This is a genomic window from Brevibacillus sp. SYP-B805 (assembly GCF_011059135.1).
Classification (GTDB): Bacteria; Bacillota; Bacilli; order Brevibacillales; family Brevibacillaceae; genus Brevibacillus_F.
Genome location: NZ_JAALGD010000010.1, coordinates 115344 through 173014 on the forward strand (window position 1 = coordinate 115344; position 57671 = coordinate 173014).

48 protein-coding genes (2 of these 48 cut by a window edge) are annotated in these 57671 nt (G+C 56.5%); 37 read left to right on the forward strand and 11 right to left on the reverse strand.

The features are described 5' to 3' along the window. Both G3578_RS13540 and G3578_RS13545 read left to right on the forward strand, forming a co-directional pair. Window positions 1-3 carry the final stretch of a hypothetical protein gene (locus G3578_RS13540; RefSeq protein ID WP_165213489.1) on the forward strand. It extends 150 nt beyond the left edge of the window, so only the last 3 of its 153 coding nucleotides appear in the window; the start codon falls outside the window, past its left edge; it ends in the stop codon at window positions 1-3. A gap of 94 nt (window positions 4-97) precedes the next feature. Then, a complete protein-coding gene (locus G3578_RS13545; protein ID WP_206529684.1) occupies window positions 98-967 on the forward strand; it encodes an RNA polymerase sigma-70 factor in 870 nt (289 codons plus the stop codon). 84 nt (window positions 968-1051) lie between these two features. Here G3578_RS13545 and G3578_RS13550 read toward each other — a convergent pair whose 3' ends face one another. The 5 genes from G3578_RS13550 to G3578_RS13570 all read right to left on the reverse strand — a co-directional run bounded on the left by G3578_RS13550 (window position 1052) and on the right by G3578_RS13570 (window position 6278). After that, the gene (locus G3578_RS13550; RefSeq protein ID WP_165213490.1) at window positions 1052-2527 is read right to left on the reverse strand and encodes a sodium:solute symporter family protein; all 1476 of its coding nucleotides are present in this window, start codon (window positions 2525-2527) and stop codon (window positions 1052-1054) included. After that, the gene (locus G3578_RS13555) at window positions 2524-2724 is read right to left on the reverse strand and encodes a DUF3311 domain-containing protein (RefSeq protein ID WP_165213491.1); all 201 of its coding nucleotides are present in this window, start codon (window positions 2722-2724) and stop codon (window positions 2524-2526) included. The genes G3578_RS13550 and G3578_RS13555 overlap by 4 nt, the downstream gene beginning before the upstream one ends. Window positions 2725-2764: 40 nt before the next feature. Then, window positions 2765-3955 carry a M20 family metallopeptidase gene (locus G3578_RS13560; protein ID WP_165213492.1) on the reverse strand — a complete coding sequence of 397 codons (1191 nt, stop codon included), beginning with the start codon at window positions 3953-3955 and terminating at the stop codon, window positions 2765-2767. A gap of 291 nt (window positions 3956-4246) precedes the next feature. Then, entirely contained in the window at window positions 4247-5545 is a 1299-nt protein-coding gene (locus tag G3578_RS13565; RefSeq protein ID WP_165213493.1) for a helix-turn-helix domain-containing protein, read from the reverse strand. A gap of 88 nt (window positions 5546-5633) precedes the next feature. Beyond that, entirely contained in the window at window positions 5634-6278 is a 645-nt protein-coding gene (locus G3578_RS13570; RefSeq protein WP_165213494.1) for a thiamine diphosphokinase, read from the reverse strand. 262 nt (window positions 6279-6540) lie between these two features. Between G3578_RS13570 and G3578_RS13575 the strand changes: the two genes are divergently transcribed. The 3 genes from G3578_RS13575 to G3578_RS13585 all read left to right on the forward strand — a co-directional run bounded on the left by G3578_RS13575 (window position 6541) and on the right by G3578_RS13585 (window position 11382). Further along, a complete protein-coding gene (locus G3578_RS13575) occupies window positions 6541-7425 on the forward strand; it encodes a GNAT family N-acetyltransferase (RefSeq protein ID WP_165213495.1) in 885 nt (294 codons plus the stop codon). A gap of 181 nt (window positions 7426-7606) precedes the next feature. Then, window positions 7607-8800, forward strand: a complete 1194-nt coding sequence (locus tag G3578_RS13580) for a THUMP domain-containing class I SAM-dependent RNA methyltransferase (RefSeq protein ID WP_165213496.1) — start codon at window positions 7607-7609, stop codon at window positions 8798-8800. Then, on the forward strand, window positions 8794-11382 hold the full coding sequence (locus tag G3578_RS13585) for a DUF4855 domain-containing protein (RefSeq protein WP_241254619.1): 2589 nt from the start codon (window positions 8794-8796) through the stop codon (window positions 11380-11382). Before G3578_RS13580 ends, G3578_RS13585 begins: the two co-directional genes overlap by 7 nt. Window positions 11383-11447: 65 nt before the next feature. On the opposite strand, the gene G3578_RS13590 is transcribed toward G3578_RS13585, so the two are convergent. Next, window positions 11448-12743 carry an MDR family MFS transporter gene (locus tag G3578_RS13590; protein WP_165213497.1) on the reverse strand — a complete coding sequence of 432 codons (1296 nt, stop codon included), beginning with the start codon at window positions 12741-12743 and terminating at the stop codon, window positions 11448-11450. A 416-nt stretch (window positions 12744-13159) separates the two neighbouring features. Next, entirely contained in the window at window positions 13160-14224 is a 1065-nt protein-coding gene (selD, locus tag G3578_RS13595; RefSeq protein WP_165213498.1) for a selenide, water dikinase SelD, read from the reverse strand. Window positions 14225-14312: 88 nt separating this feature from the next. Here selD and mnmH point away from each other — a divergent pair, with 88 nt between their 5' ends. From mnmH to G3578_RS13610, 3 genes are all read left to right on the forward strand, one after another. Continuing rightward, complete coding sequence (gene mnmH, locus G3578_RS13600; protein WP_346774011.1) at window positions 14313-15377, forward strand: tRNA 2-selenouridine(34) synthase MnmH; 1065 nt, start codon at window positions 14313-14315, stop codon at window positions 15375-15377. Between the two features lie 88 nt (window positions 15378-15465). Then, window positions 15466-16578 (forward strand): aminopeptidase, encoded by a 1113-nt coding sequence (locus G3578_RS13605; RefSeq protein WP_165213499.1) that lies wholly within the window; start codon window positions 15466-15468, stop codon window positions 16576-16578. Window positions 16579-16617: 39 nt separating this feature from the next. After that, complete coding sequence (locus tag G3578_RS13610) at window positions 16618-17583, forward strand: RluA family pseudouridine synthase (protein WP_346774012.1); 966 nt, start codon at window positions 16618-16620, stop codon at window positions 17581-17583. A gap of 57 nt (window positions 17584-17640) precedes the next feature. On the opposite strand, the gene G3578_RS13615 is transcribed toward G3578_RS13610, so the two are convergent. After that, on the reverse strand, window positions 17641-18165 hold the full coding sequence (locus G3578_RS13615; protein ID WP_165213500.1) for an SRPBCC domain-containing protein: 525 nt from the start codon (window positions 18163-18165) through the stop codon (window positions 17641-17643). A 303-nt stretch (window positions 18166-18468) separates the two neighbouring features. Between G3578_RS13615 and G3578_RS13620 the strand changes: the two genes are divergently transcribed. From G3578_RS13620 to G3578_RS13670, 11 genes are all read left to right on the forward strand, one after another. Continuing rightward, window positions 18469-19080, forward strand: a complete 612-nt coding sequence (locus G3578_RS13620) for a TetR/AcrR family transcriptional regulator (RefSeq protein ID WP_165213501.1) — start codon at window positions 18469-18471, stop codon at window positions 19078-19080. An 86-nt stretch (window positions 19081-19166) separates the two neighbouring features. Next, on the forward strand, window positions 19167-20399 hold the full coding sequence (locus tag G3578_RS13625; RefSeq protein ID WP_165213502.1) for an efflux RND transporter periplasmic adaptor subunit: 1233 nt from the start codon (window positions 19167-19169) through the stop codon (window positions 20397-20399). Then, window positions 20396-23518 (forward strand): efflux RND transporter permease subunit, encoded by a 3123-nt coding sequence (locus tag G3578_RS13630; protein WP_165213503.1) that lies wholly within the window; start codon window positions 20396-20398, stop codon window positions 23516-23518. Before G3578_RS13625 ends, G3578_RS13630 begins: the two co-directional genes overlap by 4 nt. A gap of 131 nt (window positions 23519-23649) precedes the next feature. Then, complete coding sequence (locus G3578_RS13635; protein ID WP_165213504.1) at window positions 23650-24906, forward strand: hypothetical protein; 1257 nt, start codon at window positions 23650-23652, stop codon at window positions 24904-24906. A 75-nt stretch (window positions 24907-24981) separates the two neighbouring features. Continuing rightward, window positions 24982-26307, forward strand: a complete 1326-nt coding sequence (locus tag G3578_RS13640; RefSeq protein ID WP_165213505.1) for an HD domain-containing protein — start codon at window positions 24982-24984, stop codon at window positions 26305-26307. Continuing rightward, a complete protein-coding gene (locus G3578_RS13645; protein WP_165213506.1) occupies window positions 26270-26773 on the forward strand; it encodes a YwgA family protein in 504 nt (167 codons plus the stop codon). Before G3578_RS13640 ends, G3578_RS13645 begins: the two co-directional genes overlap by 38 nt. Before the next feature lie 129 nt (window positions 26774-26902). Further along, entirely contained in the window at window positions 26903-27433 is a 531-nt protein-coding gene (locus G3578_RS13650; protein WP_165213507.1) for a hypothetical protein, read from the forward strand. Between the two features lie 14 nt (window positions 27434-27447). Beyond that, window positions 27448-28224 (forward strand): copper amine oxidase N-terminal domain-containing protein, encoded by a 777-nt coding sequence (locus G3578_RS13655; RefSeq protein ID WP_165213508.1) that lies wholly within the window; start codon window positions 27448-27450, stop codon window positions 28222-28224. Between the two features lie 3 nt (window positions 28225-28227). Next, on the forward strand, window positions 28228-32451 hold the full coding sequence (locus G3578_RS13660) for a hypothetical protein (protein WP_165213509.1): 4224 nt from the start codon (window positions 28228-28230) through the stop codon (window positions 32449-32451). A 67-nt stretch (window positions 32452-32518) separates the two neighbouring features. Continuing rightward, a complete protein-coding gene (locus tag G3578_RS13665; RefSeq protein WP_165213510.1) occupies window positions 32519-35281 on the forward strand; it encodes a lipase/acyltransferase domain-containing protein in 2763 nt (920 codons plus the stop codon). A 19-nt stretch (window positions 35282-35300) separates the two neighbouring features. Next, window positions 35301-35633: a hypothetical protein gene (locus tag G3578_RS13670; RefSeq protein ID WP_165213511.1), complete on the forward strand. Its 333-nt coding sequence runs from the start codon at window positions 35301-35303 to the stop codon at window positions 35631-35633. Window positions 35634-35674: 41 nt separating this feature from the next. Here G3578_RS13670 and G3578_RS13675 read toward each other — a convergent pair whose 3' ends face one another. Further along, window positions 35675-35950 (reverse strand): hypothetical protein, encoded by a 276-nt coding sequence (locus G3578_RS13675; RefSeq protein ID WP_165213512.1) that lies wholly within the window; start codon window positions 35948-35950, stop codon window positions 35675-35677. Window positions 35951-36087: 137 nt separating this feature from the next. Between G3578_RS13675 and G3578_RS13680 the strand changes: the two genes are divergently transcribed. Both G3578_RS13680 and G3578_RS13685 read left to right on the forward strand, forming a co-directional pair. Next, entirely contained in the window at window positions 36088-36585 is a 498-nt protein-coding gene (locus G3578_RS13680) for a YwhD family protein (protein WP_165213513.1), read from the forward strand. Window positions 36586-36794: 209 nt separating this feature from the next. After that, window positions 36795-37112 carry a hypothetical protein gene (locus G3578_RS13685; RefSeq protein WP_241254620.1) on the forward strand — a complete coding sequence of 106 codons (318 nt, stop codon included), beginning with the start codon at window positions 36795-36797 and terminating at the stop codon, window positions 37110-37112. Between the two features lie 360 nt (window positions 37113-37472). Here the strand turns inward: G3578_RS13685 and G3578_RS13690 are convergent, their stop codons facing one another. Beyond that, a complete protein-coding gene (locus G3578_RS13690) occupies window positions 37473-39524 on the reverse strand; it encodes a transglycosylase domain-containing protein (RefSeq protein ID WP_165213514.1) in 2052 nt (683 codons plus the stop codon). Window positions 39525-39744: 220 nt separating this feature from the next. Between G3578_RS13690 and speE the strand changes: the two genes are divergently transcribed. The 8 genes from speE (at window position 39745) to G3578_RS13730 (ending at window position 46946) form a co-directional block, all read left to right on the forward strand. Further along, window positions 39745-40578, forward strand: a complete 834-nt coding sequence (speE, locus tag G3578_RS13695; protein WP_165213542.1) for a polyamine aminopropyltransferase — start codon at window positions 39745-39747, stop codon at window positions 40576-40578. Window positions 40579-40591: 13 nt separating this feature from the next. Continuing rightward, window positions 40592-41464 (forward strand): agmatinase, encoded by an 873-nt coding sequence (gene speB / locus G3578_RS13700; RefSeq protein WP_165213515.1) that lies wholly within the window; start codon window positions 40592-40594, stop codon window positions 41462-41464. Between the two features lie 174 nt (window positions 41465-41638). Then, complete coding sequence (locus G3578_RS13705) at window positions 41639-42055, forward strand: YwiB family protein (RefSeq protein ID WP_165213516.1); 417 nt, start codon at window positions 41639-41641, stop codon at window positions 42053-42055. Window positions 42056-42208: 153 nt separating this feature from the next. Beyond that, a complete protein-coding gene (locus tag G3578_RS13710) occupies window positions 42209-42604 on the forward strand; it encodes a hypothetical protein (RefSeq protein WP_165213517.1) in 396 nt (131 codons plus the stop codon). 66 nt (window positions 42605-42670) lie between these two features. Next, window positions 42671-44095, forward strand: a complete 1425-nt coding sequence (locus tag G3578_RS13715; RefSeq protein WP_165213518.1) for a sigma-54 interaction domain-containing protein — start codon at window positions 42671-42673, stop codon at window positions 44093-44095. A gap of 169 nt (window positions 44096-44264) precedes the next feature. Then, window positions 44265-45614, forward strand: a complete 1350-nt coding sequence (gene kamA, locus G3578_RS13720) for a lysine 2,3-aminomutase (protein WP_165213519.1) — start codon at window positions 44265-44267, stop codon at window positions 45612-45614. A gap of 148 nt (window positions 45615-45762) precedes the next feature. Next, entirely contained in the window at window positions 45763-45921 is a 159-nt protein-coding gene (locus G3578_RS13725) for a hypothetical protein (protein ID WP_165213520.1), read from the forward strand. Between the two features lie 83 nt (window positions 45922-46004). Further along, complete coding sequence (locus G3578_RS13730) at window positions 46005-46946, forward strand: hypothetical protein (protein ID WP_165213521.1); 942 nt, start codon at window positions 46005-46007, stop codon at window positions 46944-46946. Window positions 46947-47001: 55 nt separating this feature from the next. Here the strand turns inward: G3578_RS13730 and G3578_RS13735 are convergent, their stop codons facing one another. Further along, a complete protein-coding gene (locus tag G3578_RS13735; RefSeq protein WP_241254621.1) occupies window positions 47002-48741 on the reverse strand; it encodes an RNA polymerase sigma factor in 1740 nt (579 codons plus the stop codon). A 284-nt stretch (window positions 48742-49025) separates the two neighbouring features. Here G3578_RS13735 and G3578_RS13740 point away from each other — a divergent pair, with 284 nt between their 5' ends. The 8 genes from G3578_RS13740 to icmF form a co-directional block, all read left to right on the forward strand. Beyond that, window positions 49026-51101, forward strand: a complete 2076-nt coding sequence (locus tag G3578_RS13740; protein ID WP_165213522.1) for a heterodisulfide reductase-related iron-sulfur binding cluster — start codon at window positions 49026-49028, stop codon at window positions 51099-51101. A gap of 181 nt (window positions 51102-51282) precedes the next feature. Further along, window positions 51283-52461 carry an acetyl-CoA C-acetyltransferase gene (locus tag G3578_RS13745; RefSeq protein WP_165213523.1) on the forward strand — a complete coding sequence of 393 codons (1179 nt, stop codon included), beginning with the start codon at window positions 51283-51285 and terminating at the stop codon, window positions 52459-52461. Window positions 52462-52484: 23 nt separating this feature from the next. Beyond that, window positions 52485-53336 carry a 3-hydroxybutyryl-CoA dehydrogenase gene (locus G3578_RS13750; protein WP_165213524.1) on the forward strand — a complete coding sequence of 284 codons (852 nt, stop codon included), beginning with the start codon at window positions 52485-52487 and terminating at the stop codon, window positions 53334-53336. A gap of 54 nt (window positions 53337-53390) precedes the next feature. After that, on the forward strand, window positions 53391-54533 hold the full coding sequence (locus G3578_RS13755) for an acyl-CoA dehydrogenase (RefSeq protein WP_165213525.1): 1143 nt from the start codon (window positions 53391-53393) through the stop codon (window positions 54531-54533). A gap of 15 nt (window positions 54534-54548) precedes the next feature. After that, window positions 54549-55691, forward strand: coding sequence for an acyl-CoA dehydrogenase (locus tag G3578_RS13760; protein WP_165213526.1), 1143 nt, complete (start codon window positions 54549-54551; stop codon window positions 55689-55691). Between the two features lie 14 nt (window positions 55692-55705). Beyond that, window positions 55706-56653 (forward strand): methylmalonyl Co-A mutase-associated GTPase MeaB, encoded by a 948-nt coding sequence (meaB, locus tag G3578_RS13765; RefSeq protein ID WP_165213527.1) that lies wholly within the window; start codon window positions 55706-55708, stop codon window positions 56651-56653. A gap of 135 nt (window positions 56654-56788) precedes the next feature. Then, window positions 56789-57421: a TetR/AcrR family transcriptional regulator gene (locus G3578_RS13770; protein ID WP_165213528.1), complete on the forward strand. Its 633-nt coding sequence runs from the start codon at window positions 56789-56791 to the stop codon at window positions 57419-57421. Window positions 57422-57451: 30 nt separating this feature from the next. Continuing rightward, on the forward strand, window positions 57452-57671 hold the beginning of the coding sequence (gene icmF / locus G3578_RS13775) for a fused isobutyryl-CoA mutase/GTPase IcmF (RefSeq protein WP_165213529.1). 3032 nt of this gene lie beyond the right edge of the window; only the first 220 of its 3252 coding nucleotides appear in the window; it begins with the start codon at window positions 57452-57454; its stop codon lies off the right edge, out of view.

Consider the following 57671-nt stretch of genomic DNA (forward strand, 5'->3'; position numbering starts at 1 on the left):
TAGCCATGGTCAGCAACCACTTTCTCTCATCAAAGGAGAAAGTGGTTGTTTTACGTATCCTATACTTCGGAGGTGATGCGCCATCGATCGTCGGGAGCTGTACACGACATACAAACCATTGCTGTTCGGACTGGCCTACCGCATGCTGGGCAGCGTGATGGACGCGGAAGACATGGTGCAGGACGTGTTTGTGGCCATCGACAGGCTGGATGTCACCACGATCACCAACCCCAAAGCGTTCCTCTGCAAAATGGTGACCAATCGCTGCCTGGATTATCTGCGATCGGCCCGGAAACAGCGGGAAGTGTACGTGGGACCGTGGCTGCCGGAACCCCTTCTTGCCGACGAGTCGAACGATCCCGCCTCAGCGGTCATTGCGCGGGATACGCTCTCCATCGCCTACCTGACCATGATGGAGAAGCTTACCGCCACGGAGAGAGCCGTGCTGGTATTGCGGGAGGCGCTTGCATTTGACTACGGGGAAATCGCGGAGATCGTCGGGAAGACGGAAGCCAACTGCCGCAAGATTCTCAGCCGGGTGAAACAGAAGCTGGGCGAAGAGATGGGGAGCGCGAACCTCCCCTATGAGCAGAACAAAAAGCTGATTGTCGATTTTATGCAGGCGATCCATGCCGGCGATACCGAAAAAATGCTGGCTTTGCTGGCGGAGGACGTGGTGCTTTACTCTGACGGCGGGGGAAAGGTGTTGGCCGCGCGGCATCCGATACGCTCCCGGGAGCGGGTTGCGGCCTTTCTGGCGGGGATCGCCAGGAAGCGCCCGGCCGGATTCCATGCGTACCTGGCGACCGTCAACGGCCTCCCTGGAATCGTCCATGCATGGGACGGCCGGATTCACAGCGTCATCAGCTACAAGCTGCGTGACGGCCGGTTGGAAGCGATCTATATCATCTTGAATCCGGAGAAACTGAAGCATATCTCTCTGCCGGCATCACCGCCAATCGGGTAAGGGCCAAAAACCGGGAGGCAGCAGGGAAAAGGAACTCCCCTATCAAACGGCTGATAGGGGAGGGGGTCTGCCTGATTCGGACGGTTACGCCACCATTTCTTTCTTGCTACCGACAGCCGCGCCGCTTCCGGTCAGGAGGCTGACGACCGTCATCAGCACGACATTGACGATGAGAGCGACAATCCCGACGTTCAGATCCTTGACCGCCTGGGGCAGAGACGGGAACAGCGTGCCGATCGTGCTGTTGCTGATGGTGATGTAGGCAACGGTTGCCACACCGGCGAGAATGCCGACAGCCGCTCCCTGCTTGGTGACGAAGTTTCGCTTCCACAGGCTGAAGAACAACGCCGGAAACAATTGCGTCACCAGGCTGTAGCCCATCAGCAGCAGGGCAACAATCGCGTTTCCTCCCTCAAACGTGAAGTAGAGCGCAACGAGGGCAACCACGGGCACCAGGTATTTGGCCAGTCGGGAAATCTGCTGCTCGGATGCCGCCGGCGCAAACGCCTGATAGACGTTTTTCGCCAGCAGGGTAGCCGCCGTCATCAGAATCATGGAACCGGGCACGATGGCCGTCAGCAGACCGGCGGCCCCAATGACTCCGACGAACCACGGGTCGAAGGTCTTGATGGAGAGCCGCAGCAGGGAAAGGTCGCCGTCCGCTCCCTTTAACCCGGGAACCTGCAGAATGGCGGCAAAGCCGACAAAGAAAACGAACAGCAGGACCAGCTGATACAACGGCATGACTATCGCATTTTTCCGGAACACTTTTTCATTTCGGGCCGCGTAGACGGAACCGAATGTGTGCGGCCACATGTAAAAGCCGAGGGCGGTCAGGAGAACCGTGGAGACAAACCACGACGCGCTTTGTCCGCTGTCCGGCAGGCTGAGAAACCCTGGTTTTGCCGCCTCGATGGCTTCAAACATCGGCTGGATGCCGCCGTAGTAGTGGAACGGCAGGTAAAGGCCGAGGAAGACGACCACGCCCAGAATCATGATATCCTTCACCACCGCGTTCCAGGCAGAACCGTGGATACCGGAGATCATGACGTACACGGTTACGGCGATCACGCCGATCCAGATCGCCGCGGAGGAGGAAATGGTGCCGTAAGACGCTTCCGACACGATAATGCCCAAGCCTTTCAACTGCAGGACAAGATAGGGAACCAGCGCCACGACGCCCACCAGGGAAACCAGCACGCCGAGGTACGGACTGTTGTACTTGCTGACAAAAAAGTCGGACTGCGACATCAGCTTGTGTGCTTTCGCATACTTCCAAATCGCCGGGAGCAGCCAGTAAGACATGATGTAAGCCAGGCAGCCGTAAGCGATGATGTAGAAGGTAGGGCCGCCCTTGCTGTACGCCCAGCCGCTGCCTCCAAGGAAGGTGAACGTCGTGTAGATTTCCCCGGCCATCAGCAGAAAAACAAAAATGGTGCCGAATCCGCGGCCGCCTACCGTCCACTGCTCCAGGTTCATGTCTTTGCCTCTGCGGGCCTGGATGCCAAGATAGAGGGACAAGGCCAAAAAACCGAAGATGATCCATAATGCCGCATTCATTGCGATTCCCCCTTCTTGTTCGCCGGGTCCAGCCGGTAGAGGATCGTCATGATCACCGATGTGGCGATCACCCAGAAGACGATCCAGAACAACAGAAACGGCAGTCCAAACACATAAGGGGTAACCTTGTTGATCCACGAAATGCAGCCGAGAATGCCGATAAACGGCAGCAATGCCAGCAGATGAATCAGCTTCACGGGCGAACCCTCCCTTCCTTATCTGCACGTGGCAGAAGACTCACGAATGCCCTGCCATGACGACCTTGCGCGCGGCGTTGACGAACATCTTCACCCCCACTTCCAGGGCTTCTTCGTCGATGGTGAAGCGCGGGTGGTGGTGAGGGTGGACGATGCCCTTGTCCTTGTTGCCGGCTCCGATGTAGAAGAAGCAGCCGGGGGCTTTTTGCTGGAACGCGGAGAAGTCTTCGCCGCCCATGTTCGGTCTGATGTGAGCCACCCACTCCGGTCCCAGCGCTTCCACGACGACCTCTTCCATCAGGCGGGTGACATCCGCGTCGTTGATGACCGGACGGTAGCCGTACTCGTACTTGAACTCGTAAGACGCCCCGTGCGCCTCGGTAATCCCTTTGACGACGCGTTCCATCAGTTTGGGCACCTCTGCGCGCAGCTTCGGATCAAAGGTGCGGACCGTCCCCCACATTTTGACCGAACCGGGGATGACGTTGTGGGTCGTGCCCGCGATAAATTGCGTGACGGAGATCACCAGATTGTCCAGCGGGTCGGTGTTGCGGGAAACGATATGCTGCAGGTTGGTTACCACCTGCGCCCCGATCGCGATGCTGTCCACGGTCTGGTGCGGCAGTGCGGCGTGACCCCCTTTGCCGATCACCGTGATCCAGAAGGTATCCGGCGCGGCCATCATCGGGCCGGGGACGATCCCGACCTTGCCGTACTCCAGCGGCGCCCAGAGATGCGAGCCGATCACCAGGTCAACCCCTTCCATCACGCCCGCCTGCACCATCTCCTCCGCGCCGCCCGGATAGATCTCTTCCGCGTGCTGGAACAGGAAACGGACTTCCCCTTTGATCCGCTCCTTCATCCCGGAGAGGATTTTGGCTGCTCCCAGAAGCATCGCCGTGTGCCCGTCGTGGCCGCAGGCATGCATCACGCCGGGATTTTGGGAGGCGAACGGAAACGTGTTTTCCTCGGTGATCGGCAGGGCGTCGATATCCGCCCGCATCGCGATCACTCTGCCTGCCCGGGAGCCGATCAGCCGCGCCATGACGCTCGTTTTCGTCGGACGCGAGACTTCCATATTGCCAAAGGAGAGCAGGGTATCGTAGATGAACTGCGCCGTCTTCTCCTCATGAAAAGAGAGCTCGGGATGCTGATGCAAATAGCGGCGCCAGGCAATCACCTGCTCCTTTACCTGCTCCACCGCTTCGTTCAACGTTGCCGTCGTGGTCATTGATCACATACCTCCTTCTGATGGGCTGAGGCCAGCTTGCGAACGGCAAGGTACGGCACGCTGGCACCTTCCGCTCAATCCCACGGGTACTGTACGCAGCCGGAGTCCCCAAAGCATTAACGGTTAATTTAAGGATATGTCCATAATTGTAAGATAGTCTGTAAATTTTGAAAAGGCGAAAAACAACAAGCCTGACGATGTTCCGTCAGGCGGGAAAGAAAAGGCTGCGATTCTGTCAACGGCGAAAAAAACTTGGCTGGTTCGCCGGGAGAGGATGGCAGGTTGATCGTTTCACAGCGTAATCCGATACAGTTTGCGCGGCCGGCCGCGCGGGTGGGGGTTTTCTTCCCCGATCACCTGAGCCACGCCCTTGGTTTCCAGTCCCATCAGGATGCGGCGGGCGCTTCTCGGCATGATTTTCATGTGCTGGGCCAATTCGTGCGCGCTGATTTCCATTTTGCCCAGCTTCTTTAAGATCGACGCCAGTTTGCTCAGGGTGATGACGCTGAGCGACGTCTGCCGGCTGATCGCTTGCAGCTGATCGGAGACGCTGCTGTAAGTGAGCTGCTCTTGCGTGCCCAGCGGACCGGCGATGGTCTTGTCGTCGAAAAAAGCCATCCATGCGCCGGTTCCGTACGCCTTGGCGTGCAGCAGCGCCGTTCCGGCATGGATCTCCGCTTCGTACGCCGTCTTGCCGATGCCGATGCCACAGGTGACCAGATTGCTTTTGATTTCTTCCACCTCTTCAAAAGCGGGAATGGACGTAAAGTTTTGCGTCACCTCACGCAGTTGGCCGCGTGTGGTAAAAATCACGTAACGCCCGGGACCGGCGGCTTTCAGGGAACCCTGAAGCCGCTTGGCGTACCGGAGCAGCTTTTCGGTTGTTTTGATTTCCAGGTTGTGAATCTCATCAGTGGAAAACGTCCCCTTGGGCAATCCCTTCCACGAGTCGAGCTCGATCATTTGCACAGCGATTTGCGTGTCTTTGAAATGCAGCATCTCATAGGTCCGCAGCAGCATGCTGATGATCGAGTGGACGCCTGTTCGCGTGGGAAGGACCCGATAGACGGGGACACCCCGGCGCAGCAGTTCCAGATGCGCCGTGCGCAGACAGGTAACGGCTCCCTTGGTTTGACCGGCACGCCACAGCTGCTCATGATAGTCGGCCAGCTCCTGGGCATGGATGGCCCCCTCATAGTGCTTCAGGTAGGCAGGTCTGCCGGGAATGCCCGCCTCGTCGAGAAAACGGCTGAATTCATCCGGATGGAACGTATCGAAGCTGAGGTCGTCCACCCGCAATCCTTCTTCATGGGAGAGATGCAGCAGCGTCCGGTACAAGCTGGCGCCGATGTGCGGCACATATGCCATCGGCGCCTCAATTTCTCCCCATTCTTTGGCCATGGCAAACGGCACCTGCCCGGAAAACAGCCACATGTCGGCCTGCTTCACATGCGGCTTCAGCAAGTCAATCAGCTCTTCCTCCCGCCAGTAGACGATCGGAATGCATGCAATCTCCGTGAACTCCTTGACAACCGATTGGATCATTTGCAGCGAATCGTCCGCACCTACTACTCCGAGTCTGACTTTCAAGCCTGGTCCCTCTTTTCTCGAGTCTCCCTTTACCATAACAAATTTCGGCGGGGAAGAGGAATACGCCGGAATGGCGGCTGCTTGCCCATTAATCCATGCTTTTGATCACCAGCAGATACCCGCTGGCAAGCTCAATCGTACCGGTTTCCTCTTCCAGGACATTGCTGATCCCGAGCGAATCGCCGGTCGAAAGGGTTGCCTGATGCAGCGGATACCGGAATCCCGTCAAGGTAATCCCCGTGACCTCGGAGCTGAGCGGGAGGAGCGAGATGTGGGGAAAACGGTCTTTTTCCACCGAGCAGCCGCGGTCGATCAGCATCACTTCATTTTTCTCGTCCACAATCCGGCAGGGTACACCGGCTCTGAGGGCCTTCATGAGCAGTTGGACATTGGCAAGGGTATGGTCAAACCTGGTGCCGAGCGCGCCGAGCAGGACGATCTCGGCGGGCGACTGCTCGATGGCCCAGCGCAGGGCCATTTCGGTATCGGTCAAGTCTTTCCATACCGGGTCGCAGGTAGAAAGCGCCTTCGCGCCGGCCCGGATCTCCTCCCGTTCGTCGGCAGACACCGAGTCGAAATCCCCGATAGCCAAATCCGGCAGCAGTCCGTGCCGGACGAGAAAAAGGGCTCCGCGGTCCACCCCCACGAGCAGATCGCCAGCCTGTATCTCCCGCAAGGCCCACTCCCCGAGGCTCCCTCCCGCAAAAAGCAGGATACGCTGACGCTCGCTCATGCCGGCATTCCCGGTTCCAATGCCAGAACTCTCGCGGCATGTTGTGTCTGTCTCATTTTTCGTGCGCATGCTTCACCTCGATACGGTTTCTGCTTGAAAGACTATTTTCGCAATCCGCCGAGGCTATCCCTTCTTTTTCAACAAAATGATGCAGGAACAGGAAAAGCACTTCCCTAGGAAAGAAGAAATATTTCCGCAATTGTTGAAAACTGGATTTTTCTCGATTAAAATATTTTTATTGAATGGGAAGGGGCTGGGAATAGTGATCACGATCAAGCGGTTAAGCGAATGTACGATGGCAGAGGCGACGGAGGCCTGGAACAAGGGGTTTGAGGGATATTACGCCGATATGACCGCAACGGTTGAGCGTTTTGTTTGGCGGTTGGGCTCGGAAGGAATCTCGCCTTCCCTCTCCGTCGTGGCTTTCGCGGATGGCGAGCCTGCGGGTTTGGTGCTGACCGGAATCCGTACGGTTGCGGGCAAAAAAGTGGCCTGGAACGGCGGTACGGGGGTGGCGTCCGCTTATCGCCGCAGGGGTGTGGGGAAAGCGATGATGGAAGCGGTCCTGCAGATCTATCGGGAGGAAGGCGTGGCGATCGCGACGCTGGAAGCGATCAGCCACAATGAGAACGCGATCGCCCTGTACCGGCAGATGGGCTATGAGGTGGTGGACCGGCTGCTGTTCCTGCAGCATACGAAAGGGTTTGCCTCCAATCCGTTTGCGGGAGAAGCTGGAAGGTATCAGGTGAGACACGGCATTCCGCACGATGTCCGGCCGCTCTCCTTCTGCGTCCATATGGCCCCCTGGCAGACGCAGTGGGCGGGCGTGCGGGACGGGGAAGCGGTGCTGGTGAGCGACGAACGGGGAGAGGTCGTCGGATATGCTTTGTACAAGCGGGTGTTTGACGACAACGGGAGACTCGCCGCGATACATCTGCACCAATGCGTGGCGGCCCCTCACCGGACGGATGCCGCCGCCATCATGCGGGCTGCCCTCAGTCACGTGTTCGCGCCGTTCGAGGCGGTGTGCAAGCGCAGCACGTTCAACTTCCCGGCTTCGAACGAAACGGCGGTCGCCCTCCTGCGGGAAGCCGGGTTTACGCCGTTCCTGGAGCAGGTGTACATGACCCGGTCGATGGAAGCGTAACGATTGACCCATACGGCTTTTCTGATCCGCCAACCAGCCCGCGGTCATGTGAAACGACCGGACGGGCTGGTTCGTCTTTATTTTAAGGATACTTCCGTTACCATTTCCCCGGCTGTTCGGGTATGATAGGAGAGTGAGTGAAGAACTGACTTACAATGCTGGTACCGGGAGATTACTGACGATGCAGAAAGTGGATTTGATCGCAACGGCAACATTCGGGCTGGAGTCCGTGGTGGCGGAAGAGGTCCGGAATCTGGGATATACGGATGTGACTGTGGAGAACGGCAAGGTGATGTTTCGCGCCGATCTCGCCGCCATCCCGCGGGCCAACCTGTGGCTGCGGACGGCGGACCGGGTGCGGCTGAAAATCGGGGAGTTCAAGGCCACGACATTTGACGAGCTGTTTGAGCAGACGAAGGCGCTGCCCTGGGCGGAATGGATTCCCGAAAACGGCCAGTTTCCGGTGGAGGGAAAATCGGTGAAATCGACCCTGTTCAGCGTCTCCGACTGCCAGGCGATTGTCAAAAAGGCCGTGGTTGAAAGCTTAAAGAAGACGTATAAACGGGATTGGTTCGAAGAGACGGGGCCGCTCTACAAGATTGAGGTGGCCCTGCTGAAAGATATCGCCACGCTGACGATCGATACCAGCGGTCCGGGTCTGCACAAGCGGGGCTACCGGGAGCTGATCGGCGCCGCGCCGCTGAAAGAGACGATGGCGGCGGCCCTGATTCTCCTGTCCCGCTGGAAACCGGACCGCGTGCTTATCGATCCGTTCTGCGGGTCGGGCACGATTCCCATTGAGGCCGCTTTGATCGGACAAAACATCGCGCCGGGCATGAACCGCGCATTCGTCTCCGAAAGCTGGCCGGTCATTCCGAAAACATTGTGGCGGGAAGCGCGGGCGGAAACCCACGATCTGGCCCAGTACGACCGGAAGCTGGAGATCATCGGCACCGATCATGACGAGGAGATTCTCAGGGTGGCCCGCCGCAATGCCCGTGAAGCGGGCGTGGAGGAGCAGATCCATTTCCAGCGCATGGAGATGAAGGAGCTGCGCACGAAAAGAAAGTACGGCTATCTCATCTGCAACCCGCCCTACGGGGAACGGTTGAGCGAACGGCGAGACGTGGAGCGCCTGTACAAGGAGATGGGACGGGTCTTCTCCGCGCTGGATACGTGGTCATTTTACGTGCTTACCTCGCATGAAGGGTTTGAAAAACACTTCGGGCGCATCGCCAGCAAAAAAAGAAAGCTGTATAACGGCAATATCAAAGTAGACTACTATCAATTCTTCGGGCCGAAGCCTCCGCGGCCGAAACCGGAGGAAAGCGCCAGAGACAGAGAGATCGCGAGAGTTGAGGAGGAAACATGCTGAGAAGAAGAAACACCATTCCGCGCCAATTGGCGGTGATCGGGTTGGCGGCAGCGCTGTTGACAACATCTGTCGGGCCGGCAGCCGGGGCAGCTGCGCCGGCGTCCGTCAACACGGCCGCAGCATCCTCTTTGGCAGCGGAGATAGAGGGAGAGTCGTCACCGATATCTTTCGCGGATACGAAGGGCCATTTTGCCCAACAGGCCGTGGAAAGCCTGGCCAAGCTGCAGCTGATCCAGGGGGATGGCAGCGGCCTGTACCATCCCAACCAGCCGATTTCGCGGCAGGACTTCGCCATTCTGTTTGCCAAGACGGCGGGGCTGCTGCCGATACAGCCGAAAGAGGCGCGTTTCGCCGATATCGCGGCGGACGGGCCGTACGCGCCGTATGTCGAGTCCCTCGCCGCTGCCGGACTGATGCGGGGACGAACCGACAGCCTGTTTGGGGCAGCCGCCCCCATCAAAAGACAGGAGTTGGCGGTGCTGCTTTCCCGTTTCATGACGGCGACCGGCAGCGATCCGCAATCGCAGGAGGATCGCCCGGTTTCTTTTGCCGATGCGGCAGAGATTGCCGCCTATGCGCAGGAAGCGGTCGCCAAGGTGTCGGCCAAGCAGTGGATGCGAGGCAGCGGCGGCCGGTTTCAACCGAATGGGCAGGTGACGCGCGGCGAAGCGGCGGTGATCATGGACCGGCTGCTTGCCGAGCGGGTGAAACAGGCGGAGAATGCGGCGTTTCGCGTCAATGCGGACAAGCTGACCCTGCTTGCGGGCGAGACCCGGCGTCTGGAAGTAAGCGCACCCGATGGTTCCGCGCTGCCTTTTACTCCGGTGTTTGCCTTTGACCGGCCGGAGCTTGGCACGGTTCTGGGGGATGGCACCTTCATCGCCGGACCCAAAGCGGGAACGGGGCAGGTGACCGTCACCGTCGGCTACAGGAGGATCACGATCCCGGTGGAGATTACGGCGGATGGCGGATCGTCCGAGGAAGCAGGCGGCACGGCGGCTCCCCTGCAGGAAGAGGGCTTGACCAACTACGCGCCGGACAGTTTTTATGCCGTGCGAACGACGGGACCGGCGGACAGCTATTTCCACAGTCTGGAAAAAAATTATCCCGGACCGGTGGGCGGATTGGTGACCCCGTCGGAAACCTGGACGGGGTACGCCCGCCAGTTTGGCCGCGAGATCACCCTTGCGCTGCCGGGCACCAAAACCGTGGAACGGGTACTGCTCAGCTTCAAGCAAGACAAGAAGCAGGGGATTTATCTCCCGCCTGAGATGGAAGTGGAGGTGTCCAAAGACGGCAAGACCTGGCATTACGGCGGCAAAGCCACCCATTCGGTTCCGGCTTCCGAGGAGACGCCGGTGATCCGCACGCTGGCGGTCAGCCTGCCGTCGGTGGACGTCCGTTATGTTCGGGTTCGTTTCCCGGTCCAGATCTTTGTCTTCGCCCGCCAGCTGCAGGTGCTGGGGAGCGAAAGCCACGGCAATGACGTGAAGCCGGTTTTCCTGGCCCCTGTTCAAGCCACAGCCGCGCTGATGGACAAGAAGGCGGAGGACCGGATGCAAAACATGCTGCTCGCCTATTCCGGCGCTTACGCCGAGCGCGGTACCTGGACGAAGGAGGATTTCCTGCCGCTGGTCGGCTACATGTCGCCGGATGGCAAGGTGCTGGATCGGATGTTTGACAGCATCCTGTTCCTGCCGTATCCGAACCTGCCGTCGACGAAAGAGGGCTGGGAGCATTATCTGGACGATCTGTTCAGCACGCAGCGGCAGCTGTATGCGCTCAATGATGCGATGATCGAATACAACAAACGCCGCGGCACGCTCTACACCGATCCGGTGGTGGAGAAAGTGGTGCTGACCATTCCCTATCCGGATGTGAATCAAGGCAACTTCGGCAAGCTGTTGGAAAACCAGGATTCCCTCTCGTTCCAGCCCAAGGCGGTCGGGGAAGAACGCTCATACCGGTACCGCAAGCAGGCGCTGGACTGGTACTTCCAGAAGCTGCTGCAGCGCTGGCGGCAGGCGGAGTTCAAGTATTTGAAACTGGAAGGGATCTACTGGTACAAGGAGATGATCGATGACGCCGTTCCGGGAGAAAGGCAGCTGATCCGGGAGACGGCGGAGATGGTGCATAACCAGGCGCTGCGTTTCTACTGGATCCCGTACTTCGGCGCGACCGGCCTGTCGGAGTGGAAAGCGCTCGGCTTCGATTACGCCTTTATCCAGCCCAATTTCTACAATGACAAGGAGATCCCCGTGGACCGGATCGAAACCACGCTGAAGGTGGCCAACCAATACGGCATGGGGGTCGAGGTGGAAGGCGACGAACGGATGGTCCGCGACATGCGGTACTACCAGATTTACTACAATCAGCTGATCGCCGGCCACAAGCTGGGCATCGACAAGGAGAAGGTTCACGCGTATTACTATGGCTCCAAGAGTCTCCTGGAAGCGTTCAAGAGCAAGGAACCGCAGGGGCGGGCCATCTATGACGATACGTATCAATGGATGCGCGGCCGCTTTACCCGGACGGAGTACCTGGTGCCCAAGGTGGAGCCCGTGCCGGCACCATCGAAGTAAGGGAAAAAAGAGAAGCCTGTTTTCCTCACACAAGAGGGAAAACAGGCTTTTTCGCATGGCAAGCCCTATACCATCTCCGTCTTTTCCTTAACGGCATGGGACAAGGAGCTGTGCGCCTGGACCGGACGGCTGTCCGGCAAGATTTGAAACAATTTCACGTACAGAAGGGCGCTGAGCAGCGAACAGAGAAGAATGATCCCGAATACCCCGATTGGCGGCATCCACGCGGAAAGCCAAATGGTTAACGGCGCCAGAAAGCGTCCGATCGAGAACTGCAGGCTGGAAGCCCCCATATATTGTCCCCGCGCGTCCTCCGGTGCGTATTTGCTGACGAAGCTCTGTACCACCGGGGTGCGGATCAGCTCTCCGAGCGTCAGGATCACCGCGCAGCCGAACAACAGCCACACCTGGGTGGTCAGCCCGATGAAAAACATGCCCAAGCCATAGACGACAGACGAGAAAATCAGCGCATTCCGGTCGCTCCAATGCTCAAACCATCGGGTGACGGGCAGGGTGAACAGCACGACCAGCAGCCCGTTTAACCCCACCATCCAGCCGAACACTTCCGTACTGTTGAGAGAGAACGACCAGCCGTTCCACGCGAGGAGTGTCTGTGCGGGGACGAACTCTTTCACGTACACCGCCAGATACAGATCAAGCTGCATAAAGGTGATGGCGACCAGAATGCCGGCCGCGATATAAAGGGCAAACGCCTTGTCCTGCAGGATCACCGCATAGCTCTGCCATTGTTCCTTGAGGAGAGAGGACCCGGCCGCCGATGGGTCGCGTTTCTTCGCCGTCTCCGGGAGCGTCTCCCTGATCAGGAAGAAGATCGCGAGGGCATAGGCAAGCGTCACGACCGTACAGGTCAACAGCAGCGCGCTCCGGTAATGCAAAAAGAAAATCGATCCCAGCACCGGGCCCAACACGACGCCGATATTCATCGCCGTGTAAAAGGTCGCAAACACCACGCGCCTCTCCTCTTCCGGCGTCAGATCAGCCACCATCGCCGAACTGGCCGGCCAGTAGATGGACCCGCCCAGCCCGATCCCGATATACGCCAGATAATCCACCCAGTGGTTGGCAGACAGGGCAAACAGCGCAAACATCGCCGCCTGCATGAACGAGCCAAGCAGCATGGCGGGGCGGCGGCCAAAGCGGTCGGACAGATAACCGCCCAATAGGTTGCCGAAAATCCCCACGAGCGGCGGCACGGTCAACAGGATGCCGGCCACATTTTTCCCGAAGGCGTCGCTGAAGTAAAGCGCCATAAAGGGAAAGAACATCCAGAACAGCGTATGGAAGAGCGTCTCGCCGAGCAGCCTGATTTTTAAGTTCAGATCCCATGAAAGCCAATGCATAGCAGGTTTTCCTCCTAACCGAAAATCGAAGATGGCTGCAGGATAAACACGGTTCCGCATCAGGCACCTGGGAAAGCAACAGGCGCATGCGGGCAGAAAAGGCCAATCTCCGTCCGCATGCGCCATCGGCTGGGGCAAAAAGAAGACGAACGTTCCTCCGGCGCACAAGTGGTGCAGCAGACAGAACAAATCGCCTTCCGATCGCACAACATATGAAAAACGGAAGCGGAACAGGCGTCATCCTGCAGCTTCTGCAAGCAGATGAAGTTGTAGGGGGATGATGCCCCCTACGAGGCATCATCTACTGTTCAGAAACGACAGAATGCACCATGTATCAACACTCCCGTTTGTTTGGTAATGGTAATTGCTTACAACCTAGCATACGCCAGGAACGATCCAAAATGCAAGAATTTTTTTTATTGCTCCAACTGTCCTTCCACGACGATCTGTCCCGGATGCTCTGCCACCACGTCGGCGATGATCCGGGCCCAGGTGACGCCGTGCTGGTGCAGGGATTCGAGCAGCTGTCCGGCCTCGTCGGCAGGCAGGCTGATGAGCAGCCCTCCCGAGGTGACCGCATCGCACAGGATCAGGCGGTCGGTCTCGTCCATCCCGTCGGGGAAGCGAACGCGATCCTGCACCCAGCGGAAATTGGACTTGCTGCCGCCGGGAACGATCCCCTGCTCGGCAAGGCTCCGGGTGCCGGAGAGGACGGGCACCTGGGACGCGTGCACGCGAATGCCGACCCGGCTACCTTCCGCCATTTCAAGCGTATGCCCCATCAGGCCGAATCCGGTCACGTCCGTGCAGGCATGCACGTTGAACGGCTCCAGGCAGGCGGCGGCCTGTTTGTTCAGGGTCGCCATGATCCGCATGACGGTTTCGGTCTGCTCCGGGGAGAGGGCGTCCCGCTTGATCGCGGTGGTCTGAATCCCGACACCGATCGGCTTCGTCAAAATCAGCACATCGCCCGGCTTGGCACCGGCATTCGTCAGCACACGGGAGGGATGTACCGTTCCAGTGACGGAGAGGCCGAACTTCGGTTCCGGATCGTCAATGGAGTGGCCGCCTACCAGCACCGCTCCTGCCTCCGCCACCTTATCCGCGGCACCGCGCAGAATCTCCGTCAGGATGGCAGGGTCAAGCTTGCTGATGGGAAAGCCGACGATGTTGAGCGCGGTGAGCGGCTTGCCGCCCATGGCAAAAACATCGCTCAGCGCATTGGCCGCCGCGATCTGGCCGAACCAGTAGGGATCGTCCACGATCGGCGTGAAGAAATCGACCGTCTGTACCAGGGCGATCTCGTCCGTCAGCTGGTAGACGCCGGCGTCATCCGACGTTTCGACGCCCACCAGCAGGCGCGGATCATGATGCTGGGCGGGGGGCAGGTTTTTGAGAACAGAAGAAAGCGCGTCCGGACTGATCTTGCATCCGCAGCCGCCTTTTGTCGTCAGGGAAGTAAGTTTTACAGAAGCTAGCATGGTATGGCCTCCTTCCGAAAACGGAAATCATGATAAGATGTAAGAAAAGCCTATAATACTAGCATAGCAGATTGCAGGTGATTTACCAGTGCAGGACATCAGTGTGGAAGAGATGCTGCATCAAGGATACGGGAATTTGATCGACGTACGCTCGCCAGGCGAATTCGCCCGCGATACCATACCGGGTGCCGTCAACATTCCGCTCTTTAGCGATGCAGAGCGGGCACAGGTCGGCATCATGTACAAACAGCAGGGACAGCAGGCGGCGCAATGGCTGGGGATGCAGATCGTCTCCCCGAAGATAGAGTCGCTGATGAAGGCGATCCGGCAGCGGGCCGAGGAAACGGGCGAAGAACCGACGATCTTCTGCTGGCGCGGCGGCATGCGCAGCCGGGCGATGGCGACATTTGCCACATTTTCCGGCATCCCCGTCCGCAGGCTGATCGGCGGCTACCGGGCGTATCGGCAGCACGTGGTCAAAACGATCGTACCCTACGAACTGAAGGTTCCCCTCGTCCTTCTCCACGGCATGACCGGCGTCGGCAAGACCGAGCTCTTGCGCCGCCTGGAAGCCAGGGGGCTGCCGGTGCTGGATCTGGAGCGGATGGCGGGCCACCGGGGATCCGTCTTCGGACATATCGGCAAAGGCCGGCCGGCCAATCAAAAGATGTTTGATGCCCGATTGTTTGAAACCTTGCGCCGTTTCCGGACGGCTCCCTTTTTCCTGATGGAGGCGGAGAGCAAGCGGATCGGGAATGCCGTGCTGCCCGCCTTTTTGATGGACGCGAAGGAGCGGGCGCTGCATGTGGATGTCACCGCCCCGCTGGACGTCCGGGTGGAACGGCTCTATCAGGAGTACGTGCTGCCGTTTGCGTGGCGGCCGGACTATCAGGACAGCGTGATGGCAGCCTATGCCGGCATCGCCAGACGCATACCGACCGCGCAGTCCCATCTGCTGCGGGAAGCGATTCAGAGCGGCGACTACCGGACGGCGATCGCCACCCTGCTCGTCTATTATTATGATCCGCGGTACCAAAACAAACGGAATGCCTACGTGGGCAGCTTTACGGAAGTGGATGCCACGGACCTGAACCAGGCGGAAGAGCGGATCGTCAGGTATCTGGAAGAAACGCTCGGTTGGGGAACACTGTAAAAAATTTTTTATCAAATCATCTATTCCCGATCGGCTTTGTGTTAAAATATGGGAGTTGGAAAAAGAATTTTTTTGGGGGAGTTTTGCCATGTTGGATCCACGTATTGAGAAATTGGCGAGTACTTTGCTGAATCACTCGGTGCGTCTGCAGGAAAAAGAGAACCTGATGATCGAGGTGCGGGGCGAGGGGCGCGACCTGGCCAGAGAGCTGGTGAGACAAGCATACGAACGGGGCGCTTATCCCTATGTACGGTTTGTCGATCCTCAAATCCATCGCCAGCTGCTGCTGGGCACTTCCGAAGAGAGGGTCGCCAATCTCGTGAAGTGGGAAGAAGGCATGTGGAAGGAGATGCATGCGTATATCGCCATCAACGGTTTTACCAACGACAGCGAAACGTCGGACGTGCCGGTGGAGAAGCGGCGGATTCATCAGCTTGGCAGCAAACCGCTCAATGATTATATCATCTCCCATGTCAATTGGCTCCTCGTAAACTATCCGACCCCGGCCATGGCGCAGAATGCCAACATGTCAACGGAGGCCTTTGAAAACTTCTACTTTGACGTATGTACCCTCGATTATGCAAAAATGTACAAGGCGTTCCTGCCGCTGAAGGAACTGATGGACCGGACGGATCAGGTACGGCTGGTGGGACCTGGCACCGACCTGACTTTCTCGATTAAAGACATCCCCACCATCATCTGCGCGGGCCAAAGAAACATCCCGGACGGCGAGATCTATACGGCGCCGGTTCGCGATTCCGTGAACGGCACGATTACCTATAACACGCCTTCGCTCTACATGGGAACCAAATTTGAAAATGTGCGCCTCGTCTTCCGGGATGGCAAGATCGTGGAAGCGACCGCCAACGATACGAAGCGGCTCAACGAAATCCTCGACAGCGACGAAGGAGCCCGCTATATCGGCGAATTCGCAATCGGGGTAAACCCGTACATCCTGCAGCCGATGTTTGATACCTTGTTCGATGAGAAAATCACCGGCAGTTTCCACTTCACCCCGGGACAAGCCTATGAGATCGCTGACAACGGCAACCGCAGCTCGGTGCACTGGGACATGGTGAACATCCAGCGTCCGGAGTACGGCGGCGGCGAGATCTGGTTCGACGGCGTCCTGATCCGCAAAGACGGCCGGTTCGTGCCGGATGAACTGCAGGGATTGAATCCGGAAAATTTGAAGGGATAACTGAAAAGATAAGCGGATGAACAGAAAGGGGGATCAGCGGTGAAACGGAGCAGCTGGCTGGAACATGTCGTCTCTGCCGAAGAGGCGGGCATGACGGTGGAGCGGGTCATCCGGGAGAAAATGGCCGTCTCCGGCCGCATGCTGCAGCGGCTGACACGCAGCAAGGGGATACAATTGAACCGCAAGCCCCCTTATCTGCAGCGAACGGTAAAAGAAGGCGACCGCATCCGCGTGCGCATCGCCGACAAAGCGGCCGATCTCCCGGCACCCGCAGCCGGGAAGCCCGCCGGAATCGATCTTGATATCCTGTACGAAGATGAGCAGTACATCATCGTCAACAAGCCCGCCGGCATGATGGTTCATCCGGTGAACCCGGAGCAGTCGGGCACGCTGGTCCATCGGCTGGCTGCATACTTGCGGCAGCGGGGAGAAGCGGCTGCCGTCCATGCCGTCCATCGGCTGGACAAGGAGACGACAGGGGCCATTTTGCTGGCCAAGAGCGGTTATGCCCATCAGCTGGCGGACCGCATGTTACGCGAGGGAGCGCTTAAGCGCGAATACGTCGCGGTGGTGTGCGGGCAGATAAAGGACGATCAGGGCACCGTCGAAGCTCCGATCGCCCGTGATCCTTCCCATCCCACCCGGCGCCGCGTTGACGAGAAAGGCGAGCCGGCCATCACGCATTACGCCGTCCTGGCCCGCTCCGCACGCGCCACGCTGGTCCGGGTCTGGCTCGAAACCGGGAGAACCCATCAGATTCGTGTCCACTTTGCGCATCTGGGCCATCCGCTTGCCGGTGACAGGCTTTACGGCGGGACGCGGTTTTCCTTTTCGCGCCAGGCTCTCCACGCGTACCGTCTGGCCCTGCGGCATCCGGTGGACGGCAGGGAGATCGACGTAACGGCAGCGCTGCCGGAGGATATGATACGCTTCATTCAACCGGAATTCCATACTATGGTAAACGCTTTAGTAGTTTCCCCTGATAAAATGTCACAGAAACGTTAAGAAGTGTCCTTGAACAGCAAAAGCCGCCAAAGCGGCTTTTGCTGTTTCCGGCGTATCTCATTTGCTTTGAAGCTCTACCAAAAAGTCGGCCAGGGAGTCCCAGCTTTGGGTAATGCCCTGAATTACGCCCATATCCAGCACAGACTTGAGCGCTTCTTCCGTCGCGTACTGCGTACGGCTGATCAACTTCGTCTTGCCGTCATGTTCGACGAATTCCAATGTAATCCGAGCCTCCGGCATGTTCTCGTTGACGTTGCCTTCCGCATCGGAGAACACATCGGTGTACACGATCCGCTCCGGTACTACGATTTCATGAAAAACAGCCCTGCCCCACGATTCTTGACCGAAATATTCCTGGCTTTCGTCAACGCATTTCATGCAGTAATGCCATACGCCGCCAGGACGAAAATCGATATTACAAACCGTAAGCGGCCATCCTTTTGTCCCGAACCAACGCATTAAATGTTCGGCCTTCGAGAAAGCTTCGAACACCAATTCGCGCGGCGCGTCAAAAACGCGTTCGAGTACAAGCTCGCGGCCTTCCACCTTCCAAACCAATTTATTGCTTGCACTGTTCACCATTTCAATATCCTCCTTGATTTTCGTTTGCAGTCAAAGCGGCCCTTCGAGATGATTGCCAGACCGATTATGATCTTCACGATACACCTCCATTTTTTGCGACTTCTGCAAATTATTAATATCCCGTGATTGGAATATAACCATTTTTGAATATTCCCGTCAAGGAATTTATTATTTTGATTCCACGTTTGTGGGTAAAAATTTACAATTGAAAACGCATGCAAGTATTTACTTACATATATCGGCCGTGTATAATGAGGACTGCTGGAAATGAATGCAAGTGATTGCATACATGGAGGATGAAAGATGGGTAAAGAAATACAGCCGCCTATGGAAGGGAAGGGAGAGGAAAAGGAAACAAGGGAGCGCATCCTGGCGGCAGCCCGTCAGCTGATGGCGCAGAAAGGGTTCAAGGGAGCGACGACGCGCAAAATCTCCGAGCTGGCCGGCGTGAACGAAGTCACCATTTTCCGCCATTTCCAAAACAAGGAGCGGATTCTGCTGGAACTGTTGGAGGAGCTGACGTCGATCCGCCCTCTTCTTGCGGAAAGCATCCGGGGGGAGTTTGCCAGCCTGAAGGAATTGTTGGTGCATTACGCCCGCACGTATTACCAGTCGCTGGTGGAACGCAAGGAGATCATGATGATCTGCATGATCGAGGGGGAGAATCACCCGGAAGTCTTGAAACTGCTCAGCCGCATGCCATTGACGGCCGTGGAGGTGCTGGCAGAAAAATTGGAGCGGCTTCATCAGCAGGGCAGGATTCCGCCTGGCGATTTTCAGACCGCCTCCCTCATGTTTGTCTCCGCGTTCTTTTATGCGTTTATGGGCAAGTATCGCGCCAAGATTGCGCTTGACGAGGAACAACTGTTTCTCAGCGCGGCGGACGTTTTGCTGCACGGCATTGGGCATCCCTGAAATTTTGCCAGACGCTGCATCGTATTACCGGCATGAATGAAAATCGTCATGATATGGGAAATATGGGAATGGGAGAGAAGGGTGACATGAAGAAAAAGTGGCTTTATCTGGCCCTGATCGCGGGGCTGCTGACGACCACGGCCTGCAGCGGCAAGGATGCAAGCCAGGCGGAGGCCCGAGAGACCAAAACAGTGGAGGTAACCTCCGTCAAACGGGAGAAAGCGGTGCGGATCTCCGAGCTGTCCGGCACGCTGCTGCCGGCGGAGGAAGCCCTTGTCTCGTTCGAGGTGGGCGGCCGGATCGTCCAGCTGAACAAGAACGAGGGCGATCCTGTGAAAGCGGGCGAGGTGATCGCGCGGATCGACGCCAGCGATTATGCGCTGCAGGTTGAGCGGGCCAACGCCGTGGTCGAACAGACCGGCGCCAGCCTGGCGAAAACCAACAAGGGCGCCCGCCAGCAGGAGCTGATTCAGGCCAAAGCCATGCTGGACAAGGCGAAAATCGCCTACCAAAAGGCGGCCGAAGATTTCAAAAAATACGATAAGCTGTACCAGGAAAAGGCGATTTCCCGGGACGCCTTTGAAAATGCCCGGGACCAAGTGGAACTTGCCCAAAGGGATCTGGTGGCTGCGGAACAGGCGTATTCCCTGACCGTGCAGGGGGCACGCGCGGAAGATCGGGCCATGCAGCGCTCCAGCTACGACCAGGCGGTGATTTCCAGGGAGCAGGCCGCATTGTCGCTGGCCAAAACGCAGCTGAAGGCCCCCATCAGCGGCACGGTGATCAGCAAGCTCACCTCTGTCGGAGAACTGATCAACGTGGGAACCCCCGTCTATCGCGTCGGCAACATCGATACCCTGAAGGTGGTGCTGCCGGTGCCTGACCATGAGATTTCCGCGTGGAGGGAAGGGGAAACCGTCTCGCTCACCCTCTACGGCAGCAAACGGGACGGCAAGGTCGCCAAAATCTATCCGGCGACCAACCAAAGCACGGGAACGATCGGTGTGGAAGTCAGCATCCCCAATCCGCAGCATGATTGGTTCGCCGGCCAGGTTGTCAAGGCGAGCAAGCAGATTGCGGGCAGGGAGGGCATTTTCGTCCCGGTGGAAGCGGTGATCAGCCGAGGCAGCAATCATCCGTTCGTCTATCTGAATGCAGGGGGAAAAGCGGTCAAAACCGAGGTAACCGTCGGCGAGCTGCAGGATAATCAGCTGGAGATCACCTCCGGCCTCAAAGAAGGCGATCAGGTGGTCGTCAAAGGGGGAGACCGCCTGTTTGACGGTGACCCAATCGTGGTGGCAGGAGGTAGCCAACCGTGATCGAGTACATCATTCGGAAACGCAAGATCACCCTGCTGTTTTTCGCCATGGTGGTGCTTGTCGGCTTCCTCAGCTTCTTCCAGCTGCCCAGGCAGGAATCGCCTGACATCGTCGTCAACATCGCGACGGTGACCACGATCTATCCCGGGGCCTCGCCGGAGAAGGTGGAGCAGACCGTCACCAAGAAGCTGGAAGAGAAGATCAATGAGCTGCAGGGCTTGAAATACATCTCCTCCACCTCCAGCCTGGGGGTTTCCATTATCGTGGTGGAAACCCAGAGCGACGTCGATCCCAAGCAGAAATGGGATGAACTGCGCAAAAAGGTGAAGGACGCCGAAGCGGATCTTCCCGATGAGGCGAAGCAGCCGATCATCAACGACGACCTGAACCGTACCTTCGTGCAGACCTTCGCGGTCACGGCGGATGACCGCGAGCAGCTGTACACGCTGCGCGACATGCTCAAATCGTGGAAAGATCAGCTGCGGACGATCCCCAATGTGGCCGACGTCACCATCGAGGGGCTGCCGGAGGAGCAGGTCCGCATCGAGGTGGATACCCAGAAGCTGAACCAGTACGACCTGTCCTGGGCGCAAGTGATGATGGCGGTGAAAAACGAAAACGAGCGCACCCCGCTCGGCGACCTGACTGTCGACAATCGTACCTACCAGCTGAAGCTGGCGGAATCACGCCAGGTGGACGAGTTGAACAATGTGATCATCTCTCGGACCAAAGACGGGTATCCGATCTACCTGAAAGACATCGGCCGCGTGAAGCTGGCGACGGAACAGATCAAATCCTATTCGTACTTCAACGGCAAGCCCTCCGTCTCGATCAGCATCAACGCGGAGACGGGAAGCGATGTGCCGAGCCTGCAGAAGCGGGTGGACGAGATGATGGGCGTGTTGGAGAAGCAGCTGCCGGCCTGGGCGCACAAACATTCCATCTATTCCCAGGAAGAACGGGTAACGGAGCTGTTCACCGACCTGACGCGCGAGATGATCATCGCCGTGGTCGCGGTGCTGGTTGTCTGCACCTTGGGGCTGAATCTGATCACATCGTTTGTGGTGGCGCTGGCGATCCCGATCTCCATCGCCGTCGGGCTGATGTTCCTGCCGTCGCTTGACATTACGCTCAACATGATCTCCATCGTCTCGCTCATCATCGTGCTGGGCATCCTTGTCGATGACGCGGTGGTGGTGAACGACAACATCGAGCGCAGGCTGTCGGTACTGGGCGAAAGTCCCTACCGGGCGGCGGTCAACGGGGCGAAGGAAGTCTCCATCTCCATCCTGACGGCAACGCTGGCGACCATCGCCTCCTTTGGCCCCCTGATGTTTCTGAACGGCAACGCCGGACAGTTCATCCGTCCGGTGCCGATGATCATCTCGTTGACGATGCTGGCGTCCATGATCATGTCGCTGACGATCATTCCGATCTTCCGTCAGTGGTATGAAGCGCGTAGCCGCAGAGGGGTCGACGGGTACCGCAAGCCAGCCGGTCTGTTGGGCAGACAGATTCAGCAGCTGACCCAATGGTATGCCAACGTGTTGATGCCGAAGATTTTGAAACGGCCGCTGCTGACCGGTATGGTCGGGGTACTGATCGGCACGAGTGCCTATCTGCTCATTCCTTTTACGCCCGTGGAGCTTTTCCCACCGGATGACCGCCCGCAGTTTCTGGTGAACATCCGCGTTCCGGTCGGCAGCAGCATTGAAGAGACCAACCGCGTGGTGAAGGGGGTCTCCGACTGGATCATGAAGCAGCCGGGGATCGAATACGTCGCTTCCTACGCAGGCGGCAGCGCACCGAAAATGTTTGGCGGCGATACCGGGGCGGGTTCGGGCATCACGGTCGGCCAGCTGGTGGTCCGCTTTGACAAGAAAAAGGTGAGCATCGACCAGATGATCGAGCCGTGGCGCGAGAAGTTCAAGGAAATGTATCCGGAAGCGAGCATCATCCCCAAAGAGCTGGAGGCCGGCCCACCGGTAGGGAAGCCGGTAGTGATCCGCATTTACGGGGAAGATCTGGAGACGCTGCGCCGCCTGGCTGAACAGGTCAAGGACAACATGGCCAAGGTGCCGGGTGTCTACGATATCCAGGACGATCTCGGCATCGAGCGCTATACGCTGGAGCTGGAAGTCAACAAGGCATTGATGGAGCAGAAGCTGGTGAACTACGCGGATCTGTCGCGCACCTTGCGTCTGGTCAGCGAGGGCATTACCGTCAGTCAATTCGATGACGGCACCGACCTGATCGACATGAACCTCTATCTGGATAAAGCGGGGGAGGTTGATCCGAGCGTCATCTTCCAGCGCTTGACGGTCACCAATGCCCTCGGCGAACAGATCCCGCTTGCGCAGCTGGCCCGCATCAAGACGACGTTCAGCCTGCAGGCGATTCCGCACCGCGATCTGTCCCGAACCGTCACGATTTCCAGTGAAGTGAAAGATCGCACGCCCACCGAGGTCATGCAGGAGATCACGCCGATCCTGGAGGGCATGCAGATGCCGGAGGGCTACCGCTGGGAGACGGGCGGGGAGACGTCCGAGCAGACAGACATCTTTATCGACATGGGGAAACTCTCCGTGATCGTGGTGTTCCTGATTCTCATCCTGATCGCGATGCAGTTCTACTCGCTCAGCATTCCCGTGCTGGTCATGAGTACGATCTACCTCGCCTTTGCGGGCAGCCTGATTGGGTTGTTTGTGACCCAGACCCCGCTTGGCTTCATGACGATGATGGGGGTTATCTCGCTGTCGGGAATCGTCGTCCGGAACGGAATCGTGCTGATCGAGTTCATCGAAGAGGCGCGCCATGCCGGCTTGGAGCTGAAGCAGGCGGTCATCCAGGCCGGAGAAGCCCGACTGCGCCCGATCCTGCTCACGTCGATGACAGCCGTGGCCGGACTGCTGCCGCTGGCGTTTTCGGGTGATGTGCTGTTTACGCCGCTTGCCGTCACCATCATCTTCGGTTTGCTGTTCTCCACGGTGCTGACGCTGGTGGTCGTCCCCTCGTTTTATACGGTGCTGGCCGTCCGCAAAGAGAAGAGGCGGGCGGAGAAAGCCGCGAAACGTCCCGACGTGTATGGCCCGGAAGCCGAACTGGGGATAAACGGATAAGCGCGGCTGCATACAGGAGGTCCCTGATTGACAAGGGGCCTCTTTTTGTGCTTCGATTTTTCCATTTTTTGTAACGATGCGTGGTCTTCTGCCGTCAAATGGGTATCGATCGGAAAAAGGAGTTGTCACAGATGCGCAGTATGCTCATGATGCTGGCACTATGGATATTTTCCTTGGCAGGATGCGAACGACCGGCGGCAGCTCCCGTTTCTCCGGTACCTCCGCCGACAGCAGGGACGCTTCCTCCTCCCGCCATCCTCTTCCATCCCGCCCCCCACGAGGAAAACGGGAAAATCACCTACCATGCGTTTCCCCAAAAGATCGCCCTCTCCCAACCCGTAGAAGGCAGGATGGTGCGGTTTGTTGCCAAACTGGCCAAAGACGAAAAGGTTTCGTGGGGATTGGGAAAAGATGAGGATGGCACCGATGGCTGGGCGATCGCGGACCCGTTTTTCCCCCTCAATGACGAATATCTGGTTGCGGCCGAAGTGCTGGGGGATAACGATGTGATCCTGCAAACGATTGTGTACCCTTCGCCCATTCGGATCGATCGGAAGGATCCCCACCTTTTCGACGAACGGACCGCCAAAGTGGGGGACGTGGTCGCGGGGATGACCATCACGCGATTTGACATGAACCATTTCCCGAATGAGCCGCTGTCCTACTTCGGGATTGTGGAATTTGCCGGCAGCGCGACCATAAAAGCAACGTACCAGCATTTTGGGGAAGCACACGAATTTCTGGGGGGCGCCATCTGTTTTTACGTGGACCCAGAATACGCCGACAGAATCCCCCGCAGCCTGGGGGATGATCGGGTGCCGTTTTTTTGCGCCACCAATCCGGATGATTTCCGCAAGGTTGTCGGACCGCCGGGGAGCACAGGGGCTGCCGCGCTTTCCATCGACGGGTTTACCTATGATTACCGCCCGACGGAAACGTGGAATCGGGCGAAAGTCACGGCCATCGAAGCCAGGGTGGACCCCAACCTGTTTGATGAAACCAGCATCCAGGAAGGAAATGCGGTCGCCGGGTGGACCGTGACCCAAATCGTAAGAACGGGCAGCACCCCTGCCAACGTCGTCACCATCCAGTTTGAAGGCGAAGCGACAGGAACCGGAACGTTTTCTCAGGAAAATGCGGAAACCCTTTGCTTTGAACCGGATCGATCGTTTGCTCTCAGGATTCCCCGGAGTTTGCAGACGCCAGGGGGCATGATGCTGTGTGCGGCGAACAGTGGGGAGGTGATGGCCCGATTGGGGAAGGTTCACAACAAGCGGGGGGAGATCACGATTCGCCAGTACCGCTACGAGAAACGGGAAGCGGGCGATACCTATCAACAGGCCGAATTTGCAGACGTCCGGATTCTTGACGACCCGGCCGGCCGGTGATGGGAAAACGGCGGGAATATGCTATAATGCTGATAGAAAATGGCAGCAAACGGAGTCGGAGAAGGGAGCATCCGGATGCATAACCCAGAGCTACTCAGCGAAGAAAAAGTATTCAAGGACCCGGTTCATCGGTATGTGCATGTGCGCGAGCGGCTGATCTGGGATTTGATCAACGCTTCGGAATTTCAGCGCCTGCGCCGGATCAAGCAGTTGGGAACCAGCTATCTGACGTTCCATGGGGGAGAGCACAGCCGGTTCAACCATTCGCTCGGCGTCTATGAGATCATGAGGCGGATCCTGGAGACGTTTGAAGGGCGGATTCAGCTCTCCCGGGAAGAGAAGCTGCTCTGCCTGTGCGCGGCGCTCTTGCATGACGTGGGGCACGGCCCTTTTTCGCACTCGTTTGAAAAGGTGTTCCGCTTTCACCACGAGGACTGGACGCGGGCCATCATCACCGGCGAGACGGAGATCAACCGGATCCTGCGGCGGATGGGAGACGGCTTCCCGCAGAAAGTGGCGGAAGTGATCGCCAAAACCTATGAAAACAAATTGATCGTCAGCCTGATCTCCAGCCAGATCGATGCGGACCGGATGGATTACCTGCTGCGCGATGCCTACTATACAGGGGTGAACTACGGGAATTTCGATATCGAACGAATCCTCCGGCTGATGCGTCCCCATGAAGACGGAATCGTCATCAAATTCAGCGGGATGCATGCGGTGGAAGACTACATCATGTCGCGCTACCAGATGTATTGGCAGGTCTATTTCCACCCCGTCACCCGCAGCGCGGAGGTTGTGCTGCGCAAGGTGTTTCAGCGGGCCAAGGATCTGTTCCAGGCCGGGTATTCCTTCCGGGTGGAACCCGTGCAGCTGCTGCCGTTTTTGCGTGAAGAGATCACGCTTGCCGATTATCTGGCGTTGGATGAAAGCGTGGTGTTTTACTATCTGCATCAGTGGAAGGCGGAGCAGGATCCGATTTTAAAAGATTTGTCGTCCCGGTTTCTTGACAGGAAATTATTTAAATACGTCGAATGTACTCCGAAGGATTTTCGGCTGATCGCCGATTTGCAGAAACTGTTTCTCGAAGCGGGCATCGATCCGTCCTATTACCTGGAAGTGGACTCCACCTCGGATCTGCCCTATGATTTCTATCGCCCCGGCGAAGACGAGGAGCGCATTCCCATCATGCTGCTGATGCCGTCGGGCGAGATCGTGGAATTGTCCAGAAAGTCGGAGATTGTCGAATCGATCAGCGGGAAGCGGCGCTTCGATTACAAGCTGTACTTCCCGCTTGAGAAAGTGCTGGCACTGCCGGAAGGTCTCCGCCAAGCGATTTGTGAACGTTTAGGAGTGGTGAAGGATGCTGATGGATCATGCCAAGATCATCCGTCTGATTGAGATTGCCGGTGAAGTAACCGGCCGCAAAAAGCTGCACAAGATGGTGTACATCGCCCAGAAGATGCAGATCGATTTTGCGGAACGGTTCCAATTCCACATGTATGGACCGTATTCGGAGGAATTGACGCTGCGGGTGGACGAGCTGTGCAATCTCGGGCTGATTGATGAACAGATGGAGACAAAGGGCGCGATCCAGCTGTACCGCTACACCCTGAATGAAGAAGGGCGGGACTTCCTCAAGTTTCACAATGTGGATTTCGGCCGCGGCGAACAGTTGATCCGCCGCTTGAATGAAGAGAATTCGCGTTTTCTTGAGCTGGTTTCCACAGTGCTTTATTTTGACAACCTTCCGTATGCAGAGATGACCAACAAGGTGTTTACCCTGAAGAGCAAACAGCGTTATACCGAAGAGGAGATTGAAAGGGCTCTCACGTTCGTGGCCGAGCTGCGCGCGATGATGGCGTAGGTATCCGGTACATAAGGACACAACAGGCTGATCGTTTGGATCGGCCTGTTTTTTTTGTCCCTCCGTGTTTGGTCATAATGAAAAAAATATGATTGCGAGGCAGTATTTTCCTGGTGGAGGTAGAAATATATGGGGGATAAACGTCGACAGTGGGTGACATGGTTCATCACGCTCGGAGCGGTGGGAGCGCTTTGTTTAGTGGGCGGCCTCTACGCGGCGCGCACGGTCGCGCACAGCGACACGGACTGGGCCCCATCCGTCGGGTATGCAGCCTCTGCGGCGGAAGCCGGGGAGCCGATCACGCAAGCGGCGTTCCTGAAGATGGTGATGACGGTGTACGCAGCCAAGGAGAAAGGGGTTTTCGTACCCCATGGAGCAGAGAATCACTGGGCGGCGGGGATTTATGCGACCGCGAAGAAGGAGGGGCTGATCGATTGTTCCTGCCAGATTAAGCCGGATGAGCCTTTGACGGTGGAGGAAGCGGCCAGGTTTGTGATGAAAGGGATCAACCGGAAGGCGGATAAGCAGCTTGTGCAGATCGATGAAGTCAAAGGATGGGTGAAATCCGCTGATCCCAAGTCACCTCTTACCTATGGCGATGCGGCAACACTGATTCGGAAGTTTCAGGATACGATTCAACCGTATGTTTCCAAGGAATAGCGAGGAGTGAGCTTATGAAAAAGATGGTGGTATCTTTTTTGGTAGCTGTGATGGCATTGGGTGCAAGCGGAGTTGTTTCCGCAGCTGCCGATACGAAACCGATCACTGTTAAAGTGGATGGGAATCTCGTAAATTTCCCGGATGCGCAGCCGTTTATTGATGCAAAATCCAACCGAACGTTGGTGCCGGTTCGTTTTGTCAGTGAGGCTTTGGGGGCAAAGGTAGAGTGGAAGGAAGATATTCAGACAGTAGAAATCAATAAGAACGGGCGACCAATTTCATTAAAAATTGGAGAAAAAGTAGCAATTGTTTCCGGTAGAAAAGTTGCTTTTGACCAGAGTGCCATAATAAAAAATTCAAGAACGTATGTACCATTACGTTTTGTGAGCGAGGCGTTACAGTCTAAAGTTGACTGGAAAGTTAACGAAAGAACCGTACTAATTACAACTCTTGAAAAGGTTGTCGCCTTTGGGAAAAACACCCCTGTAAATGAATCAAACAGCATATTCCAGGAATTTCATCGAAGTCTTGAGATAAAAGATGGGGTTATAACCGGAAAGGTTCCGAAAGCACCATCAAAGGATTATGAAGTCAGTGTAAGCTTTCACTATAACGAGGGATTAGTTAAAGCACCGGAAGTTGTAACCGACGGCAATTCTTTTTCACGCAAGCTTTCTGAGATTGATGTCATGGGTATATTTATATATGACCGTAGAGGTAAAGGAAAAACACTCGCGTTCTATTCATATCGGAGCTTACCAAACTTAAGCCCAGTTAAGGTTGGTGATTGATTAATGTTTGGTAAGATTTACAAAAGTTTGAAACGGTGGAAACATAAAATTGTGAAATCGGTACTAGCCATACTGTTAGCAGTTTTAACAGTACCGATTTCTCCTCCTTCAAAAGTAAATGCTTATCCTGTTAATACAGGTACATACTACGATCCATCTGCAACTGGGGTAAATCCAAAACCTGGAGAAGAAGGTTCTTTACATGAATATAAACTTACAGTCGGCTATGTCAATGATCAGAAGGTGGTAAAAGGGGCTCACCCTGTCATAATCAGTAGTTTTCCTGGTCAAGAATTTGGTGCTATTTATACGACAGTTCACGTATATCGTAAGCAGGACAGTGGCCCGGATATAGGGATAACCGGGAAAGCACTTGCATTTGCAAATCTTTCAGAACAGGCTGATGCCGGATATGTATTTGTTACAATAAATGACGCGAAACAATGGATAAAAGTTCTTAATGGGAACGAAACCAATGTATTTAATAAAGTGTGGGCAGTAACAATTACTGACAAAGAAAGTGGACAATCCTATCAAGCAGTGAATCTGGCCGAAGTTGCCTATCATAGTGGCGGCCAAGGCTTAACAATGGGTGATGGATTAACTCCGATTTCCGGAGGATATAAAAAAGATGACTACTTTGTTGCTACCCAAAGACCAAAAGGCAATCCAATGCCAAATGGTGGTATCGGGGTAGATGTTGATCGTGCTTCAAGGAAATACAACATAGGTGAGACAGTCACCATCACTACTTCGGCAACGGATTACTCGATTTACGATAAAGGGATAAATCCAATACTTATTTCAGTGGTCAATAAAACCACTGGTGATGGTTACAAATCGATTGCTAACAGCACAACATTCACTTATGTACCTGAGAAAGCTGGCACCTATGAAGTAACCTATACAATGAATGATAGGCACATGCGTTCTAATAGGGAATCTGCGGATAGTACGGCATCTACACCATACACAACGACATTTGAGGTAGTAGCAGCAACCTGTACTCCATTAACTGCGACACTTAAAATATCTGGTGAAGCCGACAAAACATTGTATTCCAGCGGAACAGAGCCCTTACCAAAAGGGATAAACACAATCACCCTCATCTTCCCTCAGCCTGGTACTTTATCGGTTGATGAATCTCCCCAAGGAACCGGCACTACGTTTTCAAATATTTTCATCAGTGAGAGTACCTATATTTCCTTCACGCCTTCAAATTCGACTTACTGTACCTGGTCGAAAACCTTTAAAGCAGAGAGCGAACCGGTGGAAGAAAACTGCGATTACATCATCAATGTCAGCACGACCACCACGACAGGGCGGGGAGAGCTTTACAACGTCCCTTATGCATCGGACGCGAATGGCCCTGCGGTTGCCTTGGAAAACGGAACAGACTCCATCAGTCTTTCAGCAGACATCAACGGGAAGTTTTATATCAATGGTTCGACTACTCAAATCCCAAGCAGTTCGCCCAAGACGGCCTTGCTGGAGTCTTTTCCGAGGAATGGGTCAACCTTTACGCTTCTGTTTAAATCGGACGATGGAACGGAATGTTGGGTTAAAAAATTTTACGTCAAACAGCTGCCTAATGAAATCTCTTGTCCTAGTGTAACCATCCAAGGGCACGGCGGAAGGGCACTCGATGGTGCAGTGATTCGCACCATAAATCTGAATGAAGAAGTAACGTTTACTGCCACTTATCAAGACGAAGAAGGTGATACGGAGGATGCGGCGGTCTATTGGAAAATGACCAAACCGGACGGAAAAACGGTTCGGTACATGGGCCAAAATGATGACGGTCGAATTGGTAGCGAGGTAAAAGCAAATTTCGTCAGAACGAATAGAGAATCCAGAGACGGTATGTTTGCTTTTGATCAGGTAGGCACCTATACGATGGAAATCTACTTTGTCAAACAAGACGGCGATGATCCGGAAGTTAACTATGAGCCTACCAAGACGTGGATCGAAAAGGGATGTTCATGGAAGGTCACGATCATTGTAACAGAATGCTATGAGTTGAACATCTATGCAAGGGTAAATGGCGATTTCAGAGAGATGATCAGGAATAATGAGAAAACCGAGTATACATTGTCTCTGCCTCCCGGATCGACTTCAAATGACATCAGATTTACGTTGAGAGACAGCGATAATACGCCGGAAAAAGGCAACTGGATGCTGAGAAAAGCCAATGACGTCGTTCCTATTGCTACGATGAACAATGATGATGAGTTTTCCTTTACCCTATCGGACAAAAGCAGCTATGTGGTAACGGTTCGCACGCAGCAAGGGGATGAGTGGTGCGAAAAGACCATCTATATCAACCAAACCTCCTGTGATGCGCTGACGTTGGAAGGTCGTGTAAATGGCAGCCCCATGGATGTAACGGGAACTGGCGAGTCCGGAAGCCCCTATCGAATCAAGATCACGAGCGGCAAAGATAATGACGTTTTGTTGTGGATGGATCATAACGGCACCAACGTCACCAGCAACATTACCTGGACGTTGAAACGAGGCGGCTCCACGATCGCCACCTCAACCAACCCGACATTCAACCGGACACTGGCAGACTCCACCCAAACCTACACGCTGGAAGTAAGCGTGCAGATCAATGGGTACACATGCACCAAGTACATTGTCTTTGAAAAAACGGTCGGTCCGTCTTGTGACGACGTGTATGTGCATTTCTTTGACTCCCAAAGCGGTCAGATCACCTATAACGTGGGGCATTCGGCAGCAAAGACGATTGCGGTTGCTTCCAAGCTGGATCGCTTTGTCCTGATGACTTCCAACAAACCGGACACGTTGGAAACCGATCGGGGCGCGATTAGTTATGACGTGACCTGGAATGGTCCACTCCCCAACCAGGCAATCGGTTTTGAAGAATGGTATTACGAGATAGATGACGTTCCCCCGGGGACGTATACGATCAATGGAACCATTACCGATCCCGATTTCCCGTCCTTGGACGGCTGCTCCTTCACCTTTACGCTCATCGTCACCGGCGGGGGAACACCGCCTGAAGGGGGAGGGGGCGGCCCCGGAGGCCCTGTCGATGGCGGGCAGATGCTCATACGCGTTTACGATTCCGCCAACCGTCTTTTGGATACGCCGAACGACGGCGTATGGGAGCGGGAACCGGCCCGGATCGAGGTTACCATTGACCAGGCAAGGATTCAGGCTGCCTTCCAGACCATCGACAGCCAGATCGCCAGCGCCATCGAAAGCAAAAAGGCGGAGTTTATAAGCCAATACGCCGATGACAGGTACGAGAACGTTGTGGTGACTGCAGATCCGCCTGTATGGAACGGGCAAACCAATCCCATGACACGGTGGCCGGCATCCGTAGGGCTGTCGGTCGACGGGCCGGGGATCAATCAGACCTATCAATTGTCGCCAAGCTTGCAGACGCAGTCCAATCTCTATACGGGAACGGTAACCCCTACATCGACAACGTGGTTGACGGCATTGCATCCTCAGGATTATGTGGTGACGGCGGAAGGCTTTGATATCACCGTACCCTACCAGATCGAAGTGACCGTCAGCTATCAGGCATGTGAAGAGGAGGACCCGGACCCCGACGATTCCGAACCGCCGGTAAAAACCTGCACGCCCGGAACGGACTCCGCCACGCTGACAGGAACGTTTACCATTCATGTCCAAGGAGCCCAAACCCGTTTTGAGGTGTACGAGCCCAACGCTACCGGCTATCTGGCCCATACCGCCGAATGGGCGGAATACCATGCGCGGGATCGATACCCGAACAGCCAGCCCAACCACTTCTACGCGGGAGAGCGGATCTTGACCCGCATCCAGCTCGACCCCAAGCATCGCCATCCGGTCAGCGGCAGATACCCGGAGATTGCGGCCGCCTCCGCCTGGATCAGCGAGACGGGGCAGCGATCGACGCTGCTTCAGTCCATCCTTGCCTTGCAGGCCGCCTCCCCGATCCTGTGGAACGGGCCCCAACAACTTGTGCCGAAGCTCGGCCTGCGGGAGATGGGCGTCGACACGCCGCTCATGGGTGACAAGCAGCGCGGGTTCAAGAAAGACGCAAGCTATGCGGTTTATTTCAGGGTGCAGTTTGCCTTTGGGGTAAGCAAAGGCTATGCGTATCCCGACAAAAACAGCCTGCAGGGGCACTACCAGAGCGATTACCGCCTGCCGTTTGTGATCATTGCAAACGCCTGGGAACGGCAAGGCATCCGCAACCATACTTCGCACTAAATTTCTTTGCGGCCTCCTCTGTCTTTTTTTACCGTGAAGGGAGAAAGAGACGAGGAGGTCGTTTTTGATGGGAAAACGGATGAAATGCCTGGTATGCGTTCTCCTGCTGCTTCTCCTTGTGTGTGAACCGGCCATGGGAGCGCTAGGACGCACCCGGGAAGATTTTATTCAAAACTTTGCGGCATGGAGGGACGGGGAGCGGGTCCGTCTGCAGTTTGAACTGCGGGAGAAATTCGATCAAGTGGAGGTGGCTGTCGCGGCAGGTGACGAGACGGAAAGCGTGGAATTCAGGAACAGCGACCGCATCTCCATTGCCGCAGAGGGAGTAACGTCTTCCGCCCTGATCCAGCTGCGCGCGTTTGAGGCGGGAGAACTGGCCGAGACCGCTCTGTTCCGCGCAGCGCTGCCGGAAGATCGGGACAATGGAAGCGGGGACAAGATCGCGCTGCGGAAAAGCAGCTGGGAAAAGAAGCGCGAAGAAGAGCCGCTCCCGCTTATTCCAATCGCAGCCGATGAAGTGGAACGGCCATCGGCGCTGGACAAGCGGGCGAAGTCTTATTACAAGCGGGTTTATGGGGATGATAACCCGGAGGATATCTCAAAGGGCGAGCGGAACCTCTCTCCCCAAAGAATGCTGGATACGTTTGAACTGGAACCGAATGATACGAAGGGAAAGGCAGATTGGCTTTATTCCGGCAAGGATGCATACGGAAGAATCGGGGTGGAAGGTGATCTCGACTATTGGAAAATCAAGGCGCCGACGAAGGAGAGCCAGCTGAAGGTATGGCTGGGGGAGATGCCCGTCAAGCAAGACTACGATCTATACCTGTATGATGAAGAAGGCAGAGAGCTGGCCAAATCGGTCAATCAGGGTACGATGGACGAGCTGATCGAAGGCTTTGCTGCCGAAAGGGGCTCCTGGTTTTACATCCTGGTCAAGGGAAAAGGCGACGATGCGGACCGCGATAACTATTATCATCTAAGGGCTGAATTTCTGCCGCCGGGCGTGGTGGTGAAGCCGGATGAGTACGAGTCGAACAACACACCCGCCGACGCTGCCATGGCTAAAAATTTCGAAACGATTGAGGCCACGATCCATGCGTTGGACGACGTTGACTACTACAAGTACCAGTTTGAGCTGGCTTCCACCCTGGATTTGACTCTGGCCAAAATTCCGGAAGGCATGGATCTGGATCTCTACCTGCTGGATAGCAATCTGAAGGTGCTGGCCAAATCGGAGAATGCCCGCAATCATGACGAGCACATCGTGTACAATGGCGATCCCGGCACCTACTATGTCAAGGTGGCAGCCAGCAGAAGTTCGGTGATCACCTATCACCAGTACGAGCTTAACGGGACGATCCGCACCATGCCGGTGATCTTGATTCCGGGTATCGGCGGATCCAGGCTGAGCATGGTAGAGAATGGCCGTGTATCAAATGCATGGCTGGATGAGTGGAACATACCTTTGGACAACATGATCCCGATTCACCGGAGAGTACTCACTCTCACTCCTAAAGTGTGGGGAGGGGTTGAAGTTGAACAAAGAGATAAAAGGGTAAAAATTTTCCCGGAGGTGGGGGATTACGGACTGCACGCAATCGAGTATCTTTCCTACAATTTTTTCGATAGTGTGAAAGAATTGTCGGAACAATATTACAGCATGTCGGAGCATTTGCAAAAAATGGGTTACCAGAAAGGCATCACCTTGTTCGGCTTTCCCTATGACTGGCGTCTCAGCAATGTGAACAACGCCAAGCAACTGATGCAGCTGATCGATGAAGCCCTGCGTATCTCACAAGCAAAACAGGTTCAACTGGTCGTGCACAGCATGGGGGGAATTTTGGCGAGGGAAACCTTGCTTTCCAACCCGTCTTACCAGGGAAAAACAAAACGGGTAATTTACATGGGCACCCCTTTTATCGGTTCACCCCGCGCCTATCAATCCATTAAATTTGGCTATAATTTTGGCATCATTCTTCTGAATCCAGAAACGATTAGGCAAGTGTCCGAATTTTCACCTGCCGTCTATGAGCTGCTTCCATCCAGGCTGTATACAGAAAAGCATCCGTATCTCCTCGAAACGGATGGGATACATGAGAACGCGATGCCGTATAACACCATCTTTACAAATCCTACGTTCCAATTGCCCTATCTGCCGCTGGCCAAACAGGCAGAAAGAAATCACGACAGATGGGACAAGAAAAAATTGAATGTTCCTCAATATTCCATCATCGGGCAGGGACAGTTAACTTTTCTGGGATATAAATATTATAAATACCTTCGTACCTTAACCCCCTTTCATGACAATGCGCTCGGGGATGGAACCGTTCCTTTTGACAGTGCGAATTACGATGCAAAAGACATCAGGAAAAAATACTACGTAACCGAAGAGCATGCCCAGCTGCCGCGCAATCCCTACGTGATTCAACAGGTTGCCCACTTGCTGTTGGGAATCGAAAAGGCACAACCCCATATCAGCGAGACGCCCGGCTCCCATTTTCCTTACAATTATTATATGATTTATAGAGAAGATGGAAAAATACCGGAAATTACCGTGAAAAAAGGAGGCAGGCTTATCGATCTGTCAAACGGGGAGGAGATCAGCGAAAGCGGCATGCGGATCGAAACCCACGGCAATGTGATCGTGATTCAGATGCCCGTCGACGAGTCTGCGGGGTTCCGGGATGCGGCACGCATCGCTTTAACAGCCAGCGATGATCAACCTCCCATCGTTGTCCGCCATTATTTTTCAGATGGTAAGCGTTCCACAAAAGGAGTTGAGCGGCAGTACACCTTGCATGGATCAGAGCGTTTGGAACTAAAGTAATACGGAAATGAGGGTCGATATGGGAGAGTGGGTTGGAGGACTAATCTTTATCATGATGGTCGCTTTCTTTACCCCCATCTTGTGGATTGTTTTGACGATCGCGATTTTTACGTTTTTTGCGACACGAAAGCTCTGGATTACCTATCTGGTAATCGTCCCGGTAGCCGCTTTCTTCTACCTGGCTTTCTATGGGGGAGATACCGGATGGTTTTCTACTCCAAAGGATCGTTTGTTAATAGCTGCCGGGGCGGCGGCCGATTGCATGCTGCTTGTAACGATCGTGGGGGTCATTGCCAATAAGGTCCGAAGAAAAGAAATCGAGCAGCCTAACGGTCACGAGGAAACGAAATGACAAGCAATCTCCCCCGCCATCCTGAGCGGGGGAGGTAGCAATCACAATCGCCCCGGCGCTTTCTTCACCTCGAAGTCCGTCATGCTCTTGGTAACCACGCCACCTTGGCCGAGATGAATCTCATAATTGGAAGGCACCGTTGTCTGAAGCCCTGCAGCAGTGGGGGAAGGCGTTTCCGGCACGTTGGAAATGACCGTCGAGCTCGCTGCTTTCTCGGCCACGATCTGATCGACCACTTCAGCCGCAAAGGGGTATGGCTCATTGAGCTGACGCAGCCGGCTTTGTTGGATATCCGTGTCCCGTGGATGATCTGCCATGCGTTTTCCTCCCTTCACGCCTACTAGCATGCCCCGGAAATAGGCGTCCCATGTGCCGGATGTGCGCTTCAAATTGCACATCTTCGGCGTTTCAGGGTAGAATAGAGTATCGGAATGATGCGCGAGAGGTGTAGGGAATGGATATTTTCAACAATAAAAACAGCGGCTTCACGATCATGAGCGGCAAAACGAATGTGCATGGCGGATTCGGCCAGGGCGTGCTTGATTTGAGCAGCGTCTCCTCCGTTATCATCGACGGAGACAAGGCGTACATCGACATGGGGGCCCTGCATGCCAAAAGCGCCGTTGAAAAAGGGATCAAATGGACGACCAATAAAGAAGAAGTGCCCAATGGAAAACCCTATTGGCTGGTATGGGTCAGTGTTGACCGCAAGGAGGAAGGCCCCTACTACGCCGGCGTAACCGCTTGTTACATGGAAATCGATCGGGAGGCGCGCCGCGGCTACAAAATCCTGGCCGACCATGTGAACCGGATGGATTATGCCATGAAGCGGCGCATCATGGTATCCGAACTGGACGATACCGCCAAGAAAGCCTTGAAGCAGCTGTTGATGGAGCATAATCCACAAATGTGGGAAAACTCCAGCGAGGAATTGAAGCAGGCGCTTGCGTAATTCTGAACGGTCTGTGAACAAATACTAAAATCAATTGTGACAATTAGCAAACTCAGGTAAACTGGGGATGACAACTGCATACATGCTTCACTAGGTCAACAAGCAGGGAAAGATGCCGTCGTCTTTCCCTGTTTGTCTTTGTCCGGTAATCAAACATGGGGAAAAGAGGCAGACTACCTCTGTAACCATGTTGGAAAAAGGGGTGTGGCATGTTGCAAACAACGAATCAACCGGACCCGCAGGGAGCGGGTCGAAGAAGCGATGATCATTTTGCGCGCCATGGCGGTGTGCACTTTCGCCTGAATGCAACCCCGCAGGAGATCAACAACTTTGTGCGGAAGCTCCCTGCCGGCAAACGGGACAGTCTGTTTGAGGTGATGGATCAACTGGACAGCGCCGGTTTAATCACGGTGATGAACGATCATCTCTTTGCCGATGGCGACGGGACGGTGGGGGGAGGAGACCCCGACTTCGCAGGAAAACATTCCACTGAGCTTGACCGCGTCAATGATTCCGAGGGATTGTGAAAGGTGGATAACAAAGCGCGAAAACAAGCAAGGGACGGGTATCAACCGTCCCCTTCAAACTGATGACAAAGTTTTGTTTGAGGCATGGAGTAATGGGGCCAAGCGAGCTCCTTTGACGACCGACTAAGCGGAGAAACAAAGACGCGGGGCCACAGGGGGCGTGAGTCTCACATCCCTGAGACACCCTGATGTTGAGCCCCCTGCCCGCGTCGCGTTTCGGAGCGGACGTAGTCCAGCTTCTTCGCGGGTCGTCAAGAGAGCGAGCGGGAACCATTACCCATGATCGACGGACTTTGGCTGTACACTGAAGGGACGGGTATCAACCGTCCCTTTTTTGTGGACGTAGCAGCCCACGTTTCTTTAGCGCCGCCACCAGTTGCCCATCTGCTGCCAGAAGGACTGGTCCTCCGGCGGCTTCAACGGCGTCGGCGCCGCATGCTTGTTGGGCAGATGATCCGTGCAGTATTCCTTCGGCTCTGTACCGGCGGCAAAGTAATACAGTTGGGGATTGGGGCAGGACTCGGTAGCCAGCTTCCCGTTCGCGGGGTCGATATAGACCGAGGTGATCCCCGCTGGCATGGTAAACAAGGCGGGCGGCTGGTCGCTCAAGGCGCTCTCCATGAAGTCCGCCCAGATCTGGGCCGCCAGCCGGGCCTCTTTCACATCCTCCACCTTGCGCCCCTGATCGTACCCGAGCCAGACGGTGGTGGCCAGCTGGGGCGTAAAGCCGGCGAGCCACGCGTCGTAATCCGTGGTTCCCGTTTTACCTGCCACCGGCCGGTTCAGCTGGCGGGAGACGCGATAGGCGGTCGCGCCAGGCTCTTCAAACACGCTTTGCATCATATAGGTGAGCAGGAAGGTGGAGACCGCATCGGCCACTCTCGTTTTCTCCGGCTTTTCTTCCGCCAGCACGTTGCCCTGCTGATCCTCGATCCGGGTGATGGCGATCGGTTTGACCCGTTCCCCTTGGTTGGCGATCACGGCGTAGGCATACGTCAATTCGTAGGGCGATACCGGCGAGGTGCCGAGCGCCAGGGAGAGCACCGGCTTTTGCTCGCTCGTGATTCCCAGGTTATGCGCCTGTTCCACCACCTTCTGGGGCGTCAGCAGCTGAATCGTCTTCACCGCGTAAATATTGTCGGAGGTGGCGATGGCATGCTGCAGCGTGATGTAATCATGGGCGTAATGCTCGCCGAAGTTGCGCGGAATGTACTCCTTGCCGCCCTCGTAGGTAAAGACGGTCGGTTCGCTTTTCATCATGGTCAGCGGCGTAAAGCCGTTCTGCAGCGCGGTCAGGTAGACGATGGGCTTGAAGGAAGAGCCGGGCTGCCGTTTGGCAAACACGCGGTTGTACTGGCTTTTCTGGTAGTCACGTCCCCCGACCATCGCCTTGATCTCACCGGTCGTCGGATCGATGGCGATCAGGGCGGTCTGCAGGTCCAGGTTGTCTTTCGGCATATATTTGGCGACGGCCGCTTCGGCTTTTTTCTGCATGGTTGGGTCCAAGGTGGTGTAAATTTTCAAGCCGCCGTGCACAAACATCTCTTCGCTGATGCCGTATTTGTTGGTCACCAGGCTGGCGATGTAGTCGCGGAAGTAAGGGGCAACATCCGGCCCTTTCTGCGCTTCTTTCGGCCTCAGATGCAGGGGTTCCCGATACGCCTGCTCCGCCTGCTCCGCCGAGATGAACCCTTGCTGCTGCATGGCGGTGAGAATCAGCTTTTGCCTGCTTTTGGACCGCTCCCAATCGATATAGGGCGAATAGTAGCTCGGTCCATTGGGAATGCCGGCGAGGAGCGCGCTTTCCGCCAGCGTCAAATCCTTTGCGTCCTTGCCGAAATAGGTCTGCGCCGCCGCCTGCGGGCCGTAGGCCGAATGCCCGTAGTAGCACTGGTTCAGGTACATTTCGAGAATTTCATCTTTTGAATAATTCAGCTCCAGCTGGATGGTGAGCAGCGCTTCCTTTATCTTGCGGGTCCATGTTTTTTCGGTGTTCAAATAAAGCATGCGGGCCAACTGCTGGGAAATGGTGCTTGCCCCCTGCTTCTTGCTCATCGACTTCAGGTCGATGTATATGGCTTTCGCCAGGCGCTTCAGGTCAAAGCCATAATGATCGAAGAAGTTGCGATCCTCAATCGCGATGGTAGCTTGTATCAGGGAGGGCGCCATCTGCTTCAGGGGCACCACGATCCGGTTCTCGCCGTGATGCAGCGTGTCCAGCACTTCGCCATTGCTCGCCAAAATGGTGGTGGTCTGGTTGATGGTGGCGGGGGGCAGCGGCTGGGATCGCAGATAGAGGATTAACAGCAGCAGCGCGAAAGAGCCGACAAGCGTGCCTACGACCATCCATTTGATCAATCGTTTGACCCAGCGCAGCCAACGAATGAGCGGTATTTCGCGAATCACTTCCATTGCGCCGCATATCCTTTCTCATCTGGTTTTGTCAGGATGTTTCCATGGGGAAAAGGCATACTATACGGGAATTGGTTATTTCTCCAGTATGGGTAAATCTAGCAGGATCCATACTTCCCCTAGCAATCCGGCGTTCTTATGGAAAAAAACCTTGCATTTTGGGGGGGAGCTACTATAATCTTCTTGTTGACCATAGTAAAAGGAGGGTACCCCAATGAACATGGAACTGTGGTATACCGAGAAACAGACGGAAAACCATGGCATTACGACCAAAATTACCGAAACTCTTTATCATGAAAAAACCGAGTTTCAACAGATAGACATCATCAATACGAAGCAGTTCGGCCGCATGCTCGTCCTCGACGGCATGGTGATGACCACCGATGTGGATGAATTCGTTTATCACGAAATGATTACCCACGTGGCCCTCCATACCCATCCCAATCCGAAAAAAGTGCTGGTGGTCGGCGGCGGCGACGGCGGGGCAATCCGCGAAGTCGTCAAGCATGCGTCCGTGGAAAAAGCGGTGCTCGCCGAGATCGACGGCGGCGTCATCGAGTCCTGCAAGAAGTTTTTCCCGCAGATCGCCAGCGAGCTGACGGACAATCCGCGCGTGGACGTTCAGGTGATCGACGGCATCAAGCATATCCATGACCACAAGGGCGAATACGACGTGATCATGGTTGACTCCACCGAACCGGTCGGCCCGGCGGTGGGCTTGTTTGAAAAAGGGTTCTACCAAGGCATTTACGACGCGCTGAAACCGGACGGCATCATGGTGGCGCAGACCGAATCGCCGTGGTTCAACCGCGACCTGATCAAACGCGTCTTCAAGGACATCAAATCGATCTTCCCGATCACCCGTCTTTATACTTGCAGCATCCCGACCTATCCGTCCGGTCTCTGGAGCTTCACCATCGGCTCGAAGAAATACGATCCGCTGGAAGTGGACGCGAGCAAGATCAAGGATCTCGACACCAAGTACTACTCGCCCGAACTTCATCATGCCGTCTTCAAGCTGCCGAAATTCGTGGCTGAACTGACGCGCGACTAGGAGGACGAAGCGAATGCGTTTTGACGAGGCATACTCCGGCAACGTCTTTATCCGCAGCCATGCCAACTACGAGGAGAGCCAGGCCGTGATCTACGGCATGCCGATGGACTGGACGGTCAGCTTCCGCCCGGGATCCCGTTTCGGCCCGGCCCGCATCCGCGAGGTGTCGATCGGGCTGGAAGAGTACAGCCCCTATCTGGATCGCCTTCTCGAAGAAGTGAAATATTTCGACGCGGGCGACATCCCGCTGCCGTTCGGCAATGTGGAAGGCAGCCTGGATGCGATCCGCAAATTTGTGAGCAAAGTGCTGGCCGACGGCAAGATGCCCATCGGCCTGGGCGGGGAGCACCTCGTGACCTGGCCGGTGATCCAGGCGGTGTACGAGAAGTACAAGAGCGACCTGATCATTTTCCACTTTGATGCCCATACCGACCTGCGCGACCACTATGAGGGTTATCCGTATTCCCACTCCACGCCGATCAAGAAAGCGTGCGAGCTGATTGGCGGCAAAAATGTATACTCCTTCGGGATCCGCAGCGGGATGAAGGAAGAGTTCGAATGGGCGAAAGAGAACATGCACCTGTACAAATACGATGTCCTGGAGCCGGTGAAACAGGTTCTCCCGACCATCGGCAATCGGCCGATCTACCTGACGATCGACATCGATGTGCTTGATCCTTCGGCGGCACCGGGCACCGGTACGACGGAGGCGGGCGGCATCACCTCCCGCGAGCTGCTGGAGACCATCCACTACATGGCCCGGAACGGCGCCAATGTGATCGGATGCGACCTGGTGGAAGTGGCGCCGGTCTATGACCACAGCGAAATGACCCAAATCGTGGCATCCAAGATCGTACGCGAATTGATCCTGGGCTTTGTAAAATAAACGGATGACAAACGACGAGACGTTCCCCGCAGGCGTTGCGGGGAACGTCTCTTGCTGTCATGCCGGCACCTTCCTGACCATGCGCTGCTGCCGGCTTTCGCCGGGAGCCAGGTTGCCCGGGAGCCGGAGGAATCGGTACAATAAAAAGGGATTCGCGAGAAATGAGGGGCACAGATGCAGAACGTTACGATCCAGCTTGTCATCACCCATACCGCAGACCGGCAAACGGAGCGCACGGAGCTGCGCTATCCAGGCAGAGCAGCCAACAGGGAGAACGGTTGGTATTTCTCCTATACGGAACAGGTGGAGGGGATTGGGGAGGTTGGCACCATCCTGAAAATCGCCCTGTCCGAGGTGACGCTGCTCCGCCAGGGAAAGCTCCAGATGAAACAGGTGTTTGCCAAAGGGAAAAGCAGCGAGTGCCACTATGTAAGCCCGCATGGCCGTTTCCGTATGGAGACGTACACCCGCATGCTGCGCATCGAGCGGGAGGAGGAGCGGCCCGCCGCGATCCGGACCCAGTATCAGCTGTGGCTGGATGGGCAATATCTCGGCGAATACGAACTGGATGTCCGCATCGATTGGGAATAGCAGGCTGCTCTTTCCAAGGGCGGCCCAGACTAATGATAAACGGCTGTTTGAGGCTTGGAGGAATGGGGGCCAAGCAAGCTCCCTTCATGACCGACTCGGCGGAGAAACAAAGTCTTGGGAGCTTTAGCCCCGCAGGGGGAGGAGGAGAAGCGGATGGGTTTTTTCATCGTAAACGGGCTGATCTCCGGTATGATTCTTGCAGCATTTCTGGCGCTGTGCGATGCTCTTTTTCACACGACCACGTTCACGGTGCTGATCGATGTTTCCTATGTTCCCGTACTGGCCGGGCTTCCTGCCATGCTGGAACTGCTGGTTCATCTGGCCGTGTCGATCCTGATCACGGCGGTCTTTTGCACGCTTTATCCCCGTTTTCCGGGACCTCCGACGGCCCGGTACCTGCTGTGGTGGGCCGCGCTGCTGTCGGTACTCTATCTCCCTTTCAGCCTGTTGAGCGGCCAGCCTCTTTCCTTCTCCGCGTTTTTGATTTGGCTTATCGGACATGTGATCTATACGCTGTTTTTGGCGATTCAGATGGAGAAGCATCGGTAGGTGCTGAATTTTCAGCATAGTGACAAATTTTCGGCAACGATGTGGAAGAGAAGGACGGTGCATGCGATGGCTTTATCCGAGACGGTTGAGATGCTGCAGGCCATCTTGAGCGCCATCGACGAAGGCATTCATGTCGTGGACGCGGATGGCATCACCATCTTTTACAACCATGTGGCGGCGAAGCTCGACGGCCTGACACCGGAGGAGGTGTTGGGAAAACCGCTTCTGGAGGTATTCCCTTCGCTTGATCGGGAATCCAGCACGCTTCTCCGCGTGATCGACAACGGCCAGCCGATCTATAACCAGCCGCAAACCTACCGCAACTGGAAAGGCATGCGCGTGGAAACGGTGAATACGACGCTGCCGGTCTACGTCGGCAAGCGGCTGGTCGGCGCGGTGGAAGTGGCCAAGGATATCGGCAAGCTGAAAGAGCTGTCGGAGAAGCTGATCGATCTGCAGGCGCAGCTGGGCAACGCCAAACGCACCAAACGCACCGATGCCGACGGCGTGGTCTACAGCTTCGAGGACATCATTACCCAAAGCCCGGCCATGCTGCAGCTGATCGAACGGGCCAGACGGGCGGCCCGCACCTCTTCCCCGATCCTGATATATGGCGAAACCGGCACCGGCAAGGAACTGTTCGTCCAATCCATCCACCACGCGTCGGAGCGCAGCGGCAGGCCGTTTATCGCGCAGAACTGCGCGGCGCTTCCGGCGACGCTGTTGGAAAGCATCCTGTTTGGCACAACAAAAGGAAGCTTCACCGGCGCGGACGATCGGCCGGGACTTTTCGAGCTGGCCAACGGCGGGACGCTTTTTCTCGACGAGGTAAACAGCATGCCGCTCGACCTGCAGGCCAAGCTGCTGCGCGTGCTGCAGGACGGCCGAATCCGCCGCATCGGCAGCACCCAATCGGTCAGAGTGGATGTCCGGGTGATCGCCGCGGTGAACGAGGCGCCGGAAGAGCTGTTGAAGCGGGGAGGGCTGCGCACCGACCTGTATTACCGGATCAACGTGGTCTCCTTTGCGCTGCCCCCGCTGAGGGACCGCCGGGAAGATGTGGCGTTGTTAACCCGCCACTTCCTCGAAAAGTACAACCGGCGGTTCCATATGCGCGTAACGGGGCTGGAAGAAGCGGTGGCCGATTTGTTTCAGCGGTATGACTGGCCGGGGAATGTCCGCGAACTGGAACATGTGATCGAAGCGGCCATGAACATGGTGGAGGGGCCGGTGATCCGCATGGAGCATCTGCCGCCGCATATGATGGAACGGGCGGCCAGGGAGCGCCACGTCCCTCCGCTCGTACTGCCGGCGGCTGCCGAAGACGAGGTCGGGAGCCTGCCCGAGGTGCTGAAGAAAACGGAGGAAGCCTTGATCAGCCGGGCCATGGAAAAGACGAACGGCAATGTGATGCGGGCGGCGAAGCTGTTGGGCATTCCCCGGCAGACGCTGCAGTACAAATTGTCCCAACTGCCGAAAAAACGTCAGTAAGTGCCGAAAATCCGGCAAATCCGGTGCAGTTTTTTGTGATTCACTTGGCATGAAATCGCGGTATCAAGCATATTCGGAATCTTTTGAACTCGTTGGCATGAGGATTGCAACTTCTTTTCGTCAAAGAGCAGATGGTAGGGATCTGACGCGATGAAAGGAGTTGGAACCGATGGCGACAAGCGTTGCTGCATGCCGCGATTGGCGCAGCATTACACTATGGAAAGATGTGACGGAGGAGCAGTGGAACGATTGGATGTGGCAGCTGACCCACACCATTCGCACCGTTGACGAATTGAAGCAGGTGATCAATCTGACCCCGGAGGAAGAAGAAGGGGTGCGTATTTCCAGCCAGACGATCCCGCTCAACATTACCCCGTACTATGCCATGCTGATGGACCCGGACGATCCGAAAGATCCGGTGCGGATGCAGTCCGTTCCGGTCTCGTCGGAAATCATCCGGACCAAGTACGATATGGAAGATCCGCTGCATGAGGATGAAGACTCACCCGTGCCGGGCCTGACCCACCGCTATCCGGACCGGGTGCTGTTTCTGGTCACCAACCAGTGCTCGATGTACTGCCGGTACTGTACGCGCCGCCGTTTCTCCGGCCAGATCGGGATGGGGGTGCCGAAAAAACAGCTTGATGCCTGTATCGATTACATCCGCAGAACCCCGGAGGTCCGGGACGTTCTGCTCTCCGGCGGCGACGGCCTGTTGATCAACGATCGCGTGCTGGAATACATTCTGAGCAATCTGCGCGCCATTCCGCATGTGGAGATCATCCGGATCGGCACCCGCGCGCCGGTGGTATTCCCGCAGCGCATCACCGAAAACCTGTGCAACATCTTGAAGAAGTATCATCCGGTATGGCTCAATACGCACTTCAACCATCCGAAAGAGATTACGCCGGAAGCGGCCAGGGCCTGTGAAATGCTGGCCAACGCCGGTGTGCCGCTGGGCAACCAGTCCGTCATTCTGGCGGGGATCAACGATTGTCCGTTTACCATGAAAAAGCTGGTGCACGAGCTGGTAAAAATCCGCGTGCGGCCGTACTACATCTACCAGTGCGACCTGTCGGAAGGGATCGGCCACTTCCGCGCGCCGGTCAGCAAGGGGATCGAGATTATCGAGCATCTGCGCGGCCATACCTCCGGCTACGCCGTGCCGACCTTTGTGGTGGATGCGCCGCACGGGGGCGGCAAGATTCCGGTCATGCCGAACTACATCATTTCGCAATCGGCTGACAAGGTGGTGCTGCGCAACTTCGAGGGCGTGATCACCTCCTATCCGGAGCCCAAAAACTACCAGGCCCACGATGAAGCCAACTGCGAATACTGTCAGGCCGCCAAGGGCAAAAATGTGGGCATCGCCGCGCTGATGCGGGATGAAGCCAACAATCTCGAACCGGCGGACCTCCCGCGCAACAAGCGGATCAAGGCGACGAAGGTCAAATCGCTGGCCGATATTCGGCTGGAGCAAAAGGCGCAGAAAGAACAAAAAGAAGTGTCTGGAAAATAAGAAGCGGGGCAGTCCCCATCGTCTTAACGAGACGGAGGGGCTGTCCTTTTTGCTTTCGGTAGGCTGTTAAAAATGAAATAATTTCCAAAATTGTGGATTGATTGTATAATGGCCTTATAAACGGCTATCGCGGAAAGGAGGAGCGCGTATGGCAGCCAAACATGACGAGCCACGCATGTCTGCAGGGGAGCAACAGGAGGGCCGCACGGTTTCCCCAAGCGCTGCAGAGCCAAAGCTGCAGGACAAGGTGCAGAAGCTGACGCAGCGCCTGGATCACGTGCCGCCTACTAAGCCGGACAGCAATTGATCACGTGAAGCCGGTCGATCCGATTCCCTGCCGAGCGGCGGAAGGATCGACCGGCTACTACCGGATGAGGAGTTGAATGATCCATGCCTTCCCTGGGACTGATCGAAGACCGTATTCCAGCGGGGTCGCCATTTGATCCGGCCGTCTACAGCCATACGCTTGCCGGCATTCCTGACGGGAGGCTCCGGCTGCCTTTCGTGTTATGGGGCGAGCTCACCGGCAGGAGGGATGTTTCCGATCAATGCCTTCAGGAGTCCCGTGCCGTGGAGATCAAGGTTGATTCGGATGCATACCTGTGCTTGTCGGCGGTTCCGCAAGATTGCTGGCAAGCGCTTCCGCTAGCTTCCCACGACCTTGTGGACGCTGCCGGGGAACGAAGCGCAGATGTAACGCGAGCCTTGGAGCATTTGGCGCGCAGCTATCCGGAAGGTTACAAGCTCTTTGCCGAATTCGTCCGCATGATCGCTTGGGTGAAGCTGCGGGACGATCGCAGCGAACAGGATGTCGAAATCACCTCTTCCTCGTTTCCCGTCTTGCCCTTCTCCGTTTTTGTCTCAAGCAGGGCCCTGAGCCACATTCCCCCGAAAACCGTCGCGGCAAGAGATTCTTATCGTTTCCTGGCGGAGAATCTGTTTCATGAGGCGGTGCATCAAGCGGTAAACATGAACCTTCTCCTGCATGACATCTTTACGGAAGACTATAACAGCAGCACATCTCCCAAGGTTGACATTCCATGGCGGGCAAACAATGATCAGCGAAACCAGCGCTGGGAGATCGACCGTACGTTGCATGCGGCCGTCGTCTACGGACACCTGCTGGGGTACCGCCGTCGGCAGCTGAACGATCCCGGCCTTGAGTCGTTTGAATATGCGGCATTTGCAGAAGCAGCCGCAGAGGGATTGGAGGCGGCAAAATACCTGAGCCAATCCCTGCTGCGCTACGAGCGTTACTTCACTACGGATGGCATCAAGGTGATCCGTTCACTGGCGCAGGAGATTGGGAACCTTGCGCAAAGCGTCGGATGAAAAAAGGGCTGCCCCATGAGCAGACATGCTGCGTTGGGGCAGCCCGTTTTCCTTGTCAGCGAAGAAACCGATGCATCTTTTCCAGCGCGGCCAGCGTCTGTTGTTCATGCGCCTTGGCTGCCTGAAGCTGGTGGACCGCTGCTTGCGCCTGGGCCCGATCGTGCGGCTCCCCGCCCGCAGGGAAGGGAAACATGCTGCACAGCCGGGAGAAGGCTGCGGCGGTTTCCGTACAATGCGCCGCCGCTTCCCTGCAGAGAGCCCGAACCTCTTCACCCCCCGGGAAGCTCTCCTCCGGCAGATCCGCCAGCTCCTTCAGAAAGGCAGCCGCATAGCGCCGCGCGTCATGCACGACGGCCAGGTTGTAGGCGTTGCCGTTCGGTTCGATCGTGCCTGCCTGATACGCCTCACACCACGCGTCATAGGCATCCAGCCCGTTGATGCAGCCCGGCTCGCGCGGTTCCTCTCCGCGGTAATGGGCCAGAATCATGTCAAGCGCCCCGCCGACATCGATTCCTCCCTCGCCTGCCCGACGATCGAGGGCCAGCACAAACAGTTCCTGAATCAACCCTCTCCCCAGATGATCAAAGGGGATCGGCTTGTCATGGCCGCAGTTGTCCGCAGCCATCAGCAGCCGCTGTTCATCATCGTAGCCGTAAATAATGCCGAACTCCGGAATGAACAAATCCCAGGAAACAACGGGAACGCCCTGATCGATGGAACGGTGAATCAACTCCAGCGCCTCCGGCAGCGCCGTCGGCAGCTCCCGTTTTTCACGCGCCTCGGGGGCAATCAGGCTGGGGGCGACCAGATTGCTGTTTTCTCCCGGGCCTGTCTGCAGCCGGTGATGGACGGTCCGGACATGGAAGCCCAGATTGGCGAGGCCGCGCCCCAGCAGGCCGGCAAAGTCATACATTGTAGGTCCGGCGATATGGATCTCTCCCGGCATGACGTTGATGCGAAACGCATGGCCGCTCAGGCCCATGACCATCGGCAGCGAGTACGGTTTGTCCGTGTACGCCAGCATGGCATACATGGCCCAGGCGCAGGAGGTCCATGTGTGCGTAAGCGGCCCGGGCAGGTTCGGTTTGGGCAAAATCATGGTTTTCATACATCCCCGATCCTTTCGATCTTTTAGATAGTCGTCAACGGTTGCGAGGGTTTTGTGCCGGAGCAGCTTTTTTTTCGAACGGGAGAGGATTTGATAAACATTGGCCGATGACAGGTCAAAGAGCTTGGCGATCTCCTGCGGGGACAGGTGATCGAAAAAATGGGATTCGAACACCCGCCTCTCCCGCGGATTGAGACAGCCGAGCATGCCTTCGATGGTGGCAAGCAGTTCTTTTCGGACCAACACCTCTTCCGGATTCGTGCCGGCAAGCGCCGCCCGGGAAACGGAGCGGGCCAGACGGCCGAGGATGCTGTCAAGGCTGGACCAGTCTGTCTGCCCGGAGCCTTCAGCGGTTGGCGCCAAGGTGGAGAAGGCCCGCTCGTTTGCCTGGTACCCGCTTTTTTTCATACGGGTGTACGCCTGATTCCGCACGATGGTGTGCAGCCACGGCAGGAAGCGGCGGCTGTCCATCAGCATGCCGAGATGCAGAAACGCCCGGATCAGCGCCTCCTGCACGATATCCTCGGCTATGAACGGCTCCCGCGTCACGCTTTGGACATAGCCGTACAGCCTGGCGCGGTGCCGCCGAACCAGCTCACCGAACGCCTCCTGATCCCCTGTCTTTGCCCGCTCCACCAGCCGGCTGTCATCCATCTCCTCGTCTGTTTCGAATATCGCTTGATCCAAGCAACCATCCCCCCACAATCATGACTTCTCTAAAGACTCCAATGGAAACGGATTTCTGACAGCAAGGCGAAAACTTTTTTGGCGTCCTACAGTAACTACCATAGCAAAACCCCGCCCGGCTGTGTTATAGTCATCTTATCTGAACGACCGCTCAGAATTGATCATCCCTTGTTTCGTCAGTTTTTTTGTGAAATTGAAAATCTTGAATGAATAATCATTCATTTTTTTCGGCCGTTCTGTTAAGATAGTATCCAAGATAGACATGTACAAAGGGGTTGAGAGCGTTGCTGGCATTATTGAATCTCATTGCGTTTTTCCTGGTGCTGGCCTATGGGCTCTATCTGTTTGCGCACGTGGTGTACAGCCGTTATCTGTTCATCAAGCTGGGAAAAAAGCCGGACGTGAAGGACGACTTCGCCACACGGCTGAATCTGGTGCTGGAGAACGTGTTTTTCCAGAAGAAGCTGTTGAAGGACAAAAAGAGCGGCGTCATGCACGTCGTGATGTTCTACGGCTTTATCATCCTGCAGTTCGGCGCCCTGGAGTTGATCATCAAAGGGTTGGTGAAAGGCTTTGAACTTCCTTTTGGAAGCGCACACAAATACTTCAGCCTGATGCAGGAAATCACCACCTTTCTGATCCTCGTCGCGGTCGCCTATGCTTTCTACCGCCGCTACATCGAGAAGCTGAAGCGTTTGAAGCGCGGATGGAAAGCGGGGCTTGTGCTGATTTTCATTTCCACCCTGATGGCATCGGTTCTGCTCTCCCTTGCCTTTGAACAGCTCTGGCTCGGCCATGAGGCGTCCGTATACGCGCCGATCTCTTCCCTGATCGCCGCAGCCTTTTCCGGCATCAGCCAGACGGCCGCCGGCGCGCTGTTCTATCTGTTCTGGTGGATGCACCTGCTGATTCTGCTGTCGTTTGCCGTATACGTTCCCCAATCGAAGCACGCTCACCTGATTTTTGCTCCCGTCAACGTCTGGTTCAAGAAGCTGGACCCGCCGGGCAAGCTTACGTCGATCAATTTTGAAGACGAGACACAGGAGGTTTTCGGTGTCGGCAAAATCGAAGACTTCACCCAGACGCAGCTGATTGACCTGTACGCCTGTGTGGAGTGCGGCCGCTGCACCAACATGTGTCCGGCGTCCGGCACGGGCAAGATGCTCTCCCCGATGGATCTGATCGTGAAGATGCGGGATCATCTGACGGAAAAAGGAGCCGCCGTGACCTCCCGTACGCCCTGGATGCCAAGCTTCGCCTTTGCTGGCACAACGGCCAACCGGCTGGCGATGCAGGCAGGAGAAGCGGCCGCCGCCGCAGAAGGGGGCGCAGCAGCTGCCGTCTACGAGAAAAACCTGATCGGCGATGTCATCACCGAGCAGGAGCTGTGGGCATGCACCACCTGCCGCAACTGTGAAGATCAGTGCCCGGTGATGAACGAGCATGTGGAAAAAATCATCGACATGCGCCGCTATCTGGTCATGACGGAAGGCAGCATGCCGGCGGAAGCGCAGCGGGCCTTGAACAACATCGAGCGCCAGGGCAACCCGTGGGGGATCAACCGGAAGGACCGGCTGAAATGGATCGAGGGGCTGAACGGAGAATACGCCGTGCCGACCGTGCAGGAAACCGACGAGTTCGAGTATCTCTTCTGGGTGGGTTCCATGGGCTCCTTCGACCTGCGCAGCCAGAAGATCACGCATGCCTTCGTGAAGCTGATGCACCAGGCGGGCGTCAAGTTTGCCATCCTGGGCAACGAGGAGAAAAACTCCGGGGATACGGCGCGCCGGATCGGGAACGAATTCCTGTTCCAGCAGCTGGCCCAGGAAAATATCGAGATTTTCAAAGCCTACAATGTGAAAAAGATCGTCACCTGTGACCCGCACGCCTACAATACGTTCAAAAACGAATATCCGGAATTCGGCCTGGAAGCGGAAGTGTACCACCACACCGAGCTGCTGGCCCAGTGGGTGAAGGAAGGCCGCCTGAAGCCGACCAAGGAAGTGAAGGAACGCATCACCTATCACGACTCCTGTTATCTGGGCCGCTACAACGAGATCTACGACAAGCCGCGCCAGATCCTGGAGGCGATTCCGGGCGTGGAGATCGTGGAGATGAAGCGCAGCGGCTGCGACAGCATGTGCTGCGGTGCCGGCGGCGGCCTGATGTGGATGGAAGAGCACGAAGGCACGCGCATCAACCTGGCGCGGACGGAGCAGGCGCTGGAAGTGAACCCGACGGCGATCGCCAGCGCATGTCCGTACTGCCTGACCATGATGAACGACGGTGTGAAGATGAAGGAAGCGGAAGATCGCGTCAAAACAAGGGACGTGTCGGAGATTCTCGCGGACGCCCTGTAATCCTTGAAAGATGAAAAGCCGTGCTGCTTGGCGTAGTACGGCTTTTTCCCTAACGACAGACGGTTTTTGACATTGACGAACCGGCGGGAAAGACGCAAAATGAAAGTAATGACGAAAGTGAGCGACCGCTCGATCAATTGGATGAAAGTGGAAAGGGACCTCATACAGGGAGAGTGATCGCATGAAAACGGTTGTTGTGGGGGCGGCGCGAACGCCATTCGGCAAGTTTGGCGGCGCGCTGAAGGAGATTCCTGCCGTTGAGCTGGGCGCCATCGCAATTAAGGAAGCGCTTACACGAGCGGGGATCAGCGGCGAGCAGGTAGATGAAGTGATCATGGGGATGGTTGTGCAGGCGGGGGCCGGCCAGGTGCCGTCCAGGCAGGCGGCGCGCAAGGCGGGGCTACCCTGGGATGTGGCCAGCGAGACGATCAACAAGGTGTGCGCTTCCGGCATGCGGGCCGTCACCATGGCGGATCAGATCATCCGCGCGGGGGATGCGGAGATCATCGTCGCCGGCGGCATGGAAAGCATGAGCAACGCTCCCTACGCGCTGCCGCAGGCTCGTTACGGCTTTCGGATGGGCGACAGCACCGTCGTGGATTTGATGATGCATGACGGCCTTACCTGCCCGTTTGATGCGGTGCCGATGGCGGTCCACGGCAGCAACGTGGCGGCTGAATACGGCATCACCCGCGAGGAGCAGGACAGGTGGGCTTACCGCAGCCAGATGCGTGCCTCCCAAGCGGTCGCCAAGGGCATTTTTGACGAAGAGATCGTGCCGGTTCCCGTGCCGCAGAAAAAAGGCGATCCGGTGTTGGTCACCCGCGATGAAGCGCCGCGCCCGGACACCACCCTGGAAGGGCTGGCGAAGCTTCCGCCCGTCTACAAGAAGGACGGCACGATCACGGCGGGCAACGCGCCCGGCATCAACGACGGGGCGGCCGCCATGGTGCTGATGTCCGACGCCAAAGCGCGGGAGCTTGGCAAGAAGCCGATGGCGACGATTCTCGGCCATGCGCAGGTGGGCGCCGAGGCTCCCTATATCGCCACCACACCCGGTTTGGCGATTCAGAAGCTGCTGAAGAAGACCGGCGTCAGGCTGGAAGAGATCGACCTGTTTGAAGTGAATGAAGCGTTTGCCGCCGTGACGCTGACGAGCGGACGCATCGTCGGCTGGGATGAGGAGAAAGTAAATGTGAACGGCGGCGCGATTGCGCTCGGCCACCCGATTGGCGCGAGCGGTGCCAGAATTGTCATGCATTTGATCTATGAACTGCGCCGCCGCGGCGGAGGCCTGGGCATTGCGGCCATCTGCAGCGGTGCGGCACAGGGCGATGCGATTCTGTTGAAAGTAGAGTAATAGAGTAAGGGGGCGCTTTCGTGATGAACGTACAAACATTGATGGTGGTCGGCGCCGGCCAGATGGGCAGCGGCATCGCCCAGGTGGCGGCGCAGGCCGGCCTTGCCGTTATCCTGAACGATCTGAAGCAGGAGTTCGTCGAGCGCGGCCTGGCGACAATTGTGAAAAATCTGTCCCGCAGCGTGGAAAAAGGCAAGATCACCGCAGAGGAAAAAGAGGCCGTGCTGGGCCGCATCACCCTCTCCACCGATCTGTCGGACGGCAGGAAGGCCGATTTCGTCGTGGAAGCCGTCACGGAAAACATGGCGATCAAAACGGAGATCTTCCGGAAGCTGGACGACGTGTGTCCGCCCCATACCGTGCTGGCGAGCAATACCTCTTCGCTGCCGATCACGGAGATCGCGGCGGTCACCAAACGGCCGGAGAAAGTGATCGGCATGCATTTCATGAATCCCGTGCCGGTGATGAAGCTGGTCGAAGTGATTCGCGGCCTGCAGACGGCGGATGAGGTGTATCAGCTCGTGGAAGATTTGTCCAAGCGGATGGGCAAAGTGCCCGTCAGCGTCAACGACTTCCCCGGTTTCGTCTCCAACCGCGTCTTGATGCCGATGATAAACGAAGCGATCTACTGTGTCTATGAGGGAGTCGCCACGCCGGAAGCGATCGATGAAGTGATGAAGCTGGGCATGAACCATCCGATGGGACCGCTGACGCTGGCTGATTTCATCGGTCTGGACACCTGCCTCTACATCATGGAAGTGCTGTACGAAGGCTTTGGCGATTCCAAATACCGTCCCTGCCCCCTCCTGCGCAAGTACGTGAAGGCGGGCTGGCTGGGCAGAAAGTCGGGACGCGGCTTTTACGTGTACAACTAACCTGATACGCATGGCTGCCATCAGTCGGCAGAAAAGCAGAAAGGCAGGGCTATCATGAATCTCCGATTGACGGAAGAACAAGAAATGATGCGCAAGATGGTGCGCGATTTCGCTCAAAAAGAGATCGCGCCCTTTGTTCCGGTGATGGAAGAGACGGAAGAATTTCCGCGCCATCTGGTCAAGAAGATGGGAGAGCTCGGCTTGATGGGAATCCCGGTCCCCGAAGAATGGGGCGGGGCGGGCGCCGACTTCATTTCCTACATCTTGGCCATCAACGAGATTTCCAGGGTAAGCGCCACCTTGGGGGTGATCCTCTCCGTTCACACGTCGGTCGCCACCAATCCGATCCTGTATTTCGGCACGGACGAGCAGAAGCGGAGGTTTGTGACGAAGATGGCCGCAGGTGAATACCTGGGCGCCTTCGCGCTGACGGAGCCGGGGGCCGGCTCGGATGCCAGCCGCATCCGCACCATGGCGGTACGCCAGGGAGACGAATATATCCTGAACGGCAGCAAGATCTTTATCACCAACGCCGGTGAAGCCCAGGTCTACATCACCTTCGCCGTAACGGACCCGGCTGCCGGCAGCAAAGGGATCTCCGCCTTCATCGTCGAAAAGGATACACCAGGCTTTACGGTGGGGAAAAAGGAAAAGAAGATGGGGCTGCATGGCTCCAATACCGCCGAGCTGATCTTCGAGAATGCCCGCGTGCCCGCTGCCAACCTGCTTGGCAAGGAAGGGGAAGGCTTCAAAATCGCGATGGCCAATCTGGATGTCGGCCGCATCGGGATTGCCGCCCAGGCGCTGGGCATCGCGGAAGCGGCGTTGGAATATGCGACGGCGTACGCCAAGGAACGGCATCAGTTCGGCCAGCCGATCGGCAAGCAGCAGGCGGTCGCCTTCAAGCTGGCGGACATGGCTACCCTGGCGGAAGCGGCCCGGCTGCTGGTTTATCGGGCGGCTTTCCTGCGCAGCAAGGGGCTGCCCTGCGGCAAGGAAGCATCCATGGCCAAGCGTTTCGCCTCCAACGCGGCGATGAAAGCGGCGACGGAAGCCGTGCAAATATTCGGCGGGTATGGCTATACCCGCGAATATCCGGTCGAGCGGCTGTTCCGCGACGCCAAGATCACCCAGATTTACGAAGGTACCAATGAGATTCAACAAATCGTGCTCGCCAAGCATTTGCTGGCGGAATAGACAGGAGTGGATCCGATGAATTTCCACCTGACGGAAGAACAAGAGATGCTGCGCCGGATGGTGCGCGATTTTGCGGAAGCGGAAGTGGCGCCCACCGCAGCGGAGCGTGACGAAGAAGAGCGCTTCGACCGTTCCCTTTTTGAAAAAATGGCCGAACTGGGGCTGACGGGGATTCCGTGGCCGGAAGAGTACGGCGGGGCGGGAGCCGATTACCTGAGCTACGTGCTGGCCGTGGAAGAGCTCTCCCGCGTGGACGCGTCCATCGGCGTCACGCTGTCCGCCCATGTATCGCTGGCGAGCTGGCCGTTGTACAAGTTCGGCACCGAAGAGCAGAAGCAGAAGTTCCTGCGTCCGCTCGCCGAAGGAAAGAAAATGGGGGCCTACTGCCTCACGGAGCCCGGTTCCGGCTCCGATTCCGCCGGCATGCGCACCACGGCGGTAAAGGATGGCGACCACTACATCCTGAACGGCAGCAAAATCTTCATCACCAATGCGGGCGAAGCGGAGATCTACATCGTCTTCGCCGTGACCGATCCGGCCCTGAAGCATAAAGGGATCAGCGCCTTTATCGTGGAGAAGGGCATGGACGGCTTCACCATGGGCAAGAAAGAGAAGAAGCTGGGGATTCGTTCCTCGCCGACCATGGCGGTGAACTTTGAAGATGTGCGCGTGCCGAAGGAGAATCTGTTGGGGGCAGAAGGGGAAGGCTTCAAGATTGCCATGATGACGCTGGATGGCGGCCGCAACGGTATCGCCGCCCAGGCGCTCGGGATCGCGCAGGGAGCGTTTGACCATGCGCTTGCCTATGCGAAAGAACGCGTGCAGTTCGGCAAACCGATCGCGTCGCTGCAGGCGATCCAGTTCAAGCTGGCCGACATGGCGACCAAGATCGAAGCGGCCCGTCTGCTCACCTATCAGGCGGCATGGCTGGAGGATCAGGGTCTCCCTTACGGCAAGGCGTCGGCGATGTCCAAGGTGTTCGCCGGCGACATTGCGATGGAAGTCACCACGGAGGCGGTGCAGATCTTCGGCGGCTACGGCTACACCCGCGAATATCCGGTGGAGCGCTTCATGCGCGATGCCAAAATCACGCAGATCTATGAGGGCACCAACGAGATTCAGCGTGTCGTCATCAGCAATTATCTTCTCAAGGGATAAACGGGGTTTCCACCATGCATGAATTGACAGGGCGCATTCTGGCGGGCGATGTGCGCGGGGCGGCCCGCGCCATCACCTGCATCGAAAACGACTACCCGGAGCGGACCCAGGTTCTGCGGGAGATTTTCCCCCATACGGGCAGGGCGAAGCTGATCGGCATCACCGGAGCGCCGGGTGCCGGAAAAAGCTCGCTCGTCGACAACCTGATCGGTTATCTGCGTTCGATGGAGCTGAAGGTGGGGGTTGTGGCCGTTGACCCGACCAGTCCGTTTACGGGCGGGGCGCTGCTCGGCGACCGCGTGCGCATGCAAAGCCACGCGCTGGACAAGGGTGTGTTCATCCGCAGCATGGGGACCCGCGGCAGTCTGGGCGGCTTGTCCCGCAATACCCGGGACGCCGTGCGGGTGCTCGATGCTTACGGCTGCGACGTGATTTTGATCGAGACGGTGGGCGTCGGCCAGTCCGAGCTGGATGTGATGCATATCGCTGACACCACGGTGGTGGTGCTCAATCCGGGCGGCGGCGACGCGGTGCAGGCGTTCAAGGCGGGGATCATGGAAATCGCCGATCTCTTTGTCATTAACAAGGCGGACCTTCCTGGCGTGGAGAAGCTGCAGGTGGAAGTGGAGCAGATGCTCGATCTGGCCAAGCACGACGCGCCGTGGCGCCCCCCGGTAGTCCGCACCGTCTCCATCGAAAGCCGAGGGTTGGATGACCTGTGGAACGCGATCCTGCGGCATCAGGCCTATCTGGTGGAAAGCGGCGAGGGGGCTGCGCGCCGGGCCAAGCATCTGAAAGACGAGGTGCTGGAGATCGTGCACGACCAGCTGTACCGCAGAATGCTGCAGAGCGTCGAAGCGGGCGCTTTCGCCGATGCCCTGGAGGATGTCGCCCAAAGAGTGCGCGACCCTTACACGGTTGCCGGCCAGATTGCGGATTCATGGTTTCAGCAAGGCCGCTGACGGGAGATGGGATGAAAAAAGATTGTCGTGCTATTCCTCACCGTGTATCGTATAATGGTAGGAAAAAGAGCGTGGCAATCTTTCTTTCAAGATGTTTCTGACCAAACGCTCAGTCGGTAAGAGGTGGCTGAAACCATGTTGGAAAAACGGAAAACCATTCCTTCCCTGGTCAAAGACCCCAAATTGATTGAGAAGCGGCGCGAGCAGATCATTGAGGCAGCCGTTGACCTGTTTATTCATAAAGGCTTTCACAAGACCACAACCCGCGAGATTGCACGGGCGTCGGGATTCAGCATCGGTACGCTGTATGAGTACATCGAGTCCAAAGAGGACGTCCTCTATCTGGTCTGCGATGCGATCCACAACGAAGTGGAGACCCGCCTGCGCGAAGCGATCACGTTTAACGGCACGGGCCTCAAAATCCTGAAGATGGCACTAAAAAGCTTTTTCCGAGTGATGGACCAGATGAGCGACCGCGTGCTGCTGATCTATCAGGAGACCAAGTCGCTGCCCAAAGAGGCGCTGCGCTACGTGCTGCGCCGGGAGGAAGAAATCTCCGCCATCTTCGAGGAAATCCTGCGCAAAGGGATCGCCGACGGCTCGATCCGGCTGGATGAAAAGCATGTGAAGCTGATGGCGGACAACATCATGGTCCTTGGCGAGATGTGGGTGTTCCGCCGCTGGACGCTGAAGAAGCATTACACGCTGGAAGAGTATACGGAGAAGCAGATCGACCTCTTGCTGCGCGAGATCAGCGTGGCACATTAGCCAGCCTTACCCCACGAGGAGGGAGAAACGATGGAAACGGAAGTGTATCGTCCGACAAACAAGATCCGTTTTGTAACCGCTGCCAGTCTGTATGACGGCCACGACGCTTCGATCAACATCATGCGCCGCATCCTGCAGGCATCCGGTGCGGAAGTGATCCATCTGGGACACAACCGCTCCGTGGACGAAGTGGTAACCGCCGCCATTCAGGAAGATGTGCAGGGCATCGCCATCAGTTCGTATCAGGGCG

What these genes read in the sequence shown, in the direction of transcription:
- G3578_RS13650 (WP_165213507.1), top strand. Translation starts at nt 26,903, where the DNA reads ATGGGGGATAAACGTCGACAGTGGGTGACATGGTTCATCACGCTCGGA.
- G3578_RS13645 (WP_165213506.1), top strand. Translation starts at nt 26,270, where the DNA reads ATGCTGATGGATCATGCCAAGATCATCCGTCTGATTGAGATTGCCGGT.
- G3578_RS13770 (WP_165213528.1), top strand. Translation starts at nt 56,789, where the DNA reads ATGTTGGAAAAACGGAAAACCATTCCTTCCCTGGTCAAAGACCCCAAA.
- speE (WP_165213542.1), top strand. Translation starts at nt 39,745, where the DNA reads ATGGAACTGTGGTATACCGAGAAACAGACGGAAAACCATGGCATTACG.
- G3578_RS13620 (WP_165213501.1), top strand. Translation starts at nt 18,469, where the DNA reads ATGGGTAAAGAAATACAGCCGCCTATGGAAGGGAAGGGAGAGGAAAAG.
- G3578_RS13750 (WP_165213524.1), top strand. Translation starts at nt 52,485, where the DNA reads ATGAACGTACAAACATTGATGGTGGTCGGCGCCGGCCAGATGGGCAGC.
- G3578_RS13550 (WP_165213490.1), bottom strand. Translation starts at nt 2,527, where the DNA reads ATGAATGCGGCATTATGGATCATCTTCGGTTTTTTGGCCTTGTCCCTC.
- G3578_RS13605 (WP_165213499.1), top strand. Translation starts at nt 15,466, where the DNA reads ATGTTGGATCCACGTATTGAGAAATTGGCGAGTACTTTGCTGAATCAC.
- G3578_RS13615 (WP_165213500.1), bottom strand. Translation starts at nt 18,165, where the DNA reads ATGGTGAACAGTGCAAGCAATAAATTGGTTTGGAAGGTGGAAGGCCGC.
- G3578_RS13690 (WP_165213514.1), bottom strand. Translation starts at nt 39,524, where the DNA reads ATGGAAGTGATTCGCGAAATACCGCTCATTCGTTGGCTGCGCTGGGTC.
- G3578_RS13570 (WP_165213494.1), bottom strand. Translation starts at nt 6,278, where the DNA reads ATGAGCGAGCGTCAGCGTATCCTGCTTTTTGCGGGAGGGAGCCTCGGG.
- selD (WP_165213498.1), bottom strand. Translation starts at nt 14,224, where the DNA reads ATGCTAGCTTCTGTAAAACTTACTTCCCTGACGACAAAAGGCGGCTGC.
- G3578_RS13655 (WP_165213508.1), top strand. Translation starts at nt 27,448, where the DNA reads ATGAAAAAGATGGTGGTATCTTTTTTGGTAGCTGTGATGGCATTGGGT.
- G3578_RS13675 (WP_165213512.1), bottom strand. Translation starts at nt 35,950, where the DNA reads ATGGCAGATCATCCACGGGACACGGATATCCAACAAAGCCGGCTGCGT.
- kamA (WP_165213519.1), top strand. Translation starts at nt 44,265, where the DNA reads ATGGCGACAAGCGTTGCTGCATGCCGCGATTGGCGCAGCATTACACTA.
- G3578_RS13625 (WP_165213502.1), top strand. Translation starts at nt 19,167, where the DNA reads ATGAAGAAAAAGTGGCTTTATCTGGCCCTGATCGCGGGGCTGCTGACG.
- G3578_RS13725 (WP_165213520.1), top strand. Translation starts at nt 45,763, where the DNA reads ATGGCAGCCAAACATGACGAGCCACGCATGTCTGCAGGGGAGCAACAG.
- G3578_RS13705 (WP_165213516.1), top strand. Translation starts at nt 41,639, where the DNA reads ATGCAGAACGTTACGATCCAGCTTGTCATCACCCATACCGCAGACCGG.
- G3578_RS13745 (WP_165213523.1), top strand. Translation starts at nt 51,283, where the DNA reads ATGAAAACGGTTGTTGTGGGGGCGGCGCGAACGCCATTCGGCAAGTTT.
- G3578_RS13585 (WP_241254619.1), top strand. Translation starts at nt 8,794, where the DNA reads ATGCTGAGAAGAAGAAACACCATTCCGCGCCAATTGGCGGTGATCGGG.
- G3578_RS13685 (WP_241254620.1), top strand. Translation starts at nt 36,795, where the DNA reads ATGTTGCAAACAACGAATCAACCGGACCCGCAGGGAGCGGGTCGAAGA.
- G3578_RS13715 (WP_165213518.1), top strand. Translation starts at nt 42,671, where the DNA reads ATGGCTTTATCCGAGACGGTTGAGATGCTGCAGGCCATCTTGAGCGCC.
- G3578_RS13755 (WP_165213525.1), top strand. Translation starts at nt 53,391, where the DNA reads ATGAATCTCCGATTGACGGAAGAACAAGAAATGATGCGCAAGATGGTG.
- G3578_RS13760 (WP_165213526.1), top strand. Translation starts at nt 54,549, where the DNA reads ATGAATTTCCACCTGACGGAAGAACAAGAGATGCTGCGCCGGATGGTG.
- G3578_RS13665 (WP_165213510.1), top strand. Translation starts at nt 32,519, where the DNA reads ATGGGAAAACGGATGAAATGCCTGGTATGCGTTCTCCTGCTGCTTCTC.
- speB (WP_165213515.1), top strand. Translation starts at nt 40,592, where the DNA reads ATGCGTTTTGACGAGGCATACTCCGGCAACGTCTTTATCCGCAGCCAT.
- G3578_RS13635 (WP_165213504.1), top strand. Translation starts at nt 23,650, where the DNA reads ATGCGCAGTATGCTCATGATGCTGGCACTATGGATATTTTCCTTGGCA.
- G3578_RS13670 (WP_165213511.1), top strand. Translation starts at nt 35,301, where the DNA reads ATGGGAGAGTGGGTTGGAGGACTAATCTTTATCATGATGGTCGCTTTC.
- meaB (WP_165213527.1), top strand. Translation starts at nt 55,706, where the DNA reads ATGCATGAATTGACAGGGCGCATTCTGGCGGGCGATGTGCGCGGGGCG.
- G3578_RS13730 (WP_165213521.1), top strand. Translation starts at nt 46,005, where the DNA reads ATGCCTTCCCTGGGACTGATCGAAGACCGTATTCCAGCGGGGTCGCCA.
- G3578_RS13710 (WP_165213517.1), top strand. Translation starts at nt 42,209, where the DNA reads ATGGGTTTTTTCATCGTAAACGGGCTGATCTCCGGTATGATTCTTGCA.
- G3578_RS13640 (WP_165213505.1), top strand. Translation starts at nt 24,982, where the DNA reads ATGCATAACCCAGAGCTACTCAGCGAAGAAAAAGTATTCAAGGACCCG.
- G3578_RS13580 (WP_165213496.1), top strand. Translation starts at nt 7,607, where the DNA reads ATGCAGAAAGTGGATTTGATCGCAACGGCAACATTCGGGCTGGAGTCC.
- G3578_RS13660 (WP_165213509.1), top strand. Translation starts at nt 28,228, where the DNA reads ATGTTTGGTAAGATTTACAAAAGTTTGAAACGGTGGAAACATAAAATT.
- G3578_RS13680 (WP_165213513.1), top strand. Translation starts at nt 36,088, where the DNA reads ATGGATATTTTCAACAATAAAAACAGCGGCTTCACGATCATGAGCGGC.
- G3578_RS13590 (WP_165213497.1), bottom strand. Translation starts at nt 12,743, where the DNA reads ATGCATTGGCTTTCATGGGATCTGAACTTAAAAATCAGGCTGCTCGGC.
- G3578_RS13560 (WP_165213492.1), bottom strand. Translation starts at nt 3,955, where the DNA reads ATGACCACGACGGCAACGTTGAACGAAGCGGTGGAGCAGGTAAAGGAG.